At 71.9% G+C, this 55,087-nt stretch carries 56 protein-coding genes, 2 tRNA genes and 2 pseudogenes (2 of these 60 running past the window's edge); 42 read left to right on the top strand and 18 right to left on the bottom strand.

What is annotated here, in order from left to right; translation table 11 throughout:
- On the bottom strand, positions 1-2,542 hold the 5' portion of the coding sequence (locus FY030_RS10205) for a phosphoenolpyruvate carboxylase (RefSeq protein ID WP_158061414.1). Its footprint begins 134 nt before the window's first position; 2,542 of the gene's 2,676 nt are visible here — the first part of the coding sequence; it begins with the start codon at positions 2,540-2,542; its stop codon lies beyond the left edge, outside the window.
- Between the two features lie 292 nt (positions 2,543-2,834).
- Positions 2,835-3,218 carry a thioredoxin gene (gene trxA, locus FY030_RS10200; protein ID WP_158061413.1) on the bottom strand — a complete coding sequence of 128 codons (384 nt, stop codon included), beginning with the start codon at positions 3,216-3,218 and terminating at the stop codon, positions 2,835-2,837.
- Positions 3,219-3,284: 66 nt separating this feature from the next.
- Between trxA and FY030_RS10195 the strand changes: the two genes are divergently transcribed.
- The 11 genes and pseudogenes from FY030_RS10195 to FY030_RS10145 all read left to right on the top strand — a co-directional run bounded on the left by FY030_RS10195 (position 3,285) and on the right by FY030_RS10145 (position 14,185).
- On the top strand, positions 3,285-4,898 hold the full coding sequence (locus tag FY030_RS10195) for an ABC transporter substrate-binding protein (RefSeq protein ID WP_158061412.1): 1,614 nt from the start codon (positions 3,285-3,287) through the stop codon (positions 4,896-4,898).
- Entirely contained in the window at positions 4,862-5,914 is a 1,053-nt protein-coding gene (locus FY030_RS10190) for an ABC transporter permease (RefSeq protein WP_202879689.1), read from the top strand. Before FY030_RS10195 ends, FY030_RS10190 begins: the two co-directional genes overlap by 37 nt.
- Complete coding sequence (locus tag FY030_RS10185) at positions 5,907-6,857, top strand: ABC transporter permease (RefSeq protein ID WP_158061411.1); 951 nt, start codon at positions 5,907-5,909, stop codon at positions 6,855-6,857. The genes FY030_RS10190 and FY030_RS10185 overlap by 8 nt, the downstream gene beginning before the upstream one ends.
- Positions 6,758-7,303 (top strand): annotated as a pseudogene (locus tag FY030_RS17340) (ATP-binding cassette domain-containing protein); the annotation flags it as partial. The gene FY030_RS10185 and the pseudogene FY030_RS17340, both read left to right, overlap by 100 nt.
- Positions 7,304-7,416: 113 nt before the next feature.
- Positions 7,417-8,361, top strand: a complete 945-nt coding sequence (locus FY030_RS10175) for an ATP-binding cassette domain-containing protein (protein WP_158061410.1) — start codon at positions 7,417-7,419, stop codon at positions 8,359-8,361.
- 44 nt (positions 8,362-8,405) lie between these two features.
- Positions 8,406-9,833: an NAD-dependent malic enzyme gene (locus tag FY030_RS10170; RefSeq protein ID WP_158061409.1), complete on the top strand. Its 1,428-nt coding sequence runs from the start codon at positions 8,406-8,408 to the stop codon at positions 9,831-9,833.
- Positions 9,834-9,838: 5 nt separating this feature from the next.
- Positions 9,839-10,237 (top strand): VanZ family protein, encoded by a 399-nt coding sequence (locus tag FY030_RS10165; protein WP_158061408.1) that lies wholly within the window; start codon positions 9,839-9,841, stop codon positions 10,235-10,237.
- The gene (locus tag FY030_RS10160) at positions 10,234-10,818 is read left to right on the top strand and encodes a YqgE/AlgH family protein (RefSeq protein ID WP_158061407.1); all 585 of its coding nucleotides are present in this window, start codon (positions 10,234-10,236) and stop codon (positions 10,816-10,818) included. Before FY030_RS10165 ends, FY030_RS10160 begins: the two co-directional genes overlap by 4 nt.
- Positions 10,819-10,854: 36 nt before the next feature.
- Positions 10,855-11,214, top strand: coding sequence for a DUF3039 domain-containing protein (locus FY030_RS10155; protein ID WP_158061406.1), 360 nt, complete (start codon positions 10,855-10,857; stop codon positions 11,212-11,214).
- Positions 11,215-11,376: 162 nt separating this feature from the next.
- The gene (locus tag FY030_RS10150; RefSeq protein ID WP_158061405.1) at positions 11,377-13,128 is read left to right on the top strand and encodes a DEAD/DEAH box helicase; all 1,752 of its coding nucleotides are present in this window, start codon (positions 11,377-11,379) and stop codon (positions 13,126-13,128) included.
- A gap of 403 nt (positions 13,129-13,531) precedes the next feature.
- Positions 13,532-14,185: an IclR family transcriptional regulator gene (locus FY030_RS10145; protein WP_158061404.1), complete on the top strand. Its 654-nt coding sequence runs from the start codon at positions 13,532-13,534 to the stop codon at positions 14,183-14,185.
- Here FY030_RS10145 and FY030_RS10140 read toward each other — a convergent pair.
- Positions 14,173-14,685, bottom strand: a complete 513-nt coding sequence (locus FY030_RS10140) for an Lrp/AsnC family transcriptional regulator (RefSeq protein ID WP_158061403.1) — start codon at positions 14,683-14,685, stop codon at positions 14,173-14,175. The two genes, FY030_RS10145 and FY030_RS10140, sit on opposite strands and share 13 nt — an antisense overlap.
- A 107-nt stretch (positions 14,686-14,792) precedes the next feature.
- Between FY030_RS10140 and hppD the strand changes: the two genes are divergently transcribed.
- The 3 genes from hppD to FY030_RS10130 all read left to right on the top strand — a co-directional run bounded on the left by hppD (position 14,793) and on the right by FY030_RS10130 (position 17,697).
- Positions 14,793-16,019 (top strand): 4-hydroxyphenylpyruvate dioxygenase, encoded by a 1,227-nt coding sequence (gene hppD / locus FY030_RS10135; RefSeq protein WP_158061402.1) that lies wholly within the window; start codon positions 14,793-14,795, stop codon positions 16,017-16,019.
- 105 nt (positions 16,020-16,124) lie between these two features.
- Complete coding sequence (locus tag FY030_RS16390; protein ID WP_192498563.1) at positions 16,125-16,799, top strand: HIT family protein; 675 nt, start codon at positions 16,125-16,127, stop codon at positions 16,797-16,799.
- 4 nt (positions 16,800-16,803) lie between these two features.
- A complete protein-coding gene (locus FY030_RS10130; RefSeq protein WP_192498791.1) occupies positions 16,804-17,697 on the top strand; it encodes an RDD family protein in 894 nt (297 codons plus the stop codon).
- Positions 17,698-17,782: 85 nt separating this feature from the next.
- On the opposite strand, the gene fahA is transcribed toward FY030_RS10130, so the two are convergent.
- Positions 17,783-19,003 carry a fumarylacetoacetase gene (gene fahA / locus FY030_RS10125; RefSeq protein ID WP_158061400.1) on the bottom strand — a complete coding sequence of 407 codons (1,221 nt, stop codon included), beginning with the start codon at positions 19,001-19,003 and terminating at the stop codon, positions 17,783-17,785.
- Positions 19,003-19,902 (bottom strand): hypothetical protein, encoded by a 900-nt coding sequence (locus FY030_RS10120; protein WP_158061399.1) that lies wholly within the window; start codon positions 19,900-19,902, stop codon positions 19,003-19,005. The genes fahA and FY030_RS10120 overlap by 1 nt, the downstream gene beginning before the upstream one ends.
- Positions 19,903-19,980: 78 nt before the next feature.
- Here FY030_RS10120 and FY030_RS10115 point away from each other — a divergent pair, with 78 nt between their 5' ends.
- Positions 19,981-21,297 carry a homogentisate 1,2-dioxygenase gene (locus tag FY030_RS10115; RefSeq protein WP_158061398.1) on the top strand — a complete coding sequence of 439 codons (1,317 nt, stop codon included), beginning with the start codon at positions 19,981-19,983 and terminating at the stop codon, positions 21,295-21,297.
- Between the two features lie 19 nt (positions 21,298-21,316).
- Here FY030_RS10115 and FY030_RS10110 read toward each other — a convergent pair whose 3' ends face one another.
- Positions 21,317-21,904 (bottom strand): isochorismatase family protein, encoded by a 588-nt coding sequence (locus tag FY030_RS10110; RefSeq protein WP_158061397.1) that lies wholly within the window; start codon positions 21,902-21,904, stop codon positions 21,317-21,319.
- A 67-nt stretch (positions 21,905-21,971) separates the two neighbouring features.
- Between FY030_RS10110 and FY030_RS10105 the strand changes: the two genes are divergently transcribed.
- Together FY030_RS10105 and mgrA are read left to right on the top strand one after the other, a co-directional pair.
- Positions 21,972-23,108 carry a DNA glycosylase AlkZ-like family protein gene (locus FY030_RS10105; protein ID WP_158061396.1) on the top strand — a complete coding sequence of 379 codons (1,137 nt, stop codon included), beginning with the start codon at positions 21,972-21,974 and terminating at the stop codon, positions 23,106-23,108.
- Between the two features lie 45 nt (positions 23,109-23,153).
- Positions 23,154-24,200, top strand: coding sequence for an L-glyceraldehyde 3-phosphate reductase (gene mgrA / locus FY030_RS10100; protein WP_158061395.1), 1,047 nt, complete (start codon positions 23,154-23,156; stop codon positions 24,198-24,200).
- A 255-nt stretch (positions 24,201-24,455) separates the two neighbouring features.
- Here mgrA and FY030_RS17335 read toward each other — a convergent pair.
- Together FY030_RS17335 and FY030_RS17330 are read right to left on the bottom strand one after the other, a co-directional pair.
- Positions 24,456-24,809, bottom strand: a pseudogene (locus tag FY030_RS17335) (DUF1697 domain-containing protein); the annotation flags it as partial.
- A 24-nt stretch (positions 24,810-24,833) separates the two neighbouring features.
- Entirely contained in the window at positions 24,834-25,232 is a 399-nt protein-coding gene (locus FY030_RS17330) for a UvrD-helicase domain-containing protein (protein WP_420371854.1), read from the bottom strand.
- A gap of 118 nt (positions 25,233-25,350) precedes the next feature.
- Here FY030_RS17330 and FY030_RS10090 point away from each other — a divergent pair, with 118 nt between their 5' ends.
- On the top strand, positions 25,351-25,548 hold the full coding sequence (locus FY030_RS10090; RefSeq protein ID WP_158061394.1) for a hypothetical protein: 198 nt from the start codon (positions 25,351-25,353) through the stop codon (positions 25,546-25,548).
- 47 nt (positions 25,549-25,595) lie between these two features.
- Here the strand turns inward: FY030_RS10090 and FY030_RS10085 are convergent, their stop codons facing one another.
- Complete coding sequence (locus tag FY030_RS10085) at positions 25,596-26,897, bottom strand: nicotinate phosphoribosyltransferase (RefSeq protein WP_158061393.1); 1,302 nt, start codon at positions 26,895-26,897, stop codon at positions 25,596-25,598.
- Between the two features lie 48 nt (positions 26,898-26,945).
- Between FY030_RS10085 and clpS the strand changes: the two genes are divergently transcribed.
- The 6 genes from clpS (at position 26,946) to FY030_RS17080 (ending at position 30,998) form a co-directional block, all read left to right on the top strand.
- On the top strand, positions 26,946-27,278 hold the full coding sequence (gene clpS / locus FY030_RS10080; RefSeq protein WP_158061392.1) for an ATP-dependent Clp protease adapter ClpS: 333 nt from the start codon (positions 26,946-26,948) through the stop codon (positions 27,276-27,278).
- Positions 27,279-27,280: 2 nt separating this feature from the next.
- Positions 27,281-27,865: a DUF2017 family protein gene (locus FY030_RS10075; RefSeq protein WP_158061391.1), complete on the top strand. Its 585-nt coding sequence runs from the start codon at positions 27,281-27,283 to the stop codon at positions 27,863-27,865.
- Between the two features lie 70 nt (positions 27,866-27,935).
- Entirely contained in the window at positions 27,936-29,489 is a 1,554-nt protein-coding gene (gene gltX, locus FY030_RS10070; RefSeq protein ID WP_158061390.1) for a glutamate--tRNA ligase, read from the top strand.
- 102 nt (positions 29,490-29,591) lie between these two features.
- A tRNA-Gln gene (locus FY030_RS10065) sits at positions 29,592-29,663 on the top strand.
- A gap of 81 nt (positions 29,664-29,744) precedes the next feature.
- Positions 29,745-29,817, top strand: a tRNA-Glu gene (locus tag FY030_RS10060).
- Between the two features lie 233 nt (positions 29,818-30,050).
- Positions 30,051-30,998, top strand: coding sequence for an HU family DNA-binding protein (locus tag FY030_RS17080; protein ID WP_158061389.1), 948 nt, complete (start codon positions 30,051-30,053; stop codon positions 30,996-30,998).
- Between the two features lie 18 nt (positions 30,999-31,016).
- Here the strand turns inward: FY030_RS17080 and FY030_RS10050 are convergent, their stop codons facing one another.
- Positions 31,017-31,247, bottom strand: coding sequence for a hypothetical protein (locus FY030_RS10050; RefSeq protein ID WP_158061388.1), 231 nt, complete (start codon positions 31,245-31,247; stop codon positions 31,017-31,019).
- Positions 31,248-31,282: 35 nt separating this feature from the next.
- Positions 31,283-31,984 carry a 2-phospho-L-lactate guanylyltransferase gene (gene cofC / locus FY030_RS10045; RefSeq protein WP_192498562.1) on the bottom strand — a complete coding sequence of 234 codons (702 nt, stop codon included), beginning with the start codon at positions 31,982-31,984 and terminating at the stop codon, positions 31,283-31,285.
- Between the two features lie 37 nt (positions 31,985-32,021).
- On the opposite strand from cofC, the gene FY030_RS10040 reads away from it, so the two are divergent.
- From FY030_RS10040 to FY030_RS10030, 3 genes are all read left to right on the top strand, one after another.
- Positions 32,022-32,789: a lysophospholipid acyltransferase family protein gene (locus FY030_RS10040; RefSeq protein WP_158061386.1), complete on the top strand. Its 768-nt coding sequence runs from the start codon at positions 32,022-32,024 to the stop codon at positions 32,787-32,789.
- Positions 32,786-33,787 carry an NAD(P)H-dependent glycerol-3-phosphate dehydrogenase gene (locus tag FY030_RS10035; protein WP_158061385.1) on the top strand — a complete coding sequence of 334 codons (1,002 nt, stop codon included), beginning with the start codon at positions 32,786-32,788 and terminating at the stop codon, positions 33,785-33,787. Before FY030_RS10040 ends, FY030_RS10035 begins: the two co-directional genes overlap by 4 nt.
- A 100-nt stretch (positions 33,788-33,887) precedes the next feature.
- The gene (locus tag FY030_RS10030; protein WP_158061384.1) at positions 33,888-35,027 is read left to right on the top strand and encodes a D-alanine--D-alanine ligase family protein; all 1,140 of its coding nucleotides are present in this window, start codon (positions 33,888-33,890) and stop codon (positions 35,025-35,027) included.
- Positions 35,028-35,063: 36 nt separating this feature from the next.
- Here the strand turns inward: FY030_RS10030 and FY030_RS10025 are convergent, their stop codons facing one another.
- Both FY030_RS10025 and FY030_RS10020 read right to left on the bottom strand, forming a co-directional pair.
- Positions 35,064-35,564 (bottom strand): DUF3515 family protein, encoded by a 501-nt coding sequence (locus FY030_RS10025; protein ID WP_158061383.1) that lies wholly within the window; start codon positions 35,562-35,564, stop codon positions 35,064-35,066.
- Positions 35,543-35,776: an Lrp/AsnC ligand binding domain-containing protein gene (locus FY030_RS10020; protein ID WP_158061382.1), complete on the bottom strand. Its 234-nt coding sequence runs from the start codon at positions 35,774-35,776 to the stop codon at positions 35,543-35,545. The genes FY030_RS10025 and FY030_RS10020 overlap by 22 nt, the downstream gene beginning before the upstream one ends.
- 48 nt (positions 35,777-35,824) lie before the next feature.
- Between FY030_RS10020 and thiL the strand changes: the two genes are divergently transcribed.
- Positions 35,825-36,856 (top strand): thiamine-phosphate kinase, encoded by a 1,032-nt coding sequence (thiL, locus tag FY030_RS10015; RefSeq protein ID WP_238348225.1) that lies wholly within the window; start codon positions 35,825-35,827, stop codon positions 36,854-36,856.
- Positions 36,857-36,939: 83 nt separating this feature from the next.
- Here thiL and rpmB read toward each other — a convergent pair whose 3' ends face one another.
- The gene (rpmB, locus tag FY030_RS10010; RefSeq protein ID WP_158061381.1) at positions 36,940-37,125 is read right to left on the bottom strand and encodes a 50S ribosomal protein L28; all 186 of its coding nucleotides are present in this window, start codon (positions 37,123-37,125) and stop codon (positions 36,940-36,942) included.
- A gap of 216 nt (positions 37,126-37,341) precedes the next feature.
- Here rpmB and FY030_RS10005 point away from each other — a divergent pair, with 216 nt between their 5' ends.
- From FY030_RS10005 to mutM, 9 genes are all read left to right on the top strand, one after another.
- Positions 37,342-39,150 (top strand): DAK2 domain-containing protein, encoded by a 1,809-nt coding sequence (locus tag FY030_RS10005; RefSeq protein WP_158061380.1) that lies wholly within the window; start codon positions 37,342-37,344, stop codon positions 39,148-39,150.
- On the top strand, positions 39,150-41,465 hold the full coding sequence (locus FY030_RS10000; RefSeq protein ID WP_158061379.1) for an ATP-dependent DNA helicase RecG: 2,316 nt from the start codon (positions 39,150-39,152) through the stop codon (positions 41,463-41,465). Before FY030_RS10005 ends, FY030_RS10000 begins: the two co-directional genes overlap by 1 nt.
- A gap of 7 nt (positions 41,466-41,472) precedes the next feature.
- Positions 41,473-42,060 carry a 16S rRNA (guanine(966)-N(2))-methyltransferase RsmD gene (rsmD, locus tag FY030_RS09995; RefSeq protein WP_158061378.1) on the top strand — a complete coding sequence of 196 codons (588 nt, stop codon included), beginning with the start codon at positions 41,473-41,475 and terminating at the stop codon, positions 42,058-42,060.
- Positions 42,061-42,110: 50 nt separating this feature from the next.
- Positions 42,111-42,659 carry a hemerythrin domain-containing protein gene (locus FY030_RS09990; protein ID WP_158061377.1) on the top strand — a complete coding sequence of 183 codons (549 nt, stop codon included), beginning with the start codon at positions 42,111-42,113 and terminating at the stop codon, positions 42,657-42,659.
- Positions 42,660-42,708: 49 nt separating this feature from the next.
- A complete protein-coding gene (coaD, locus tag FY030_RS09985) occupies positions 42,709-43,197 on the top strand; it encodes a pantetheine-phosphate adenylyltransferase (protein WP_158061376.1) in 489 nt (162 codons plus the stop codon).
- A gap of 142 nt (positions 43,198-43,339) precedes the next feature.
- The gene (locus FY030_RS09980; RefSeq protein ID WP_192498561.1) at positions 43,340-43,930 is read left to right on the top strand and encodes a YceD family protein; all 591 of its coding nucleotides are present in this window, start codon (positions 43,340-43,342) and stop codon (positions 43,928-43,930) included.
- Between the two features lies 1 nt (position 43,931).
- Positions 43,932-44,126: a 50S ribosomal protein L32 gene (gene rpmF, locus FY030_RS09975; protein ID WP_131105217.1), complete on the top strand. Its 195-nt coding sequence runs from the start codon at positions 43,932-43,934 to the stop codon at positions 44,124-44,126.
- Between the two features lie 17 nt (positions 44,127-44,143).
- On the top strand, positions 44,144-44,875 hold the full coding sequence (gene rnc / locus FY030_RS09970) for a ribonuclease III (protein ID WP_158061375.1): 732 nt from the start codon (positions 44,144-44,146) through the stop codon (positions 44,873-44,875).
- A gap of 23 nt (positions 44,876-44,898) precedes the next feature.
- The gene (gene mutM / locus FY030_RS09965) at positions 44,899-45,879 is read left to right on the top strand and encodes a bifunctional DNA-formamidopyrimidine glycosylase/DNA-(apurinic or apyrimidinic site) lyase (protein ID WP_158061374.1); all 981 of its coding nucleotides are present in this window, start codon (positions 44,899-44,901) and stop codon (positions 45,877-45,879) included.
- Here mutM and FY030_RS09960 read toward each other — a convergent pair.
- Positions 45,789-46,100: a hypothetical protein gene (locus FY030_RS09960; RefSeq protein WP_158061373.1), complete on the bottom strand. Its 312-nt coding sequence runs from the start codon at positions 46,098-46,100 to the stop codon at positions 45,789-45,791. The two genes, mutM and FY030_RS09960, sit on opposite strands and share 91 nt — an antisense overlap.
- A 26-nt stretch (positions 46,101-46,126) precedes the next feature.
- A complete protein-coding gene (locus tag FY030_RS09955) occupies positions 46,127-47,158 on the bottom strand; it encodes a Gfo/Idh/MocA family protein (RefSeq protein ID WP_192498560.1) in 1,032 nt (343 codons plus the stop codon).
- Positions 47,159-47,180: 22 nt separating this feature from the next.
- Between FY030_RS09955 and FY030_RS09950 the strand changes: the two genes are divergently transcribed.
- The 4 genes from FY030_RS09950 to FY030_RS09935 all read left to right on the top strand — a co-directional run bounded on the left by FY030_RS09950 (position 47,181) and on the right by FY030_RS09935 (position 52,234).
- Entirely contained in the window at positions 47,181-47,462 is a 282-nt protein-coding gene (locus tag FY030_RS09950) for an acylphosphatase (protein ID WP_158061371.1), read from the top strand.
- Positions 47,463-47,558: 96 nt separating this feature from the next.
- Positions 47,559-51,215, top strand: coding sequence for a chromosome segregation protein SMC (smc, locus tag FY030_RS09945; RefSeq protein WP_158061370.1), 3,657 nt, complete (start codon positions 47,559-47,561; stop codon positions 51,213-51,215).
- Positions 51,215-51,757 (top strand): hypothetical protein, encoded by a 543-nt coding sequence (locus FY030_RS09940; protein ID WP_158061369.1) that lies wholly within the window; start codon positions 51,215-51,217, stop codon positions 51,755-51,757. The genes smc and FY030_RS09940 overlap by 1 nt, the downstream gene beginning before the upstream one ends.
- A gap of 159 nt (positions 51,758-51,916) precedes the next feature.
- Complete coding sequence (locus tag FY030_RS09935) at positions 51,917-52,234, top strand: hypothetical protein (RefSeq protein ID WP_158061368.1); 318 nt, start codon at positions 51,917-51,919, stop codon at positions 52,232-52,234.
- 35 nt (positions 52,235-52,269) lie between these two features.
- On the opposite strand, the gene FY030_RS09930 is transcribed toward FY030_RS09935, so the two are convergent.
- The gene (locus tag FY030_RS09930) at positions 52,270-52,863 is read right to left on the bottom strand and encodes a hypothetical protein (protein ID WP_158061367.1); all 594 of its coding nucleotides are present in this window, start codon (positions 52,861-52,863) and stop codon (positions 52,270-52,272) included.
- 58 nt (positions 52,864-52,921) lie between these two features.
- Between FY030_RS09930 and ftsY the strand changes: the two genes are divergently transcribed.
- Positions 52,922-54,142: a signal recognition particle-docking protein FtsY gene (ftsY, locus tag FY030_RS09925; protein ID WP_158061366.1), complete on the top strand. Its 1,221-nt coding sequence runs from the start codon at positions 52,922-52,924 to the stop codon at positions 54,140-54,142.
- Between the two features lie 39 nt (positions 54,143-54,181).
- Here the strand turns inward: ftsY and FY030_RS09920 are convergent, their stop codons facing one another.
- Positions 54,182-55,087 carry the 3' portion of an oxygenase MpaB family protein gene (locus tag FY030_RS09920; RefSeq protein WP_238348224.1) on the bottom strand. 6 nt of this gene lie beyond the right edge of the window, so 906 of the gene's 912 nt are visible here — the last part of the coding sequence; the start codon falls outside the window, past its right edge; the stop codon is at positions 54,182-54,184.

The raw sequence follows: 55,087 nt of genomic DNA, 5'->3' as shown, positions 1-55,087 counted from the left end.
GGCTGAGCGCGTCGACCGAGGGGCGGCGCAGCTCGACGGCGGTCCGCAGGTGCGGCTTGCGCTCCAGCAGCCTCTCCTGACCGAGCACGTCGAGCGTCTGCTCGCGGGCCAGGCGCAGCTCGGCGAGGATCCGCTCGGCGATGTCGGGGCGGTCCGCAAGGTCAAGGAACTGGGCCGCGAGCCGCTCCTCGCTCTTGGCCAGGCTCATCTCGGCCACGTCGACCAGGGCCGAGAAGACGGGCCACTCACGGTAGGCGGCCCGGAGCGCCTCGCGGTCGGTCTCGGCAGCCAGCGCGGCCCCGAGCCCGTACCAGCCCGGCAGGTTGAGCCTCGTCATCGACCACGCGAACACCCAGGGGATCGCTCGCAGGTCGGACAGCGTCCGCCCGGACCCGCCGCCCCGACGGGCCGGCCGGGAGCCCAGACGCAGGTCGCCCAGGGCATCGAGAGGGCTGGCGACGGCGAGGACATCAGCGATGCCGTCGGTGTCCATGAGGGCGCGGTATGCCGCGCGGCTCGTCTCCTCCAGCCGTTCGGCAAGCGGGGCGTACCGCTCCGCCGCAGCGTCGCGCGCGGCGGTGACCTCGGGCGAGTCGGCCTGCAGGACCGCCGAGGCCATCCGCTCCAGGTGCTGCTGAGCGATTCGCACGTCGGCGTACCGGGCGTGGATCACCTCACCCTGCTCGGTCACCTTGAACCGGCCGGCGACCGATCCCGTGGGCTGGGCGGTGATCGCCCGCTGCAGCGGCCCACCGCCGCGTCCCATCGACCCACCACGGCCGTGGAAGAGGGTCAGCTGCAGGTTGTGCCTTTCTGCCCAGGCGACCAGGTCCTGCTGAGCGCGGTGCAGGATCAGGGTGGCTGCCGCCGGGCCGACGTCCTTGGCGCTGTCGGAGTAACCGAGCATGATCTCGACCCTCCGATCCCGGGGCCGCAGCCAGGCCTGCGTCGACCCCAGGAGCAGCCACGCCTGAAGGGTCTGGCACGCGCGCTGCAGGTCGTCTCCGGTCTCGAAGAGCGGCACGACGTCGAGGCGCAGCGGCCGGTCGCCGACCGCCAACCTGGCCAGGGCCCGCACCGCGGCGAGATCCCCAGCGCTCTGGCTGAAGGAGACGATATAGGTCCCGCAGCAGGTGATGCCCCAGCGCTCCTGAAGCCAGGCCATCACCCGCAGCGTGTCAAGGACCTCCTGGGTCGAGGGGTCGTGCGCATGCACCGGGGCCGGCCAGCCGTGGACGGCCAGCCAGTCAAGGATCCGGACGTCCGAGGCGGCGGTCACGGGGTCCTCGAGCGACATCCCCGCGATCTGCACGTCGGCGTCACGAAGCTGTCCCAGCAGCTCGACCAGGGCGCGTCGGTGCACGGCACTGTGCTGACGTACCTCTAGCTCGGCGAGGTGGAATCCGAAGGTCTCCACCATCCAGAGCAGATGCATCAGCTCGCCTCCCGCAGCTCGGCGGTCACCCGCCTCGAGCAGGGAGCGACGCACCAGCTCGAGGTCGGCGATGAGCTCATGCGCCCCGCCGTAACCGCGGCCCGCGACCCCGTCGGCCGTGGCTGCCAGCCGATGGGCCGCGACCAGGAGCTTCTGCCGGTGCGGTTCGCCCGGGGAGTCCTTGACGATCCGGGCAAAGACGTCCGGCATGGCGACGGCGTCGTAGTCCAGTGCCGTGCGTAGTGCAGCCGAGGCCGGGGTGCTTCGCTCGTCCATCGTCAGCGTGCGCGCGACCCGCTCCACGTTGACGCGCAGGGCGTGCAGGGCCACGGCCGCCTGCGCCTCGACCGTCTGCCTGGTGACGGCAGCGGTGACGTGCGGATTGCCGTCCCGGTCGCCCCCCACCCACGAGCCGTAACGCAGCAGGGCCGGCAGCGGCTCCTCGCCGGCAGGCTCGCCGAGCTGCCGCAACGCCAGCTCGACGGTCCGCTGGAACCGCGGGACCGCCCGGAACAGCGTCGTCTCGAAGATGGCCAGCACCGTACGCACCTCGTCCAGGGGTTCCGGACGGGTGGTCCGCAGGGTCGAGGTGCGGTGCAGGATGTCGATGTCCTCCAGCATCCGGCGGCGCGCGAACGCCTTCTCGGCAGCTCCCGACCCCGTGTCGACGTGTCGGTCGAGTTGTTCGGCAATCCGGTGCAGGGCACTGGCGACGGCACGCCGACGGGCCTCTGTGGGGTGCGCGGTCAGGACCGGGTGGAGCCGGAGCAAGGGGAGGTGCTCGGCGGCGGCGCCACCCACCGAGGCGACCGTTGCCGCGATGTCACCGGCCTCGAGCGAGTCCCCATACTCGCCGTCCCCGGCGCGTAGCGAGCGGGCTCGGTGCCGCTCTGCGACGAGGTTGGTCAGGTGTAGTCGCACGGTCAACGCCCGGGCCATCGCCGCCACTTCCTCCGGCCCCGCGTCGGCGACAAGATCATCCAGAGTCTCGCTCCGCCCCCCGAAGTGGTCGCGCAGCGGGTCGGCCAGGCCCTGCTCGCCCGACTCGGCGAGCACCTGCTCGTGCAGCTGGATCAGTAGGTCAAGGTCTCTGGCCAGGCGCTCCATGTCGCACCACCCTAGGGGCCGTCCGCGGCCCCCGCCCGTGGCGACGCCCCGCCACCGGACAGGCGGCGGGGCGTCGTGCGCCGGGGGCCGCATGTCGATGACGCAGCGCGCCCAGGATCACTCGGTGGTCGCGGCGGGCCCAGGGTCCTCGATGATCGCGGCGGCCTCGCCCTCGACACGCTCTCGTGCAGCATCTCGCCCTCGTCGTCGACGGGGGTGTAGCGCGCCGAGAAGGTGATGGCCGCCCCGGGCTGATGGTGGAAGTTGTCGCCGACCGAGAGGCCAAGGGCGGTCAGGCTTGGCCGGACCCGCCCTCCTGCTGGGCCGCCGCGACCTTGGCCCGGACCTCGTCCATGTCCAGCGCCTTGACCTGGGCGATCACCGAGTCCAGGTCCCGGGCGGGCAGCGCGCCGGCCTGGCTGAAGACCAGCATGCCCTCCTTGAACGCCATGATCGTCGGAATCGAGCTGATCTCAGCGCTGGCAGCCAACGCCTGCTGGTCCTCGGTGTCCACCTTGCCGAAGACGACGTCCTCATGCTGGGCGGAGGCCTGGTCATAGACGGGGGCGAACATCTTGCAGGGGCCGCACCACTCGGCCCACCAGTCCACGAGGACGATGTCGTTGCCGGTCACGGTCTGCTCGAAGGTCTCTGCGGTCAGGTCTAAGGTGCTCATACGGGCGTCAACAGACCTGTCCGGCGATCTCTTCCACGGCCCTGGGGACCGTCTAGCATCGACCACATGCCCACCGCCCGACGGCCCTGCCTCCTGCAGGGCCTCATCCCGCTCGCCTGCCTGGCGCTCCTGACCAGCGCCTGCGCAGACCCGTCCCAGAACGGTCTCCCGCAGGAGGGGGCCTCGGGCACTCAGGAGGGGAAGGTGCCAGCACAGGACGTCGTCATCGCCGTCGGGTCGGAGCCGGACACTCTCAACCCGGTGCTGGGCTACGCGCGGTGGGGCGACGGCAAGGTGGTCGAGGGTCTCCTGCAGCTGGGTGTGGACCTGGTCCCGGAGCCCCTGCTCGCAGAGTCCTTGCCCGAGGTGAGCGACGACGGCCTGACGTGGACCTACACGCTACGCGACGGGGTCCGCTTCCACGACGGCACCCTCCTGTCCGCCGACGACGTCGTCTACACCTACGAGTCGGCGCTGGACCCCGACCTCGGCTCTGCGGTGGCGGCCGACCTGACGGCCCTGGCAGCCGTCGAGGCGGTCGACGAGCGCACCGTCCGCTTCACCCTCGACCGGCCGCACGCATCCTTCCCGGTCGCGACCGTGCTGGGCATCGTTCCGGCGGGCAGCGACCTGGACGACGTGCAGGTGGTGGGCACCGGTCCCTACCGGATGAGTTCCTACCGACCCGGTGACCGGCTGGTCCTCACCGCCCACGACGACTACTGGGGCGAGCCGCCGGAGGTCGGCCGGGCCACTTTCGTCTTCGCCGAGGACGACGCGGCCCGCGTGGCACGGGTCGCCTCCGGCGAGGTGGACGCAGCGCTGCTCCCGGCCACCTCCCTGGCCCGGTTCGAGGAGAACGACGCCTTCGATGTGGTGCGTCGCGACACCAGCGACTTCCGCGCGATCATCATGCCCGAGGAGCACCCCGTCGCCGGCGACCCCGCCGTCCGGCGAGCACTCAACCTCGGCCTGGACCGTCAGTCCCTCGTCGAGGGTGCCCTCGCCGGATCCGGTCGCCCCGCCTACGGTCCCATCCCGCCCGAGGCCGCTGAGTATTCCTCGGTCGTGGAGGTCGACACCGACGTCCCCGCGGCCCGCGCAGTCCTGGAGGAGGCCGGGTGGCAGGAGGGCCCGGACGGGACCCGGGTCCGGGACGGCCAGCGGGCGGAGCTGACGCTCATGTACCCCGCCGGTGACAGCCTGCGCCAGAACATTGCCCTCTACGTGCAGGCCCAGGCCGGCGGACTGGGGATCGAGGTCACCCCGGACGGCTTGTCGTGGGACGCGATCGAGCCCCGGATGAGCCAGGACCCGCTGGTCTACGGCTCGGGCAACCCCTATGACGCCGACCTGTCCACCTATCCGCTCCTGCACTCATCCCGGGCGCTGGTCGGCTTCGACAACCCGGGCGGTTACCGTTCGCCGGAGCTGGACGCCGCCCTGGAGTCCGGCCGCAGCGCGCTGGACGACGCGGAGCGCAACGCGGCCTACGCCGAGGTCCAGGATCTGCTGGCCCAAGACCTCCCGTGGATCTTCCTGGCTTACGTCGGGCATGACTACGTCATCCGGGCGGGGGTCTGGCAGGGGTATGACGTGCCGCTGGTCGAGCCGCACGAGCACGGTCTGCAGGGCGGGCCCTGGTGGAACCTGCCCTCCTGGACCAGCGCCAGGCGGTGAGCGACGCCCGGCCGTCCGCCCCCGCACGTCCGCGCCGCGCCGACCGGTCGGTGGCCAGGCTGGTGCTGGGTCGGCTGTTGCTGCTGCCGCTCCTGCTCGCCGGGGTGACCCTGGCCATGTTCGCCCTGGCTCAGTCCGCACCGTTCGACCCGGTGGTGGCGGCCCTGGGGGAGCGGGCGCTGACCATGGACGGGCCCACCCTGGCGTCCATGCGCGAGCGCTTGGGCGAGGTCTCTGCGCTGCAGCAGTGGGCGGCCTGGTGGGGCAACGTCCTCACCGGCGACCTGGGCGCCTCCACCAGCCTGCGCCGTCCGGTCGCCGCGGTGCTGGCCGAACGCCTGCTGTGGACGCTGGGCCTCATGGCTGCAGCCCTGCTGCTCGCCGTTCCGTTGGGTCTGCTGCTGGGCGCCTGGGCCGGGACGCGCCCGGGCACCCTGGCCGACCGGGTGGTCGGTGCTGGGCTGCTCTCCCTCCAGGCGGCTCCTCCGTTCTGGCTGGGGCTGGTCGGGATCTGGCTCTTCGCGGTCGCCTGGGGATGGTTGCCCACGGGGGGTGCCACCAGCCTGAGCGCCGACCGTGCGCAGCCGCTGGACGTCCTGAGGCACGCGGTCCTGCCGGTCTCGGTGCTGGCCCTCTCCCAGCTGCCCTGGTACGCCCTCGTCGTCCGCGACGCGACCCGGGACGCCCTCGCCGGGCCGGCCGTGCGGGGTGCCTGGGCCCGCGGCATACCGCGCCGGCAGATCCTGCGTGCACACGCGGTGCGCCCCGCCCTGCTGCCCCTCGTCACGGTGCTGGGGGTGCGTCTGCCTGAGCTCATCACCGGCGCTGTGCTGGTGGAGGTGGTCTTCTCCTGGCCCGGCATCGCCAGCGCGGTCGTCGAGTCCGCGCTGCGGCTCGACTTCGCCCTGCTCGCGGCCATCACGGTCCTGAGCACGATCATCGTGGTGCTGGGCAACCTGGCGGCGGACCTGCTCTACCGCGTCGTGGACCCGCGGGTGGGTGAGCGCGATGGCTGAGGAGTGGCGCGCCGTGCGCGACGCCCACGCCCGCCCGTGGATGGGGCGAGGGGAGAAGGGGCGGACAGCCGGACGAGGTATGCCGATCCCTCGGCGGAGTCCGGGCGCCACCAACCGTGCGGCGGGGGGCAAGGTCTTCGGTGCGGCCGGTGCCTGGTGGCTGCTCTGCCTCGTCGGGGTTTTGACGGCCGTGCTGCTCCTCGGCGGGGGCGGGCCGGCGCAGACGGCAGACTTCACCCGGTCCTGGCTGCCGCCCTCCCCGGGTCACCCGTTCGGGACCGATCACGCGGGCCGTGACCTGCTGGAACGCACGCTCGCGGGCGCCAGGGTCTCGCTGTTGGTGGGGCTGGCTGCCGCCGGCACCTCCAGCGCGATCGGCCTGCTCGTGGGCGGGCTCGCGGGCTCGGTCGCCCACCGCGCCGGCGGCTGGCTGGACTCGGTGCTCATGCGCCTTGTCGACGCGGTCAACGCGCTGCCGCACCTGGTGCTCGGCATCGTCATCGTGGCCCTGCTCGGTCCCTCGCTGACCAGTGTGGTGATCAGTGTCGCGCTCACCCACTGGACGACCACCGCCCGGATCGTGCGGGCGGAGATGCTGGCCCTGACCGGAGCCGGTTTCGTCGAGGCTGCCGTCGGCGCCGGGGCGAGCCGGTGGTGGGTGCTTTCCCGGCACCTTCTGGGGCACGTGCTCGCACGGGCCCTGCTGGCCACGGTGCTCATGGTGCCGCACGCGATCATGCACGAGTCCGCGCTGAGCTTCCTGGGCCTGGGGCTGCAGGACGACCGGGCCTCGCTCGGCACGATCATCGAGCAGTCCCGCTCTGCGGTCCTGGCTGGACACTGGTGGCCAGCGGTGCTGCCGGGACTGGTGCTGGTCCTGCTGAGCCTGGCCGTCTACTGGGTGGCCGAGCGGCTGCGGCCCGTGTCCGTGGGGCGATCGTGACCGGCCGCGCCGAGGGCCGGCCCGTCGGTGGTCAGGCGAGGGTCGGTCTGGTGGTCGAGGGCCTGGGGGTGGCCCTGCCCCAGGTCGACGGCGCCCACCTCAGCGTGCTCGACCAGGTCGACCTGCACGTGCAGCCGGGGGAGGTGCTCGTGCTCCTGGGGCCCAGCGGTGCGGGCAAGTCCACGCTGGTGTCGGCGCTGCTCGGTCTGCTGCCCGCGGGGTCGTGGGTGCGGGGGCAGGCCCGTTGGCATGCCGCGGACCATGCCGTGGACCTGCTTGACCCGCCCGTCAAGGAACGGGAGCGGCACCGAGGCCGCATCGCCGCGTGGCTGCCGCAGGCCCCCTTGGCCACGCTCACCCCGGTCCTGTCCGTGGGGGCCCACCTGCGCGAGAAGGCACGGGTCCACGCGCCGGCCAGGCAGGTGGACCGCCTGCTCCAGCGCGCCCGGAGCAGGCACGACGTGGACGAGGCCTGGGACGGCCGCCTGCCCACCCAGCTCTCGGGGGACAGGCCCAGCGCGTCTCCAACGCCCTCGCCCTGCTCGGCGACCCCCTGCTGGTGCTGGCCGATGAGCCGACCACGGGTCTGGACCGGGAGCGGGCGGTGCGGGTGGGCGAAGAGCTGCGTGCGTTGGCCCGTGAGGAGGGCCGGGCGGTCCTGGTCGTCACCCACGACCTGGCGCTGGCCGAGCAGGTCGCCGACGCCGTCGTCGAGCTCGACGCCGGCCGGGCCAGTGACCGGCAACCGGCCGGCACGGTCGTCGAGCGGGTCCGCACGGCCGGCCACCGCCACGCTCACCGGTCCCGGCCACGCCAGCCCGCGGACCTGGACACCGCGCCGGCCGCCGAGCACCGCACCGGCCTGTCCGGGGTCGGGCTGACCATCGTCAGGGGCCGGGGGCAGGTGGTCACGGAGAGCCTGGACGTGCGTGTCGCCCCGGACCGGACCACCGGCCTGATGGCACCCTCCGGCGCGGGCAAGACCAGCCTGCTGCGCACCCTGGCGCTGCTGCATACCCCTGCCCGCGGGCATGTCGAGCTGGACGGTCGACGGGTCCGGGGGACCGGACACCGGGTGCCCGCCGAGGTCCGCAGGCAGATCGGCTACGTCCCTCAGGACCCACGATCCTGCGTTGACCCGCGGTGGACGCTGGGCAGGACGCTGGCCGAACCCCTGGTGTTGGCGGGCCGGTCGAGCGGGCCCGAGGTGGTCGCTAGTCTGCTGGACCAGGTCGGCCTGACCCCCCGGATCGCCCAGCGGCGTCCGGACGAGGTCTCCGGCGGCCAGCTGCAACGGGTAGTGCTCGCCAGGGCCCTGGCCATGCAGCCGGACTACCTGCTGCTCGACGAGCCGACCGCGATGGTCGACGGGGCCACCGCCCGCGCCCTCGTGGCCGCGGTGCACGAGCACCAGCACGCCACCGGCGCTGGGGTGCTGGTCGCCTCGCACGACGAGGAGCTGGTGCGGACCTGGTGCGACGACGTCCTGGTGTGGGAACAGTGAGCACCGTCCGGAGCTGCCGCGCGCATACGGAACAATAGGACGTCATGAGCCCCGTCCCCTCCGTGTCCAACTCCATCACCGTCCGGCTCGAGCTCCCGGCCCGCGTGACCGCGGTCTCCGAGATCACCACCGCCGTGTCCGACGTCGGTGGCATGGTCACCGCAGTTGACATCAGCGAATCGGGCACCGAGCGGCTGCAGGCCGACCTGACTATCGCCACCCACGGCACCCGCCACGCCGCCGAGGTGGTCGACGCCATCAGCCAGGTCGACGGGGTCGAGATCGGTCGGGTCAGCGACCGCACCTTCCTGGCGCACCTCGGGGGCAAGCTCGAGGTCAAGTCCAAGCTGCCGATCCGGAACCGTGATGACCTGTCGCTGGTCTATACCCCGGGTGTGGCCAAGATCTGCCAGGCGATCGCGGAGAAGCCCGAGGACGCCCGGAGCCTGACCATCAAGCGCAACACGGTCGCGGTCGTCACCGACGGCTCGGCGGTGCTCGGCCTGGGCGACATCGGCCCGCTCGCGGCGATGCCGGTGATGGAGGGCAAGGCGGCGCTGTTCAAGCGGTTCGCGGACATCGACGCCTTCCCGATCTGCCTGGACGCCCATGACGCCGACGAGATCGTCCGCATCGTCAAGGCCCTTTCGCCAGGCTTCGCCGGGATCAACCTGGAGGACATCTCGGCTCCCCGCTGCTTCCACATCGAGGACCGGCTGCGGCGTGAGCTGGACATCCCGGTCTTCCATGACGACCAGCACGGCACCGCGATCGTTGCTCTCGCCGCGCTGAAGAACGCCCTGCGCGTGGTGGAGAAGGAGCTCTCCGAGGTCAAGGTCGTCATGTCCGGTGCGGGCGCCGCGGGCTCGGCGATCATCCGTCTGCTGCTGCAGGCCGGGGTCGTGGACCTGGTCGTCGCCGACGTGGATGGGATCATCCACTCCCGCCGCCCCGACGTGGTGCGCGGGGACAACGGCAACCTGGCCTGGATCGCCAGCCAGACCAACCGGGCGATGCAGGACGGCACGCTCAAGGAGGCGCTCGTGGGCGCCGACGTCTTTATCGGGGTCTCTGCCGGAAACATCCTCACCGGCGATGACATCGCGCAGATGAACGAGGACGCCATCGTCTTCGCGATGGCCAACCCGGTCCCGGAGGTGGACCCCGTGGAGGCCGGTCGCCACGCGACGGTGGTCGCCACCGGACGCAGCGACTTCGCCAACCAGATCAACAACGTCCTGGTCTTCCCCGGCGTCTTCCGCGGTCTGCTCGACGCCGCGAGCAGGCACATCGACGACGACATGCTCCTGGCCGCGGCGTCGGCCCTGGCCGACGTCGTCCAGCCCGAGGAGCTCAACCCCACCTACATCATCCCCAGTGTCTTCAACCCGCAGGCGACCAAGGCGGTGGCCCAGGCGGTCGAGGCGGCCGCGCGGCGGGTCCGCGAGAAGGGCGAGGAGGGCGCGGGCTGACGGCTATGACGGACCAGACCGCAGGTGGGCGGCTGCGCCTCTTCGGGTGGGTGCTACTCGGGCTCGCCGTGGTGGGACAGGTGGCCGGGCTCTACGCGCCGACCGTGCCCGGCCCTGACGGCATACCCGGCTTGGACAAGGTCGGGCACTTCCTGGCCTTCGCGGTGCCGGCCTTTCTGGCCCGACTGCTCGGCGCCCGGTGGATGATGCTCTTGTTGCTCGTGCACGCGCTGGTCGCTGAGCCCCTCCAGCACACCCTGACGTCGAACCGCGTCGCCGAACTGGGCGACGCGCTCGCCAACCTCGTGGGCCTGGCCGTCGGTGCGCTCGCGGCGCGCCTGGTGGCTCGGTGGCGTCATGATGGGGGCATGCCGTCCGTCGACGATCGGGAGAGGGCAGGATGAGCGCACGCAGCCCCTGGGCCCCCGCCGGCCACGTCACCGGCGAGCTGCTCGTCGCGACCCCGATGACGGGAGAGCCGTTCGAGCACGCGGTCGTGCTGGTGCTGCACCATGACGAGGACGGTGCCCACGGGCTCGTGCTCAACCAGCCGCTGGACGCGGGGGTGGACGTCGTCCTGCCCGAGTGGCAACCGTTCGTCACCTCACCCGGGGTGCTCTTCCGGGGTGGGCCGGTCGGGATGGACACCGCGATGGGTCTGGTCAGCGTGCCGGGGCATGACCCTGGCGACCCGCCGCTAGGGACCCAGCTGCTCTTCGGCGGGATCGGCCTGGTCGACCTCGACGCCCCCGCGCCCTTGGTGGTGCCCGAGCTGGGTGCCTTCCGCATCTTCGTCGGCTACAGCGGGTGGGGCGCGGGCCAGCTGGACGGTGAGATCCGCCAAGGGGCCTGGTACGTCGTGCCCCGGGAGCCCCGCGACCCCTTCCACGAGGACACCTCCGAGCTCTGGCGCGAGGTGTTGCTGCGGCAGCGCTCCGCGCTCTCCTTCGCCACCACCTGGACTCCGGACGCCGACCAGAACTAGGCCAGGACCTGCTGGGTCGCGCCTAGACTGTGGTCCATGAGCACGCGCATGTCGGATCAGCCCCTGGACGCACCCGAGGCCCCCACCGCCCCGTCGACGCAGACGGCGCTGCTGGAGCGCACCGACACCCGGGTCGATCCCGATCTGCAGGAACCCGGTGACCACGAGCGCTTCGCCCACTATGTGCGCAAGGAAAAGATCATGGAGTCGGCGATGACCGGCAACCCGGTGATCGCCCTGTGCGGCAAGGTCTGGATCCCGGGCCGGGACCCTGAGAAGTTCCCTGTGTGCCCCATGTGCAAGGAGATCTACGAGGGTCTGCGTGAGCCGCAAGACGGTGGGTCCGGCAGCGGCGGGCCGGGCAGCGGCGGGTCCGGCGGGGGCACCGAAGGCTGACCGGAGCGAGGGCCAGCGCCCGACAGGGACGGCAGTCGGGGTCGGTCCTCGCCGGTCGTGAAGGAAGGCCCGGACGACACGCCATACCATGCCGTCGACCGCCCCCGCGGGCGTGCCCGGCCTGGTGAGTCCCCCTGAAAAACCACCTATCCTGGGTCGGCCATGTCGACTGCTGCTGCCTCCCACCTGCCTCCCGCCTATCCCGAGCGCGCCGCCTGGGGGACCGCCGGAAAGCTGCGCGCCTGGCAGGCCGCAGCACTGGAGCAGTACCTCGCCGAACGGCCCCGTGACTTCCTCGCCGTGGCCACGCCGGGGGCCGGTAAGACCACCTTCGCGCTCCGCGTGGCCACCGAGCTGCTGGACCGCGGGGAGGTGCAGCGCATCACCATCGTCGCGCCCACCGAGCACCTGAAGATCCAGTGGGCGGATGCTGCCGCCAAGGTCGGCATCCGCATCGACCCGCGCTTCGCCAACGCACAGGGACGGCACGGCCGCGACTACGACGGGGTCGCGGTCACCTACGCCGGCGTAGCCAGCAAACCCCTCCTGCACCGGGCCCGCACCGAGGCCGCCCGCACGCTGGTCATCCTCGACGAGATCCACCACGGCGGTGACGCGCTGTCCTGGGGCGAGGCGGTCCGGGAGGCGTTCGAGCCCGCGCAGCGTCGCCTGGGGCTCACCGGCACCCCCTTCCGCTCCGACACCGCAGCGATCCCCTTCGTGCGCTACGAGATGGACACGGAGGGGATCCTGCGCTCGGCCGCGGACTACACCTACGGCTACGCCGACGCCCTGCGGGACGGCGTGGTGCGGCCGGTGCTCTTCTTGTCCTACGGCGGCACCATGCGCTGGCGCACCAAGGTTGGTGACGAGCTCGAGGCCCGGCTGGGCGAGCCGCTGACCAAGGACCTGACCAAGCAGGCCTGGCGGACCGCGCTGGACCCGGCGGGGGAGTGGGCGCCGTCGGTGCTGCGGGCCGCGGACAAGCGGCTCACCGAGGTGCGACGGCACGTCGAGGACGCCGGGGGCTTGGTCATCGCCACCGACCAGCGCTCGGCCCGGGCCTACGCCAAGCAGCTGCACGAGCTGACCGGCGAACGGCCCACCGTGGTCCTCTCTGATGACTCCGACGCCTCCGCCCGGATCGAGAAGTTCGCGGCCAGCACCTCGCGGTGGATGGTCGCCGTCCGGATGGTCTCCGAGGGCGTGGACGTCCCCCGGCTGTGCGTCGGGGTCTACGCCACCTCCACCTCCACGCCGCTCTTCTTCGCCCAGGCCGTTGGCCGGTTCGTCCGAGCCCGGCGCCGCGGGGAGACCGCATCGGTCTTCTTGCCCAACGTCTCCCTGCTCCTCGCGCACGCCGGCTCGATGGAGCACGAGCGCGACCACGCCTTGAACAAGAAGAAGGACGACGACGGCGAGCTGCTGTGGTCGGAGGAGGACGGTCTGCTGGCGGCCGCGAACGCCCAGGAGAGCGCGTCCGGCGAGTTGGAGGGCAGCTTCGAGGCGCTCGGGTCCGACGCCGAGTTCGACCACGTCCTCTTCGACGCCGAGCAGTTCGGTCTCGGCGGCCTGCCCGGCTCGGAGGACGAGGATGAGTTCCTCGGGCTGCCCGGCCTGCTCGAGCCCGACCAGGTGGCCCATGTCCTGCGCGAGCGGCAGAAGAAGCAGGTCGGCCGTGGCGGGGGGCAGGAGCGAGCCCAGGCCGTCTCGGCCCACCGCGCCCTGGCCGAGCACCGCAAGGAGCTGAACAAGCTCGTCTCTGCCTACGCCCAGAAGAAGGGCCAGCCGCACGCCGTCGTCCACGCCGAACTGCGCAGGGTATGCGGTGGCCCCGAGCTCGCCACCGCCTCCAGCGAGCAGGTACAGGCGCGGATCGAGAAGATCCGCAACTGGTTCGTCGGACGCCGCTAGTTCGCCGGCGCGCTTGCTCCCGGGCGCGCTGGTTCGTAGGCGCGCGTGCTCGCCTACCCGCGCCGTTCCGGGCTCATCCTTCCCGGGAGAAGCTGCACCCCTGCGGCCGTCTGCCCACCTCTGCACGGCACCAGTCGGACTACGGGGGATCCACGTCCCGTGTCATTGCCCTGTGCAGCCTGTCGTCAGCACTGCCGGTTCTCGTCCCACTGCTCGTTCAGGCGGCCATCGGCCGGCGCGCTACTGCGCGAGCGAAGGCCGCTCGCGACCTGGCCACGGCGCGTGCCCGCAACGCGTGGCGCTCCCAGGGCGGGTCCCCTCGCACATGGAGGCTGGCGGCTTGCTCGGGGCGACAGGGGCGCAGAGCACCGCGACCAGTGGGATGCGCCACTAGCCTGCAGGGATGACCTCGCCTGCGGAGACCTCCCAGACCCTCGACCGAGGGCTGCAGGTGCTCCAGCTGCTGGGCAGCCCCGGCGGCTCGGCGGGGATGACGGTCTCGGCGCTGGCGCAGGAGCTCGGGGTGGGCCGGGCGATCATCTACCGGCTGGTGGCGACCCTGCAGGCCCGCGACTTCGTCACCCGCGGGGAGGACGGGCGCGTGCGGCTGGGGCTGGGCGTCACCCGCCTCCAGCTTTCAGTGCGGCCGATGCTGGTCGAGCTGGCCCGTCCCCTGCTGCGAGAGCTCGCAGACCAGGTCGGCGCCACTGCCCACCTCACCGTCGCCGAGGGGGAGCAGGCGCTGGCCCTCGTCGTGGTCGAGCCCAGCTGGACCGACTTCCACGTCTCCTACCGGGTCGGCAGCCGGCACCCGCTGGACCGCGGTGCTGCCGGCCGAGCCATCCTCGCCGGACGCCGCAGCGGGGACAGCCGGCCCGTGGCCACAACCGGGGAGCTGCAGCCGGGTGCCCATGGCGTCGCCGCGTGGGTGCCGGATGTCCCTGGCCTGGAGGCGTCGGTCGGCGTGGTGACCATGGGGCCACCGCCGCCGGTCCAGGACGAGGTCGTCGCGACGGCCAGATGGCTCACCCGCAGCCTGACCGGTCAAGCACCCTGACCCTCGTGATCAGCAGCAGCGGCGCCGGAGCCGGCGCTGCGCTGCACCAGGGGCATCGTGCGGTAGGCGATGCGGGTGGACAGCGCGATCAGGGTCGAGGAACGGTCGACCATGGGGTGGCCGACGACCAGGTCGATGACCTCCTGCAGGTGGGCGTTGTCCCTGGCGACCACCCTGAGCATCAGGTCCCCCGAGCCGGTGATGGTGTGCGCCTCGAGCACCTCGGGGATCCCCGAGAGGTGCTCGACCACGGGCCCACCGCCGGTGCCTTGACGGATCTCCAGGGTGGTGAGAGCCATCACCGGATACCCCAGTGCGGCCGGGTCCAGGGACGGGGCGAAACTGCGGATGATCCCGCGGCGGACCATCTTGTCCAGGCGGGCCTGCACCGTGCCCCGGGCGACCCCCAGGATCCGTGAGGCGCCCAGCACCCCGATGTGGGGGTCCTGGTCCAACAGGGTCAGCAACCGGGCGTCCAGCTCGTCCACCGTCTGAGACATAGACACAGTGTGCACTCTGGACCGCGCAGGCCGGGTCAATGTGTGCACGCTGCTCAGCGATTCTGCAGCCACTTGCCCTGTTAGCGCAGTGGCAGCACGCTCAGGGTATGACCGACACTGTTGTCCATCTGACCGACCAGGAGCGCGAGGCCAACCTCGAGCTCGACCAGCTCAAGCAGCTCGTGGGCCTGGTGCCCTACGACGAGTCCTCGGACGTGTTCCCGGTGACCGGGTGGGACTCCATCCACTTCGTCGTCGGCAACGCGACGCAGACGGCGCACTTCTACCAGTCTGCCTTCGGGATGGAGCTGATCGGTTACTCCGGACCGGAGACCGGCAACCGTGACCACAAGGCCTTCGTGCTGAAGTCCGGCTCGATCAGGTTCGTCATCAAGGGCGGCGTCGACCCGGACAGCCCCCTGCACGACCACGTGCGCCGCCACGGCGACGGGGTCGTGGACATCTCTTTGGAGGTCCCGGACCTCAACCGCTGCATCGAGCACGCCCGCGGCATCGGCGCCACCGTCCTGCAGGAACCCGAGGACCTGACTGACGAGCACGGCACCGTCCGCGTCGCCGCCATCGCCACCTACGGCGAGACCCGGCATACCCTCGTCCAGCGCAAGGGTGCCGACGGCAAGTCGACCTACAGCGGCCCCTACCTGCCGGGCTACGTGAAGAGGACCTCGCACTACGTCAAGCGCGACGGCGAGCCGAAGCGACTCTTCCAGGCCCTGGACCACATCGTCGGCAACGTCGAGCTGGGCAAGATGGATGAGTGGGTGGAGTTCTACAACAAGGTCATGGGCTTTGTGAACATGGCCGAGTTCATCGGGGATGACATCGCCACCGACTACTCCGCGCTGATGTCCAAGGTCGTCGCCAACGGCAACCACCGGGTCAAGTTCCCGCTCAACGAGCCGGCGGTCGGCAAGCGCAAGTCGCAGATCGATGAGTACCTCGAGTTCTACCGGGGCCCAGGTGCCCAGCACCTTGCGCTGGCCACCAACGACATCATCTCCACGGTGGACCACATGCGCGCCCACGGCATCGAGTTCCTCGCCACCCCCGACTCCTACTACGAGGACCCCAAGCTGCGGGAGCGGATCGGCCAGGTCCGCGCGCCGATCGAGGAGCTGCAGAAGCGGGGCATCCTCGTCGACCGTGACGAGGACGGCTATCTGCTGCAGATCTTCACCAAGCCCGTCCAGGACCGTCCGACGGTCTTCTTCGAGCTGATCGAGCGGCATGGCTCCCTCGGTTTCGGCAAGGGCAACTTCAAGGCCCTCTTCGAGGCGATCGAGCGCGAGCAGGAGCAGCGCGGCAACCTCTGAGCGTCGCGTGACTCCCTGGGCGGGGCGGCATACCGAGGAGGTATGCCGCCCCGCCTGCGTCGGGCGTGGGCGCCGGCCGGGGCCAGACAGCCCTAGGCTCTGACCATGGCAGAGACCCCGCAGGAGTGGTATGCCCGCGCCCGGGCCGCGATCGAGACGGACGGTTACCGGCACACTCAGCTCGAGGAGTGGAGCTCGTGGCCCTGGACCGGGGAACTGACGCCGAAGCCGCTCGACCCGCCCGCTGAGGCTGAGCCGGAACGCCACGGTGCCGGGGGAGTGGACTGTCATACCTGCCGGGCCGCCGGTGAGCTGGACCCGGGCTATGTGGTCTGGCACGACGACGGGTGGATGTTGGGGCTGCCGCTGGAGCCGCGTGCCGTGCCGTTCGCGCTGTTCCTCATGCCCCGACGGCACGCCGACCTGCAGGACCTGACGCCCGCCGAAGCGGCCCGGCAAGGAGAGCTGCTGACCGCGCTGGAGCAGGCGGCGTGCGCCGCCCTGGCGGTGCCACGCATCCAGGTGGCTCGATGGGGGGATGGTTCGGAGCACCTGCACTGGTGGTTGTATGCCAGGCCGGCCGGCATGCTGCAGCTACGCGGCACCTTCCTGTCCCACTGGGACGAGCTGCTGCCGCCCGTCCCTGCCGACCGGTTCCGCGCGGACCAGCTGCGGGTGGTGGATGAGCTCGTTCGCCGGGTGGGCGGGCGGCGGACCGGGGAGGGCAAGGGGAGCGGGGGGAGCGCGGGCCTGGAAGGGCGGACGCCCGTGCGAGAGTAGGGGCATGAGTCAGCAGGCAGGGTGGTACGACGACCCACAGGACCAGGACAACCTTCGCTACTGGGACGGCGTGCAGTGGACCAACCACACCTCGCCCAAGCAGAAGCCGGGGCTGGACCGCGCGGGGCAGAGCCAGCAGTCGTTGGGCGCTGCGCCGGGACAGACTGACGGGCAGGGTGGCTATGGCCAGCAGGGGGGCGGTGACGGCCAGGGCGGTTACGGCCAGGGGGGCTACGGGCAAGGCGGTTACGGTCAGGGGGGTTACGGGCAGGGCGGCTATGACCCGCAGCAGCCCTATGTCCAGCAGGGCCAGTGGCAGGGGGCCTCGATGCCGGGGGCTTACCCGGGACAGCTGGCGGGCAGCCGGGCGACCACGCCGGACGGTCAGCCGCTGGCTGGGTGGTGGCACCGGGTGCTGGCCAGGCTGATCGACGGCATCCTCCTGGGAATCGTGGGTTTCTTGGTCGTCATGCCCCTCGCGGCTCCCGATTTCACCGACAACCTCGGCACGTGGATGGATGACGTCCTCACGACGGCCCAGGCCGGTTCCACGATGGCCCCGACGATGCCGGCCGGGCTGGAGTCCGATCTGTTCCGCATCACGATGGCCTCGCTCATCTTCGGCCTCGTCTACGAGATCGGGATGGTCCACCTCTTCGGCGGCACCGTCGGCAAGCTCATCACCGGGCTTCGCGTCCGGCTACGCGAGACACCCGGCAATCCCACGCTCGGGGCGGCTGCGATCCGGGGCGCCATCTACCAGTTGCTGCCGCAGATCCCTTATCTGGGGTGGATCGCGACGTTGCTGAACTACCTGTGGCCGCTGTGGGACCCCAAGCGGCAGGCCCTGCACGACAAGGCCGCCAAAACCAACGTGGTGCGCCACCACCGCGGCTGACGCTCTCGGCGGTGGGGCGGTGGGGCGGTGGGGCGGTGGGGCGGTGGGGCGGTGGACCGCTGCGCCCCGTCCCACCCCGGCCCGGTCAGCGGGCGGGTCGGATCGTCCCCGTCACCTCGGCCAGGCCCAGCGTGGAGCCGTGCTGGCCGGGTGCGGTCGCGGTGATCGTCACCGTGTCGCCGTCCCGGAGGAAGGCGTGCTCCGAGCCGTCGGGGAGGGTAAAGGGCTCCGTGCCGTTCCAGGACAGCTCGAGGAAGGACCCGCGCTGCTCCCGCTGCGTGCCGGAGACCGTCCCGGAGGCGAAGAGGTCGCCGCTGGACAGGCGGGCGCCGTTGACCGTCAGGTGCGCGAGCATCTGCGCGGGCGACCAGTACATCGCGCGGTAGGGCGGACGTGACACCACCTCCCCGTTGAGCCGGACCTCCATGGTGATGTCCAGTCCGAACAGGCCGGCCCCGGACCCGGTGAGGTAGGGCAGGGGTTGGGGGTCCTGCGCGGGAAGCTGGATGCGCGCTGCCTCCAGCGCGGCCATCGGAGTGATCCACGCCGCCACCGATGAGGCGAAGCTCTTGCCCAGGAAGGGCCCGAGTGGGACGTACTCCCAGGCCTGCAGGTCCCGGGCCGACCAGTCGTTGAAGAGCGCCACGCCGAAGAGATGGTCCGCCGCATCGTCGATCCCGACGGGGGAGCCCAGGGGTGTCGAGCCTGCGACCACGAATCCCAGCTCAGCCTCGATGTCCAGCTTGATGCTCGGGCCGAAGGTCGGCTCCGGGTCGCTCGGTGCCTTGCGCTGGCCCACCGGACGGGGGATGTCGGTGCCGGAGACGACGATGGTCGAGGAACGACCGTGATAGCCGATCGGCAGGTGCTTCCAGTTGGGCGTCAGCGGCTCGCCGTCGGGGCGGAAGATGCGCCCCACATTGGTGGCGTGCTGCTCGCTGGCGTAGAAGTCGACGTAGTCCTTGACCTCCAGTGGCAGGTGGGTGGTGAGCTCGGTGAGAGGGCGCAGGTGCTGCTCCACCTCGGCCCGCCGCCTCGGGTCGGTCAGCGCCTGCGTCAGGTGCTCCCGCAACCCCGCCCATGCTGTGGGACCCAGCTCCAGGAAGGCGTTCAGGGTCGGCCCGGCCAGGGCTGCTGTCCACGGGGTGTCCGCCGCGAAGGAGGCCAGGTCCAAGGCGTGGTCACCGACCCGCACCGCTAGCCGAGGCGGCGCGTCCGGCCCGTCGCTCACCGCGCCGTAGGGCAGGTGGTGGACGGTGAACGGGTGGTCGGCGGGCAGGTCCAGCGCGTGCCTCGACGCGGTCATCAGCTCTCCTCGATAGGGGTATGGGGTGTGGTGATCAGGCCGAGGCGTGCCAGGTCGTTGATGGGGTCGAGGACGCCGCAGCACCCGAAGGAGACGAAGCGGGCCCGGAGGGCCTCGACCTCGGCCGCGGTCAGGCCGGCCAGCAGAGCCGCCAGCGCCTCGCCGTCCTGCAGCTCCAGGGTGGCGACCAGCTCGGACAGGGTGCTTCCCCTGATCAGGTGGTGGGTAGCCACCAGGATGTTGAGCGCGCCGTGCGGCTCGTCGCCCGAGGGCCCCGGTGCGACGGCCCGGTGCAGCCCGCCGGTGAGCTTGAACGCCAAGGCTCGCTCGTGGGTGGCCAGGAGGAACTCGGCCAGCTGCCGGGCGTCGGGGGCAGCGGCGGCCGGTGTGGCCTGGGTGCGCCACTTGACCAACGCCGTTGGGGTGTCCGAGCCACCGACCTCCTCCGCGACGCCGGTTCCGAGGTCGTCCAGCGCGCGCGACAGGTTTCGGCCCTGGCGGGGCACCTCGACGGCCGTGCGCAGCCCCAGGTCGACCAGCCGACGCCAGTCGCCTTCGCCGTGGGTGACCTCGGCGCCGGTGACGCGGAGGTGCACCTGGTCCTGCAGAGAGCGGACGGCGCCGGCCACGTCCTCCACCGAGGTCCCCGCCCGGCCCACGACCGCGACCTCTACCGGGGAGACGTGGTCGGGCGCGCCGTGCACCAGGACGGCTCGCGCCAGGTCCTCCGCCGCGGTGGCTCCGATCAGCAGCGGGCCCAGCAGGTCCCCCTCCGAGCCGGACAGCATCTCAACGTGCTCAGCCCAGGCCCGCGGTGCGGGTGCGTTGCCCGGCGGAAAGACGGCCGCGTCGTCGATCCACTCCTGGAACAGCGTGCGCGGGGCAGGCGTCGTTGACATGCTCTGCACGCTACTGCAAGGTGGGGCTAGAGGCGACAGTTCCGTCCGATAGTCGGACGGCGATCCCGAGGAGATGTCATGGCCCACTACCAGTGCAGGGGCAAGGTGCCCCCGAAACGGCATACCCAGCATCGCGACGAGCAGGGCAACCTGTACTACGAGGAGCTCATGGGTGAGGAGGGCTTCTCCTCTGACTCCAGCCTGCTCTACCACCGCAACATCCCCTCGGCGATCGCCGAGGCCCGGGTGTGGGACCTCGGCGACATGTCCACCGTGCCCAACCACCCGCTGCTGCCGCGTCACCTGTTGCTGCACGACCTCTTCGTGGAGTCTCGCGCACAGGATGGCACCGCGACCGTGGAGCAGGGCGTCGACGTGGTCAGCGGCCGACGGCTGGTGCTGGGCAACGCAGACGTCCGCCTGCTGTACGTCGTCGCCGACACTCCGAGCCCCTACTACCGCAACGGAATCGGGGACGAATGCGTCTACGTCGAGCGGGGCGGGGCCCGGGTGGAGACTGTCTTCGGCGCTTTCGACGTCGCCCAGGGTGACTACATGATGATCCCGAGGGCGACCACCCACCGCTGGATCCCCTTGGTGGAGGGTGACGCTGACTTCGTGGAGCCCCTGCGCGCGTATGTCATCGAGGCCAACAGCCACATCGGGCCGCCAAAGCGCTACCTGTCCCGCTTCGGCCAGATGCTCGAGCACGCGCCCTACTGCGAGCGCGACCTGCGCACCCCTCAGGGCCCCCTGTTGGCGGAGGACGTGGGCGCGGACCGGGATGAACCGACCGAGGTCTACATCAAGCACCGTGGCAGCGGCGAGCACTCCACCGGCGGCATGGTCGGCACCGTCTACACCTACCCCTACCACCCCTTCGACGTCGTTGGTTGGGACGGCTGCCTGTACCCCTACGTCTTCAACATTCGCGACTTCGAGCCGATCACTGGACGGGTGCACCAGCCGCCACCGGTGCACCAGGTCTTCGAGGGCCACAACTTCGTCATCTGCAACTTCGTGCCGCGCAAGGTGGACTACCACCCCCTGGCGGTCCCGGTGCCCTACTACCACTCCAACGTCGACTCTGACGAGATCATGTTCTACGTCGACGGTGACTACGAGGCGCGCAAGGGCAGCGGGATCGGTAAGGGCTCGGTCTCGGTCCACCCCGGTGGGCACGCCCACGGCCCTCAGCCGGGGGCCACAGAGGCCTCGCTCGGCGTGGAGTACTTCGACGAGACCGCGGTGATGGTCGACACCTTCCGGCCGCTGGAGCTGGGCGAGGCCGGTCTCGCGGTGGACGACGGGAAGTATGCCGGGTCCTGGGGACGTGGGCTGGCTGCGGCCAGGGGCGGGCAGCCGGGGTCGGACGAGGTCTTCTCCACCACCTAACGGCCGCCCGGCCTCACGGTTATGCCACGTCGGCCGACCGGACCCCGACCCCCGCGGCGCGCAGCTCCTCCAGTGCCCGCTCGGTGCTCTCCGGGGCCACGCCGGCGATGAGGTCGACAAGGACGGTGGTGCGCAGGCCCTGGCCAACCGCGTCCAGAGCCGTGGCCCGTACGCAGTAGTCGGTCGCGATGCCAGCCACCTCGACCGAGGCAATGCCGCGCTCGCTCAGCCACTCGGCCAGGCCCAGCCGCCGGCCGTGGGTCTGCGTGGCGCCCTCGAAGCCGCTGTAGGCGGCCTCGTGCTCGCCCTTGCGAAAGACCGCCTGCACGTGCTCCAACGCCGGCGCCAGGGCCGGATGGAACTCGGCGCCGATCGTGCCGGCCTCGCAGTGCACCGGCCAGGAGCTCTGGAAGTCCGGCTCGTCGGACCAGTGGTTGCCAGGGTCGACGTGCCAGTCTGCGGTGGCCACCACAGCGGCATACCGGGCGCCGTGCTCGGCCAGGTGACGGCTCACTCCCTGGGCCACCGCCCCGCCTCCCTCGACGGCGAGGGAGCCCCCCTCGCAGAAGTCGTTCTGGACGTCGACCACGATCAGTGCGGTGCTCATGGCTCTCACGCTACCGCCTGGGTCTCGGCGGACACCTTCTGTCCTCCGAAGGGCATACCGTGCTCGTATGCAGCAGCCGCACCGCCTCACCGCCCGTGACGCCCGCCGGGTCGCCGTGCGGGCCCAGCTGCTCAGCCGGCCCCGCCCGGGCGACGTCGTCGAGGCCGTGCGCGAGCTCGCGCACCTGCAGATCGACCCGGTGAACGCGGTGGCACCGGCGCAGCACCTGGTGCTGTGGAGCCGTCTCGGCAGCGACTACGACACCGGTGAGCTGACCCGGCTCTTGGCCGACCGGACGCTGGTGGAGCTGCACGGGCACATCCGCCCGGCCGAAGACATCGCGCTGTATGCCACCGCGATGGCGGGGTGGCCGGTGACGTTGCCCGGTCGCGAGGGGCTGCTGGGCTGGCAGCGGCACAACGCCGAGTGGGTAGCGGGGAACGACCGGGCGCGGCGCGACGTGCTGGCCCACCTGCAGGCGGAGGGCCCCACCCCCACCGGCGGCCTGCCGGACACGACCGAGGTGCCGTGGCGCTCGAGCGGATGGACGCACGAGAAGAACTTGGGGCGGCTTCTCGACTTCATGGTCGCGCGCGGCGAGGTCGCGGTGGCGAGCAGGGAGGGCGGGCAGCGGCTCTGGGACCTCGCCGAACGCGTGTACCCCGGGGTGCCGGCCCTGCCGCTCGAGGAGGCGATAGCCGAGCAGGACCGACGCCGGCTGGCGGCTTGCGGCATCCTGCGCCCGCGCGGACCCCAGTGCCCCACTGAGTCGCTCGACGGGGGCGAGGCGGGAGAGGAGGCGGTGGTTGAGGGGCTGCCCGGTACCTGGCGGGTCGACCCGCGCTACCTGGACGGCGCTGCCTTCCAGGGTCGCGCGGCGCTGCTGTGCCCGATTGACCGGCTGGTCTTCGACCGCACCCGGATGGGGCAGATCTTCGACTTCGACTACGTCCTGGAGATGTACAAGCCCAAGGCCAAGCGACGCTGGGGCTACTACGCCTTACCCGTGCTCGACGGGGACCAGTTGGTGGGCAAGGTGGACGCGACCGCCGACCGCAAGGCGGGTGTGCTGCGTGTGGACGCGCTGCACGAGGACGGGGAATGGAGCGCTGCACGCCGGGACCGGGTGGTCGCCGAGATCGAAGATCTTGCGCGCTGGCAGGGCTTGAACCCGGTGCTGCCCGCCCACCTGGGTGGTGAGTAACCGGTCGTGCTCGCGATCGGCAGCTCAAGGTGTGAGGATCGGGACGTGAACGCCTTTCCTGCCGCTGACCGTTATGACCACATGCAGTACCGCCGCACCGGGCGGTCCGGACTGGACCTGCCCGCTATCAGCCTGGGGCTGTGGCACAACTTCGGCGACGACGTGCCCCTGGAGCGGCAGCGGGACATCCTCCGGACGGCCTTTGACCACGGAATCACCCACTTCGACCTCGCCAACAACTACGGCCCGCCCTACGGGAGCGCCGAGCGCAACTTCGGCCAGCACCTGCGCACCGACTTCGCTGGGCTGCGCGACGAGCTGGTCATCTCCAGCAAGGCGGGCTGGGACATGTGGCCCGGCCCGTACGGTCAGGTCGGCGGGTCGCGCAAGTACCTCGTGGCCAGCCTGGACCAGTCCCTGCAGCGGATGGGGCTGGACTACGTCGACATCTTCTACCACCACCGTCCCGACCCCAGCACGCCGCTGGAGGAGACGATGGGGGCGTTGGACCACATCGTGCGCACCGGTCGGGCGCTCTACGTCGGCATCTCCTCCTACTCGGCGCAGCGGACCCGCGAGGCCGCCGCGATCCTGGCCGACCTGGGCACCCCGCTGCTCATCCACCAGCCGTCCTACTCAATGCTCAACCGCTGGGTCGAGACCGAGGGGCTGCTGGAGACCGTCGACGAGCTGGGTGTCGGCTGCATCGCCTTCTCGCCGTTGGCGCAGGGGATGCTCACCGACCGCTACCTGGCGGGGGTCCCGGAGGACTCCCGTGCTGCGCAGGGAAAGTCGTTGGCTACCGAGCTGCTGACCGACGAGGCGCTCGAGCACGTCCGCGCCCTGAACGACCTTGCGCAGGAGCGCGGTCAGACCTTGGCCCAGCTCGCGCTCGCGTGGGTGCTGCGTCGCTCGGAGATCACCTCGGTGCTGGTGGGTGCCAGCCGTCCCGAGCAGATCCGCGACTCGGTCGGTGCGTTGGACAACCTCGACCTCAGCGACGACGAGCTGGGCCTGATCGAGGAGCATGCCGTGGACAGCGGCATCGACCTGTGGCAGCAGGCGCGGCACACCGACGGGCGGCAGGGCTGAGGCGGCGGCACGCCATATCGGCCCGGTGTGAGCGGGAGGGCTAGCCCTCCAGCAGGCGGACCAGCGCCTCGACCGTTCTCCAGTTGCGGGCGGTGGCACATCCTCGCCGGGGCCCTTCGCCCGGGCCAGCCGCTCCGCGAGCTTGCTCCGGCCCAGGCCGCCGGGCGTGAACAGGTATGTCGTCCGGCCGACCACGGTGAGGTGGTCCGGGCTGCCACCCGCCCGAGCCTCGGCGAGCAGCCGGGTCAGGGTCTGATCCTCGGCCGGGGTGAGGTCATCCTGCTGCACCGCCGCATGCACGGTGGTTGGGTCCGCTGCAGCCTCGGCGGGGTAGGGGTTGGCCGCGACGACGGATCGCCACTGCGAGGCAGTCAGGATGATCACGTGGCAGGACACCCCGAGGTTCTTCTCGATCGCGGTGCTCAGCTCGGTGGCCAAGGTGGAGAGAGCGCTGTCGCGAGTGGTGGTAAACACGACATTCCCCGACTGGAGGTAGGTAGCCACCTCTGCATGTCCCAGGTCCGACACGACCGAGCGCAGGTCGGCCATGGCGATCCGGTTGGCCCTGCCCACGTTGATGCCACGCAGGAGTGCGACATGGGTGGGCATGAATCCTCCTCCGGAGAGGGTCTGTCAGTGGTCATGTCCAGTGTGCAGTGAAAGAGGTTGATCGGGAGGGATCAGCCACACACCCTGGGGAGGGGGTGAGGGATGATGCGTCGGCGCGCAGAAGACGAACCGGGGCGAGCGCAGGGCGCGGCTGCGAGCACGCAGTGTCAGCGTGGTGGCGCTCGCGCCGCGCCAGCCGTAGATGGACTGGTGCGGGTCACCTACCGCCTGGCACGACCGCGAAGGGCGGCGGTGCAGGGGTGGGTGGTGCTGATCGACGGGCGGGCACCACCGATGGGCAGGTGGGCGCGCCTTTGGCTCCGACCGTGGATGCGCCCGGCGTTGAGATCTCGCAGCGGCGCTGGCCGCGGTTCGGGAGTCTCTTCTCCGGCGTGCCCGCGACCTGGGTCCCCTGCCCGACAAGCAACGTCTGGAGCTTCTGCACCAGATCGAGCTCCTGGGCAGGGCGGCGGCAGGAGTCGGAGCTCACCTGCAGACGGCGTTCCGCGCATCTCAGGTTCAGGCGCAGCTGGCAGACGGGGTGCGCCCGTCCCGGGCAGGGATGGCGGTCGGGGACGACCTGGCCCTGGCCCGGCTCACCTCTCCCTACTGGAGCCGGCGCGAGCTGACCGGCGCCCGCGCCCTGGTCGAGCAGGTGCCGCGCACCCTGACCGCACTGGAGGAGGGGACCATGTCGCCCTACCAGGCGCGCCAGCAGCCGCGGGCAGCCGGGCGGTGAGGATCCCCATCACGTCCCGGCCGGGCCGTGAACACCTACCGTCCTGCTCAGCTCCAGTCGTTCAGGTACCTGGTCGGTATCGCCGGATCGCCGCCGGAGAGCCGCAGGGCGCCGAGGGGCAGCTCCGCACGCGCCTCGGCGTGATGCTCCCGGGCAGTGTGCACGTCGGTGGGCGCGACGACCTCGCCGGCCCGCACCAGGGGGACCAGCAGCTCGCGGTCGTCCCCGTCATCCTGTGGTCGCTCGTCGATCCCGACGATCTCGGCCTGCGCGATGCCGGCGGTGGAGCGTCGACGAAGGGCGAACTTGCGCCCGCCCACCGAGGTCTTCTCCTGGCTGGCCTTGGCCACGCCCTCCATCCGCCCGGCGGAGTTCTCCCGGCTCACCAGCTTGTAGACCATGCCTGCCGCCGGATGCCCAGACCCGGTGACCACCCTCGTGCCCACCCCGTAGCGGTCGACGGGAGCAGCAGCCAGGGCGGCGATCGCGTACTCGTCCAGGTCGGAGGTGACCACGATCCGGGTGTCGTGCGCGCCCAGGGCGTCCAGCCGCGCCCGCACCTCGTGCGCCTGGCTGACCAGGTCGCCGGAGTCCAGACGCACACCGCCGAGCTCGGGCCCGGCCAGCTCCACCGCCAGCTCCACCGCAGCGGTCACGTCGTAGGTGTCGACGAGCAGGGTCGTGCTCAGGCCCAGGCTGGACAGCTGGTTGGCGAACGCCTCCCGCTCGTCGTCGTGCAGGAGCGTGTAGGAGTGCGCCGCCGTCCCCGCGGTCGGGATGCCGTGGCGGCGCCCTGCCTCCAGGTTCGAGGTCGAGCCGAAGCCGGCCAGGTATGTCGCACGCGCGGCCGCCACCGCCGACTCCTCATGGGTGCGCCTGGAGCCCATCTCGATGCAGGGTCGGTCACCGGCCGCGGCGGTCATTCGCGAGGCGGCCGAGGCCACCGCGGAGTCGTGGTTGAGGATCGAGAGCACCAGGGTCTCCAGCAGGACGCCCTCGGCGAAGGTCGACTCCACCACCAGCACGGGGGAGCCCGGGAAGTAGACCTCGCCCTCGGCATACCCCCAGATGTCGCCGGAGAAGCGATAGTCCGCCAGCCAGCCCAGGGTGCGGTCGTCGACGACCGCACGCTCGCGCAGGAAGGTGAGCTCTGCCTCGCCGAAGCGGAAGTGGCGCAGCGCCTCCAGCACCCGACCGGTCCCGGCGACGACGCCGTACCGGCGGCCACCGGAGAGCCGACGGGCGAAGGTCTCGAAGACGCAGCGCCGGTCGGCGTGGCCGCTGGCCAGGACCGCCTGGAGCATCGTCAGCTCGTAGTGGTCGGTGAGAAGCGCGGTGCTTGTGGTCACCCGGTCAGCCTAGACGCGGCTCGCTGTGCGCCGTCCTACAGTGGGAGGATGCCAACCGACCTGCCTCTCCCGCCGACCGCACCGCGCGGTCCGCACACGAACCCCCAGGAGGGTGGTCAGGTCGCGCTGCTGGACCGGCCCGAGACCGACCAGCCGTGGATCACCCTGGTCTGGAACGACCCGGTCAACCTTATGAGCTATGTCACCTGGGTCTTCCAGACCCACTTCGGCTACTCCCGGGCCAAGGCGGAGAAGCTGATGATGGACGTGCACGCCGAGGGCCGGGCCGTGGTGTCGACCGGCACGCGCGAGAAGATGGAGGCCGACACCGAGGCGATGCACGGTTACGGCCTCTGGGCGACCTTCCAGCAGGACACCTGAGCATGGCGAGGGCGTTCAAGCGCAAGGGATCGCGCCTCGTCGGCCAGTTCGACGCCGAGGAGATCGGTGTCCTGGTCCACCTGCTCGACCTGACCCGCCGCTTCGTCGCGCCGGAGCGGCCCGACTCAGGCGACCCTTTCCTCGACCTGGTCGCCGGGCTGGGTGACGAGGCGGACCCGGAGGAGCCCTCGGACCCGGCGCTGGCACGTCTGCTGCCCAGCGCCTCCCGGGACGACCCCGAGCAGGCTGCGGACTTCCGCCGCCTCACCGAGCACGGGCTGCGTCAGCGCAAGGCGGCCACGCTCGCCACCGCCATCGCCGCGTTGGAGGCCGCGGCGCCACCCACGCTCGAGCTCGACCTGGATCAGGGGCGGGCCCTGGCCATCGCGCTGACCGATGCCCGGCTCATCCTGGGCGAGCGGCTGGGGCTGCGCACCGACGAAGACTCCGAGCGGCTGCACGCCGAGTTGGAGGCTGCGCTAGCCGGCCAGGTCGAGCTCGACCCCGCCATGGCGCAGAAGATGGCCTACTACGACTTCCTCTCCTGGGTGCAGGAGTCGGTGACCCTGGCTCTCATGGCCCGCTGATGCCACACCCCCCGGCCTCCTTGGCCGGTCGGTGTCCCGCACGCCCCCAGTCCCTAGACTGGCGCCCATCATGACGACTCACTCCGCCCCTGTGTCCGCCACCGAGCACCACGAGGTGACCGGCCCCGACGTCCGCGTCCGGTTCTGCCCCAGCCCTACCGGGACACCGCACGTCGGTCTGGCCCGCACTGCACTGTTCAACTGGGCCTTTGCGCGCCACCACGGCGGCACGCTGGTCTTCCGGATCGAGGACACCGACGCCGCCCGCGACTCGCAGGAGTCGATGGATCAGATCGTGGAGATGATGCGCTGGCTCGGCCTGGACCACGACGAGGGTCCGGACCTCGGGGGCCCTTACGGCCCCTACCGGCAGAGCGAGCGGTCGCAGATCTACCGCGATGTGGCCCGTCAGCTGCTCGATGCCGGGCTGGCCTATGAGGCCTACTCGACGCCGGAGGAGGTCGAAGAGCGGCACCGTGCGGCCGGCCGGGACGTCAAGCTCGGCTATGACAACTTCGACCGCGACCTGACCCGGGACCAGCGGGACGCTTTCCGGGCCGAAGGCCGGGACCCGGTCCTGCGGCTGCGGATGCCGGACGGAGACCTCACCTTCACCGACCTGGTCCGCGGGGAGGTGACTTTCCCGGCGGGCAGCATCCCCGACTTCGTGATCGTCCGCGGCAACGGGGCACCGCTCTACACCCTGGTCAACCCGCTCGACGACGCGATGATGCGGATCACCCACGTCATCCGCGGTGAGGACCTGCTCTCCTCGACCCCTCGCCAGCTCGCGCTTTACCGGGCCTTGGCCGAGATCGGTGTGGCACAAGGGGTCCCGACCTTCGCCCACCTGCCGCTGGTGCTGGGGGAGGGTAACAAGAAGCTGTCCAAGCGCGACCCGCAGTCCGACCTGTTCCTGCACCGGGATCGGGGCTTCATCCGCGAGGGCATGGTCAACTACCTGGCGCTGCTCGGGTGGGCCATCGGCCCGGACCGAGACCTCTTCGAGCCCCGCCACCTGGTCGAGGCCTTCGACGTGCGCGACGTCAACCCCAACCCCGCCCGGTGGGACCAGAAGAAGGCGGAGTCCATCAACGGCGACCACATCAGGCGACTTCCCCTGCCAGAGTTCACCTCCCGCCTGCTGCCGGTGCTGCGGCAGGCCGGCGTGCTCGGCGCCCAGTCAGACATGGGTGAGCTGGCCCGCCTGGAGCAGGTAGCACACCTGATCCAGACCCGGATCCAAGTGCTCTCCGAGGCGGTGCCGCTCGTGGCTCCGTTCTACACCGTTGCCGAGGACCTCCCGATCGCCGAGGATGCCCGGTCCCAGCTCAAGGAGGACGCCCCGGCAGTGCTCGACGCGGCGATCTTGGCGCTGGAGCAGATCCCGGGGGGCCGCCCCCAGCCGCTGGGTGGTGGCGTGGACTGGGCGACCGAGCGCATCGAGGCCGTCCTGCGCGAGGCGCTGATCGAGGGGATGGGCCTCAAGCCGCGCTTCGCCTTCGGGCCCCTCCGCACCGCCGTCTCGGGCCAGCGGATCAGCCCTCCGCTGTTCGAGTCGATGGAGATCCTGGGCCAGGACGAGACGCTGTCGCGTCTGCGCCGTCTTCGCAATCAACTCTGAGGCGCCGGCCGGGGCGCCAGGCCGCGATTTGGGTCGGGCGGGGTGGCAAGGTAAGGTTGCTCCTCGGTTCACCGGCCGGAAATCCAGGCCGGTGATGGCCCTTGGGGTATGGTGTAATTGGCAGCACGACTGATTCTGGTTCAGTTAGTCTAGGTTCGAGTCCTGGTACCCCAGCGCAGATCGCCACAGCACGATTTCGCCGGAAGGCCGCCGATCGGGTAGGCTCTCCGCTCGGCGCAGAACGCGCCGGAACACGGCCCCGTTGTGTAGTGGCCTAGCACGCCGCCCTCTCAAGGCGGTAGCGCGGGTTCGAATCCCGTCGGGGCTACCCGTGTTCGAAGGCCCTCGTCGCAGTAGCGGCGGGGGCCTTCGTCAGGTCCGGGCCAGTCGCGGCCTCCAGCTCGGCGGTCACGCAGATGGCTCTGTTCGGCCTGACATGTGTTGCGGGGCATGGACTTTCACCCGCTTTTGGGCTTAGCGTGGAGTTGAGACCAGCCGGGCTAGGGGTGGGCGTCCGACCCGGGTGCCTGTCAGCACCGGCCGCATAGTGAAGGGGTCGCAGTGAACAAGACCGAGCTGATCGAGGCGCTGGCCCCCCGGCTGGGAGGCCGGCCCCAGGCGGCCGCCGCCGTGGAAGCAGTGGTGGACCTGGTGCTCAGGGAGGTCGCGGCGGGCCGCTCGGTGGGGATCACCGGTTTCGGGACCTTCGAGAAGGTCGACCGGGCGCCACGGACCGGCCGCAATCCACGCACCGGTGAGCCGGTGCCGATCGCCGGCACCAGCACCCCGCGCTTCCGCCCCGGCGCGTACTTCAAAGACGTCGTGGCCGATCCCTCTGGGCTGCCGCCGCACGGCCTTGCTGGGGCTCGGGTGGGATCGGACGGGCGGCTCGAGCGCACAGGCGCACCCTCGTCGGTGCGACGGGCGGATGGCGTGCCCCAGGCGAAAGCCGGGGCCGAGGACACCCGTGCCAAACCGGGCCGGAGCAGCAGCGGACGGAACGGGGACGGAGACGAGGGTCGAGACACAGGTGCAAGCGTGGGCCGTGACGGGGGTCGGGCCAGCCGCATCAGCGGGACCCCGGAGTCGGTGCGCAAGGACAGCGACCTCGTCGAGGAGGTCCAGCCTGGCCTGAGCCCTTCGGAGACGTCCGCGTCAGCGACCGGCCGGATCATGGCCGGCGGGGAGGAGATCACCCAGGGAATGATCTGGGCGAAGAAGGCCCAGCTTGCGCGGGTCAAGAACGACGAGCTGGCCGCCCAGCAGGAGAAGCAGGCCAGGACGGCCAAGAAGGCGAAAAAGGCGGGGAAACCGAAGAAGGCGGACAAGGCCAAGGAAAAGCACAGCGGGACCAAGGAGTCGGACGCCCAGGGCACGGGTCGCAATGGGCCCAAGGGTAAGGGCGCCAAGAGCAAGAGGGCTCAGAGCAAGGGCGCCAAGAGCAACGGGGCTCAGAGCAAGGGGGCCAAGGGCTCGGAGGTCAAGAAGAAGTCCAAGAAGTCCGGCTGACCAGCTTCGCGGGGGAAGTCAGCGGATGGTCTCGCCGGGGCCGATCCCGACGATCCACAGCCGGGTCAGCTCGGTGCCGGCCCGCTCAGGGTCGCCGGAGACCTCGATCGACAGGCGCTGCCCCAGCCGCAGGTGCCGCAGCCCGCTGTCCTCGAAGACGTCACGGGGGAACGGCAGCACCCGGCCGGTGTCCAGCAGCACGCTGCCGGCGCCGGTCTCGGCATCGAAGGTGTGCACGCTGGCCTGCATGTTCCCACCCTAGTGGGGCCAGTTAGTGGGGCCAGCTAGTGGGGACAGGACGGCTGATCGGGGCCAGACGCCCAGCCCAGGGGTGCCAAGGCCCGGGCAGTATGCCGTCCGACGCCCAGCTCCAGCGCGGACGCCAGATCGGTCGCGGTGTCCACGTCGCGGCGCAGTCCGAGCAGGTCCAGCTCGAGCCGGGCGGCGAGCTGCTGGTGCCGGGCGGCGGAGCCGGGGCCGAACTGCGGCTCTGGTGGTTTGGTGGTCGAGGTGAGCAGGACCGTCCCGGTGCCGTCGGCGTCCGGGACCACCGCCGCGGCATGGGTTGCGCAGGCCGCCAGAGCCACCACCAGCTCGTGCGCCTTCAGCGCGGGCAGGTCGCCGAGGAGCACGGCCCAGCCGACGGGGAGCTGGATCGGCGCCGATGCCTCCGCTGCTGCCCGTGCCGCCGTCAGACCCGCGCGGATCGCGGCGTTCAGGCCTCGTCCGGGGTCACTGACCACGCGCGCCCCCAGGTCCAGGGCGACGCGCGAGGCCGCAGGGTCTGAGGTCACCACGGTCACCTGCCCGGGGGGAAGGGCACGGCATACCTGCTCCAGGGTGTCCCGGGCGACCGCCCGGGCAAGATCGGGCCGAGTAAGCGGACGGGGCGGTTCGAGCCTGCTCTTGGCGCGCGAGGCGTCCTGGACGGGGACGACGAGCGACCAGCGCACGTCGCCGGGCTGGGCCTGGGGCGCACCGGTCACCCCGGCATCCTCGCCACCGGCGGGTCCGGATGCAAAGATGACGGGCGTGAAGCGCCCGCCCAGCCACCATCCCCTGCCGTGGTCGTACGGTCTGGTGATCCGCACCGTGCGGCCCACGCTGCAGGTCCTCACCCGGCGGAACTGGTCCGGGGGCGAGCACGTCCCGCGGCAGGGGGGCTTCATCGCCGCGGCCAACCACTACTCCGAGATCGACCCCCTCACGGTCGGGCACTTCCTGGTCGACCAGGGCCGTCCGCCGTTCTTCCTGGCCAAGTCCTCGTTGTTCACGGTGCCGCTGCTCGGGGCGGCCCTGCGGCACCTGAGGCAGGTCCCGGTCTACCGCGCGACGAGCAAGGCCGGCGACGCCCTGGAGTCCGCGCGGAGCACGCTGGAGGAGGGGCTACCCATCGCGATCATGCCGGAGGGCACCTTGACCCGGGACCCTGACCTGTGGCCGATGAAGGCCCGTCCGGGGGTGGGACGGCTTGCGCTCACCACCGGCGCGCCGGTCATCCCGATCGCCCAGTGGGGCGCCCAGGAGCTTCTCGGGAGGTATGCGCGCCGGCCCGGCAATGTGTTCAAGCGGCCCATGCAGCACGTGCAGGCCGGGCCCCCCGTCGACCTCTCCGACCTGATGGACCGCCCAGACGACCCGCGGGCGCACCAGGAGGCGACCCGGCGGGTGATGGCGGCCATCACCGCTATGCTCGCCGACATCCGCGGCGAGCAGCCGCCGCCGGAGCCCTACGACATGGCCAAGCACCCGAGGGACCGCAAGAACGACCACAAGAAGGACCAGGCATGACCCGCGCCGTGATCTACGGGGCGGGCAGCTGGGGGACGGCCTTCGCCCAGGTCCTCGCCGATGCGGGAGCCGAGAGGGTCACGCTTTGGGCCCGCCGCGCCGAGGTGGCCGACCACGTCCGCGAGCGCCACCGCAACCCGGACTACCTGCCGGAGGTGGAGCTGTCCCCGGTGATCACGGCCACCACGGACCCCGCCGAGGCTGCCGACGGTGCCGACCTGGTGGTGCTCGCCGTTCCCTCCCAGAGCTTGCGGGACAACCTGGCGACCTGGTCTGACCTGCTCCCACCGGCCGCCCCGGTGGTGTCGCTGATGAAGGGGATCGAGCTGGGCACCGGGCTGCGGATGAGCCAGGTCATCGAGAGCGCCCAGGTTCAGGCCTCCCGGGTTGTCGTGGTCTCCGGCCCGAACCTGTCCAAGGAGATCGCCGCCCGCCAGCCGGCTGCCAGCGTGGTCGCCGGCGCGGACCTGGCCGTCGCCGAGCAGGTCGCCGCAGCCGTCGCCACCCCCTACTTCCGGCCCTACACCCAGACCGACGTGGTCGGCGCCGAGATCGGCGGCGCGATCAAGAACGTCATCGCGCTGGCCGTCGGCATGGCCGAAGGTCTCGGCTACGGCGACAACACCAAGTCCAGCCTCATCACCCGGGGGCTGGCCGAGATCGCCCGGCTGGGCAGCGAGCTGGGTGCCGACCCGCGGACCCTGATGGGGCTGGCCGGGGTCGGCGACCTCATCGCCACCTGCATGTCACCCCTGTCTCGTAACCACCGGGTCGGGGTCGCGCTGGGCGAGGGTCGCACGGTGCAGGAGGTCCTCGCAGTGCCACACCAGACGGCCGAGGGCGTGAAGTCCTGCCGGTCCGTGGTGGGTCTGGCTGCCCGGCACGGCGTCGACATGCCCATCTGTGCCGGCGTGACGGCCGTCGTCGACGGACAGCTCACCCCCGACCAGCTGACCGGAGCATTGATGTCCCGGGCCCGCAAGCACGAGGCCAACTGACGCGTGCGCCACGGCCTGCCATAGCCGGGCGCGGGCGCATCCAGGTCGGCGTGCGCGTCATACCCGGCAGGGGGCACCCCGCCGACTAGGCTCGGGCGCGATGGACAGCCAGCCCGCCTCCCAGGTCGCCTCCCGCTCCCGCACCCGCATCGCGCTCGTCTTCGGCGGTCGCTCCGGGGAGCACTCAATCTCCTGCGCGACCGCGGCGAGCGTGCTGCGCACGCTGGATCGGGAGCGGTATGACGTGCTGCCGGTCGGGATCACCCGCGCCGGCCGGTGGGTGCTGGTCGCGGACGACCCCGCGGCCCTGGAGATCCGCGACGGCCGGCTGCCCGAGGTCCCGGACACCGGACACCAGGTCATCGTCCCCCTCGGTGGCCTCGACCACGACTGGCAGAGCGTGGACCGGGACGGACGCGTCACCGACCTGGGGCAGGTCGACGTCGTCTTCCCGTTGCTGCACGGCCCGTTCGGCGAGGACGGCACGATCCAGGGGTTGCTGGAGCTGGCCGACCTGCGCTACGTCGGGTGCGGGGTGCTGTCGTCGGCGGCGATGATGGACAAGCACTTGATGAAGGTGGTCTTCGCCGAGGCCGGGCTGCTAGTCGGCCCCTACGCGGTCATCACCGACGTGCAGTGGCGGCGGGACCGCGCGGCGGCCCTCGATGCGGCCACCTCCTTGCAGTTCCCCGTCTTCGTCAAACCGGCCAGGGCCGGTTCCTCGGTCGGGGTCTACAAGGTGGACCGGCCCGAGGAGCTGGAGGTGGCCATCGACAAGGCCCGCGACCACGACCCCAAGGTGCTCGTCGAGCAGGGCATCGTAGGCCGGGAGATCGAGTGCGGGGTCCTGCAGGGGCGCGGGGCGGGATCGCCACGGGTCAGCGAGTGTGGGGAGATCACCGTGGCCGGCGGCCACGAGTTCTACGACTTCGAGGCCAAGTACCTCGACGAGGACAACGTCCGGATCACTGCCCCGGCCGACCTGCTCCAGGGCGTGCGGGAGGAGGTCCGGCGGGTGGCCGCAGTGGCCTTCGAGGCCGGCGGCTGCGAAGGCCTGGCCCGGGTCGACTGCTTCGTCACCGAGGACGGCTCGGTCCTCGTCAACGAGATCAACACCATGCCGGGGTTCACGCCGTTCTCGATGTACCCCCAGGCGTGGGCCGCCAGCGGGCTCACCTACCCCGAGCTGATCGACGAGCTCATCGGGCTCGCGCTGGAGCGTCCCCTCGGCCTGCGCTGACCTTCCCTCCGGCCCTGGGTGCTCGTCCCGGCGAGATCAGTCGCCTACCGCCGTGCACCGGCCCATGGTCTGCGGGACCTGCTCGGCCGCGGCGCCGAAGACGGGCAGCAGGAGCGGGGCCGACTCATGGGTGTCCGGCACCAGCACCTCGATGGCCGGGTCACGGCCGTAGGTGGTGAACATGGCCCCGTCGTCCAGCTCGGTGAGGACCCAGTCCACCCCGTTGACGTCCAGGCACTGCTCGGTGGTCGGCCCGGGCGGTTGCTTACCGCAACGCGCCACGATCGGGGGATCCCCCCAGGCAGCGACCCCCCGGCTCTGGACGGCGGTGACCCGCGGCTCGTGGGGCCCCACCGTGGTCGGCCAGTGGTCGGCGACGGCCAGGCAGGCGGGAGAGTCCGCAGCGTCGAACGGCACCGCACGAACCGCGCCGTCCCCGCACGCGCCAGCCAGCAGCGCTACGCCGGCGCAGAGGACCGCGACGAGAGCGGGTCGCCCGGCTCCTGGCGTGCGCCTCAGAGGTCGACGACCGTGCATGTGGTGGTGCGGGTGATGCGGGGGATGGCCTGCACCCGGGAGATGACCTCCTTGCCGAGCTCGCTGACGGTGGGGGCCTGGACGACCGCCACCACGTCGTAGGGGCCCGCGACCGTGTCAGCGGAGACCACCCCCGGGATCTCGCTCATGGCGTGGGTCACCTGCGCCGAGGACCCGACCTCGGTCTGCACCAGGATGTAGGCCTTGATCACGGTGTACTCCCTCTCGTCGGGTGGTTGGGGGGAGGTTACCGTGCTGCGGTGAGCCCACGACGATCACCCGGTATGCCGTCCCCCGGCCCGACCCTCGGCGAGGTGGGGGAGTCCGGGGTCCTGGAGCAGGTGTTCGCCGCACTGGAGGGCAGCCCGAGCGCCGGCGTCCAGGTGGGGCCCGGTGATGACACCGCACTGCTGAAGGTGCGGCGCGGTGCCCTGCTGGCGACCACCGACACCATGGTTCGCGGCCCGGACTGGCGGGACGACTGGTCCACCGCGTTCGACGTCGGGGTCAAGGCGGTCACCCAGAACCTGGCCGATCTGGCTGCCATGGGCGGGACCGGCACCGGCCTGTTGGTCACCCTCGTCGCCGAGCGGTCGCTGCCGCTGGCCTGGGCGCGCGAGCTCACCGAGGGGCTGGCCTGGGGCTGCACCCGCGCCGGGGTCCCGGTGCTCGGTGGGGACCTCAACGGCGCCGGGGACGAGGTGGTGATGGTGTCCATCACCGCGCTCGGGGAGCTGGGGGAGGACGTGCAGAAGCCGGTGCTGCGCTCGGGCGCTCGCGCGGGTGACGTCGTGGCCGTCTCCGGCCCCCTGGGCCGCTCAGCGGCCGGACTGGCGCTGCTGCTGGAGCACGGCGAGGACGCGGGGTCTGTGGCGCCCGGGGACCTCGTCGCCGAGCTGCTCGCCCACCACCTGCGACCGCTGACCGACTTGACGCAGGGGCCCGCGGCGGCCCGGTTGGGCGCCACCGCGATGATCGACGTTTCCGACGGTCTGGTCAGGGACGGCGACCGCGTCGCGCGCGCCAGCGGCGTGGTGTTGGAGCTGGCGAAAGAGGCGGTGGCGGCACTTGCCGACCGGCTCGCCCCTGCTGTGGGCGGCTCAGCGCTCGGCTGCGTCCTGGGCGGGGGAGAGGAGCACGAGCTGCTCGCTTGCTTCCCGGGGGAGCCACCGGCGGGGTGGACCGTGCTGGGCCGGGTCATTGACCTGCCCGCCGGCGGGGCGCCCGGTGTCGTCCTGGGTGGGTCTTGCCTGGACCCCCGCACCGGCGGGTGGGACCACTTCGGCGGCTGAGCGTGGGTCTGGGGTGTGGAGACGACGAAGCCGGCGTCACCCTGGTGGGTGCCGCCGGCTCGAGGTGCCGTGGTGGCTGGAGGTCAGCGAGTGACCTTCCCGGCCTTCAGGCAGGAGGTGCACACGTTGAGGCGCTTGGGGGTCGCGCCAACCATGGCGCGCACGCGCTGGATGTTGGGGTTCCACCGACGCTTGGTGCGGCGGTGCGAGTGAGAGATGCTGTGACCGAAGCTCGGTCGCTTGCCGCAGACGTCGCACGTGGAAGCCACGGTGTACTCCTACAGGTCGATGAAGTGGATGGGTTTCCGCCGGGGTCGGGCACCGCACGTAGGCGTGCGCCGAGCGCCAGGCAACCGGTCCAGAGTACCGGACACCGGGCACACCCCCAAATTCCCCGCGCCCACGCTCCACCTCTGGCACGCGGCCGCGGCCGGGACTGTGGACGTCAGGCCCGGTGCAGGAGCCTGGGACGTAAAGTCAGCCCTGTGCCCCGTCCCGTCCTTGACCTTGTCACCGCCCGCCGCTGGGCGATGACGGCGCGCCTGCTGCTGGGCGCGGCACGGGAGCGGATCGACGCGCTCAACGTCTTCCCCGTGGCTGACGGCGACACCGGCACCAATATGTACCTGACTATCGACGGCGCCCTGGACTACGTCCGTGGGCAGTTCGAGCTGGGGGCCGGCACCGACCGGCTCAAGGACGGTATGACGCTCATCTCGCGGGGGATGCTGCTGGCGGCCCGCGGCAACTCCGGGATCATCCTGTCGCAGCTGACCCGCGGCCTGGCCGAGGCCGTCGACCCCGACGTCGCGCACGCTGGTCCGGACGATGTGGCAGCCGCCTTCGAGGCGGCTGCCCGCACCGCCTGGGACGCTCTCGCCTCCCCCGTCGAGGGCACCATCCTCAGCGTGGCGCGAGCCGCTGCGGAAGGGGCCCGCGCCGCCGTCGAGCGCGGCCGTCCGGTGGACGGCGAGTCGCCGCTGGAGGTCGCCGACGTGGTCACCGAAGCCCTGGACGCCGCCCGGGAGGCCCTGGCGCGCACGCCGGAGCAACTGCCAGTGCTGGCCGCGTCCGGCGTCGTGGACGCCGGGGGTGCCGGGCTCGTCTTGGCCATCGAGGCGCTGGAGTCGGTCCTGCACGACCGGCCCCCGGGGGCCGGCCAGGAGGTCCCCGCGTGGTGGGCCCTGGCCCTGCAGGAGGCCGGTGGGCGGGTCGAGAGCCGGGCGCGAAGGGCCCCGGCCGGCGCCACCGGGAGCGACGAGGCTTGGGGTCAGGAGACCGGGGGCGACGGGACCGGGAGCGATGATCAATGCGCCGCCGCCAGCGGTGTCCACCACGGCGGTGAGCCGGACGGGGCGGTCGAGGTGATGTACCTGCTGACCGGGAGCGACCCCGAGCGCGCCGGACGGTTACGCACCAACCTGGCCCAGGTCGGCACCTCGGTGGTCGTGGCGGGGGGCCCAGAGGAGTTCCGCGTGCACGTCCACCTCGACGACCCCGCGGTCGCGGTGGAGGCGGGCAGCCTGGCCGGGTCGGTCACCAAGGTCGCCCTGACCTCCCTGCACGACGGCCACACCCAGCCGGGCGCGCAGACCGAGGACGCAGGCAGCGGTCTGGCGGTCATCGCCTGTGCCCTGGGCGACGGCGTCTGCGCGCTCTTCGCCAGTTCGGGTGCCATCGTCGTCTCCGGCGGTCCTCGCCGGCGAGCCTCCGCCGGACAGCTGCTCGCCGCCGTCCTGGCTAGCCGCGCGCCACGGGTCGTCGTGCTGCCCAACGACCCCGACACCGCCATGGTCGCCCTGGCCGCCGCCGACGAGGCCCGAATGCTCGGCGTCGAGGTCGACGTGGTGCCCACCCGGTCCCTCGTCGAGGGGATCGCGGCGATGGCCGTGCTGGACCCGGAAGGCGAGCCTGACTCTGTCGTGGAGGGGATGCGTGAGGCCGCCGCTGCCGTCCGCGCCGGCGCGCTGACCCGTGCCGAACGGGCTGCCCAGACTCCCGTCGGGCCATGCGCGCAGGGCCAGTGGCTGGGGATCTTGGGCCGGGAGCGCATCGTCGCGGTCGACGATGCCGTGCTGCCGGTTGCTCGCGCCCTGGTCGACCTGCTGTGGCGCGACGACGTCGAGGTGGTGACCGTGCTGCTCGGTGCCGCCGCCGATGACGACGCCAGCGCGGCTGTGGCCCAGGCGGTGCAGGACCGGACCGCCGCCCTGGGGGAGCGGGGGGAGCAGATCGAGGTGGTGACCTTGCGCGGGGACCAGCCCACCTACCCCGTCCTGCTCGGGGTCGAGTGATGGTCGACCTGCAGCCGGCCGGGGAAGCCGATCCCCGCGACCGCCCGCTGAAGCAGCTGGTCGGCAAGACCGCCGACGTGCTGAAGCGCACCCGGGGCCTGAGCACCGTGGGTGACCTGCTCGACTGGCTGCCCCGCACCTACCTCGACCCGGCCCGGCCCGAGGCCTTCGCAGGCCTGCCGCACGGCGAGGACGTCGTCATCGTCGGCACCGTGCGCTCCGCGCGCACCCACCAGATGCGCAACCGGCGTGGCCGCCGACTGGTCGTCGACGTCGAGGACGACACCGGCGCCACCCTCCAGCTGACCTTCTTCAAGCCCTATGGGCACGAGGACCGGCTGCGCCCCGGCGTCCGGGTGGTCTGCTCGGGACAGATCGGCGACTACCGGGGGACCCTGCAGCTGACCCACCCGGACTACGCCCCGATCCGGGACGAGGGGGACTCCGGGAAGTGGCTGCTGGGCGGGCTGGTGCCCGTGTACACGGCGACCAAAGGGCTCTCGCCCATCGTCCATGGGGACAGCCTGGACATTGTCCTGCATGCCCTGACCTGGCTGCCCGACCCCGTCCCTGCGCACGTCCGGGACCAGGTGGGGCTGCCCGGGTTGCTCGAGGCATACCAGCTGGTGCACCGCCCGGAGTCCGAGGCCGACCACCGCAGGGGCCGGTGGCGGCTGAAGTTCCAGGAGGCGTTCGTGGTGCAGGCGCAGCTGGCCCGGGCGCGGCGCTCCGCCGACGCGGTGCCGGCTACCCCCCGGGCGCCGCACCCGGGGGGTCTGGTGGACGCCTTGCGGGAGCGGCTGCCCTACACCCTCACTGCCGGCCAGGAAGAGGTGCTGGCCGACGTGCTCGCGGACCTAGGCCATAGCAGCCCTATGCACCGGCTGCTGCAGGGGGAGGTCGGCTCCGGCAAGACGGTGCTGGCGCTGCTGGCCATGCTCACGGTGGTCGACTCAGGTGGGCAGGCGGCGCTGTTGGCCCCCACGGAGGTGCTCGCGGCACAGCACCACCGCTCGATGCTGGAGCTGCTGGGCCCCATCGCCGAGGGCGGGATGCTCGGCGGGATGGAGGGCGGCACCCGGGTGGCCCTGCTCACCGGCAGCCAGGGCGCTGCCGAGCGCAAGGCCAACCTGCTGGCTGCCGCCTCCGGCGAGGCCGGGATCGTCGTCGGGACCCACGCCCTCATCCAGGACAAGGTTTCCTTCGCCGAGCTCGGCCTGGTCGTGGTGGACGAGCAGCACCGCTTCGGGGTCGAGCAGCGGGACGCGCTGCGGGCCAAGGCGGACGGCGGCGCGCCGCATGTGCTGGTGATGACGGCCACCCCCATCCCGCGGACCGTGGCGATGACGGTCTACGGCGACATGACGACCTCGACGCTGCGCGAGCTGCCGCGCGGCCGCCAGCCGATCACCAGCCATGTGGTCCCGGGGGACGCCCCGGCGTGGGTGGAACGGACCTGGAGGCGGGTCGCCGAGGAGGTCCAGGCGGGAGGTCAGGTGTATGTCGTCTGCCCCCGGATCGGGGAGCCCGACGACCCGGACCTCCCGGCCGCCCACGACCTGGGCCCCGGGGCACCGATCGCGGCCGCGAGCGCTTTGCCCGCGCCCGCAGCTGCAGCCGGCGCAGGGACCGACGCGGGAGTCGGCTCCAGCACGGCAGCCGGCGCCAGCGCGGCATCCACTGACGTGGGCTCGGACGCCCAGCTGCACGGCGTGCACCAGGTGGCCCGGTCGCTACGCTCGCTCGCGGTCACCCGCGACCTCGTCATCGCCGAGCTGCACGGGCGGATGGTCGCCGAGGACAAGGACGGCATCATGCGAGCCTTCGGCGAGGGCCGGATCGACGTGCTCGTCTCCACCACGGTCATCGAGGTCGGGGTGGACGTGCCCAACGCGACGATGATGATCGTGTTGGACGCAGACCGGTTCGGGATCTCCCAGCTGCACCAGCTGCGCGGCCGGGTGGGGCGGGGTGGCAAGCCGGGCCTGTGCCTGCTGGTCACCCAGGGCGAGGGGGTCGACCCCGCTACGCTGCAGCGGTTGCAGGCGGTCGCGGCGACGACCGACGGCTTCGAGCTGGCCCGGCTGGACCTGGAGACCCGTCGAGAGGGCGACGTGCTCGGCGCCAGCCAGAGCGGGGGCCGCAGCGGGCTGCGCTTGCTGCGGCTGGCCCGCGACGAGGAGCTCATCGTGCAGGCGCACGACCTGGCCTGGGCCACCGTGGGAGCCGACCCCGAGCTGGAGCGACACCCCGACCTGGCAGCCGAGCTGCAGCGCCTGGACGAGGAGCGCGCGGCCTTCCTGGAGCGGGGGTGAGCACGGCGTGACCCGCATCATCGCCGGCACCGCCGGCGGACGCACCATCCGGACGCCGCGCGGCCGGGACACCCGGCCGACCACCGACCGGGTCCGCGAGGCGCTCTTCTCCCGGGTCGAGGCGCTGCTGGACCTGGACGGCGCACGGGTGCTGGACCTCTATGCCGGGTCCGGGGCGCTAGGTCTGGAGGCGCTGTCCCGGGGCGCTCAGGCCCTGCTGGCGGTCGAGCGACACCGGCCCACCGCCCGGCTGGTGGAGCAGAACGCCGACCTGCTCGGCTTCGCCGGGCAGGTCGGGGTCCACGCAGGCGGTGTCGAGCGGCTGCTGGCCTTGGGACCCGACGGTGCCGTCTACGACCTCGTGCTGGCCGACCCGCCCTACCCGCTGGGGGAGGAGGAGCTGACCCGGACCCTGCAGGCCCTCGTGCTGCACGGGTGGCTGGCCCCCGATGCGCTGATCGTCGTCGAGCGCAGCTCGCGCTCGCCGCGACCCACCTGGCCGCCGGGCCTGGAGCACCTCGACACGCGCGCCTACGGCGAGGCGGCCCTGCACCTCGCCGAACCGATCGCCCCTGGTGACGGCGCCGCCGGCTGACCGTCGACCTGGCCGCGCGCCGGCGTGGCCGCAATGGCAGGATCACCGGCGTGACTGCATACCCCATCCCTCGGCCCGTGTCCGGTGACGTCGTCGACCTCATCCTGGATGACCACCGCCTGTTCGAGACGCTGATGCGCGAGCTGCGCGACAGCACCGCCGACCGGGACGCTGCCCGTTCGGCGCTGGCCGCCGTCATCGTCGCGCACGGCGAGGCCGAGGAGCAGCAGGTCTACCCGCGGCTGCGTCGCAAGGACGCCATCGACGCCGAGGAGGCCGAGCACGGCGAGGAGGAGCACGCCGAGATCAACGAGGCGCTGCTGACCCTCCTGGAGTGCAAGGGCACCGGCACCCAGAAGTTCGACGACGCCGTCGAGGCGCTGAACGAGGTCCTCCAGCACCACATCACCGAGGAGGAGCTGAGCATTCTCAACCCCGCCCGCGAGGAGGTCTCCGAGCAGGACCGGCGCGACCTGGGCGCGATCTTCCTGGAGATCCGCGGCAAGCACCTGGACGCCGGCGTGACCGTGGAGACGGTGCGCGCGCTGGTCGGCGAGGCCCACCGGGAAGGGGTCCTCCCCGCCGACGCGGGTGAGTGAGGCCAGCACAGCCGGGCCGACAGTGAGCTCAGGCCGTTAGGGTCCGGGTATGACGCCCACCCGCCGCTGCGTGTGCCCCGGCTCCTTCGACCCGGTGACCCACGGACACCTGGACATCATCGCCCGCGCCACTACCCTCTTCGAGGAGGTCGTGGTCGCGATCCTGCACAACCCGGCCAAACGGGGGACCTTCGAGGTGCCCCGGCGGGTGGCGATGGTGCAGCAGGCGCTGCCGCAGGAGCTGGCCGACCGGGTGCGGGTCGAGTCCTTCGGCGGGCAGCTGCTCGTCGACGTCTGCCGCCAGGTGGACGCCGGGGCGATCGTCAAGGGCCTGCGGGGCGGGACCGACTTTGCCTACGAGCTGCCGATGGCGCTGATGAACAAGCACCTCACCGGCGTGGAGACCGTTTTCCTGGCCGGCGACCCGTCCCTGGAGCACGTCTCGAGCTCGCTGGTCAAGGAGGTCCACCAGTACGGCGGGGACGTCTCCGCGCTGGTGCCGGCCGAAGTGCTGGCGGCGCTCGATGAGCTGGGCTGACGCCGTTCGGTGTGATTTGAGCAGGAGCCTGCCGCTCCGGTAGTCTGGTGTGTCGGTTTGTGTTCCCCTACGGCGTCATCCGCGGACGAGGGTCGCACCGCCGCCACCACTACACACGATCACGCTGGACGAGGACTACATCATGGCTGCGCAGCAGACGGAGCAGGGCTGGGTGTTCGACACCCGCGACCTGGTCCGCCGGCCCGGCACCATGCTCGAGTTCTCGCGCCGCGTGGACGTGTCGGAGCCCCTGGGCACCGACGTCATCGCCGTCCCGGCCGGCCAACAGGTCGCCCTGGAGCTGCGGATGGAGTCGGTCGTTGAAGGGGTGCTGGCGACGGGGTCGGCCCAGGCCACGGCGGTCGGGGAATGCGTGCGGTGCCTGGAGCCGATCGAGCAGCAGCTCGACGTGGCCTTTCAGGAGCTGTTCGCTTATCCGGATCGCGCCGCCCACCACCAGAAGGTGGCCGGCAAGGACCAGGAGGACATGGACGAGGAGGAGCGCGAGCTCGACGATGACCAGATGGATCTCGAGGAGACCATCCGGGACGCCGTCGTCACCTCGTTGCCCTTCCAGCCGGTGTGCCGGGAAGACTGTCCGGGCCTGTGCTCAGAGTGTGGAGCTAGGCTCGCGGACGACCCGGAGCACCACCATGACGTGATCGACCCCCGGTGGGCGGCACTGGCCGAGCTGGCCAGCCCGTCCGACGACGACGACGAGAAGAGGATCTGACGTGGCCGTTCCCAAGCGGAAGATGTCCCGCAGCAACACCCGGCACCGCCGCTCGCAGTGGAAGGCCGCGCCCATCACGCTGTCGACCTGCCCCCAGTGCCAGGCCGTGCGCACCCCGCACCAGGCCTGCCCCTCCTGCGGCTCCTACAACGGCCGGCACTACGGTGCCGCCGAGCGCACCGAGCACCAGGGCTGAGCAGTCCCCGCTGACGCATGCGCCCCGTCGCCGAGCTCAACGACCGTCTGCAGACGATCGTGGGTCAACGGTGTGACGCGGCGCTGCTTCTGCGTGCCCTGACGCACCGCTCGTACTCCTATGAGAACGGCGGCCAACCGCACAACGAGCGCCTCGAGTTCCTCGGAGACTCCGTCCTGGGGGTGGTCGTCACCGACACGCTCTACCGGGACAACCCGGACCTGCCCGAGGGGCAGCTGGCCAAGCTGCGCGCCGCCGTCGTCAACTCCCGGGCCCTCGCCGAGGTCGCCCAGGTCCTCGACCTGGGCGACTACGTGCTGCTCGGCAAAGGGGAGGAGGCCACCGGCGGACGAGGCAAGGCATCGATCCTGGCCGACTGCGTCGAAGCCGTCATCGGCTGCGTCTATCTCTCGGCCGGGGTGGGTCCCGCCGCCGACCTCGTGCACCACCTGCTGGACCCGCTCCTGCGCCGCAGTGCCAGCCTGGGCGCCGCGCTGGACTGGAAGACCTCCCTGCAGGAGGTCACCTCGGCGGGGGAGATGGGCCCGCCGGAGTATCGGGTCGAGCACGAGGGCCCTGACCACGACAAGACCTTCACCGCACGGGCGATCGTCAACGGAGAGGTCGTCGGCACCGGGACCGGCCGCTCGAAGAAGCGTGCCGAGCAGGAGGCCGCCGAGGCCGGCTGGCGTCTGCTGACCGCGCGGGCCGCCAAGGTCGTCGACGCGGAGCCCGCCACCCGTGCCTGACCCAGCCGTGCCCGAGTCGAGCCGTGCCTGAGCTGCCTGAGGTCGAGGTCGTCCGCCGCGGCCTGGCCGACCACGTCGTGGGACGCACCATCACCCAGGCCCTGCTCACCGGCGAGCGGGTCGCGCGCCGCCACGAAGCAGGGCCGGCGGACCTGATGGCCCGAGTCGAGGGGGCCACCGTCCTCGCGGTCGACCGCCGCGGCAAGTACCTCTGGCTCGTCCTGGACCCGCCGGATGACGACCCGCACGCCCTCGTCGTCCACCTCGGGATGAGCGGGCAGCTGCTCGTCCAGGACGCGGACGCGCCCCGCGAGAAGCACCTGCACGCCTGCTTCGACTTCGCCGACGACGGACCCCAGCTGCGGTTCGTGGACCAACGCACCTTCGGTGGTCTGGCGCTCACACCCTTGCACGAGGACCGGTATGGGGTGCCGCTGGCCGCGCAGGACGACCCCGCGGGGCACCTGCACGGCATACCGGAGCCGGTGCTGCACATCGCCCCGGACCCGCTGGAGCCCGCTTTCGACGCCGCGGGCGTCGCGCGCCGGATGAAGGCCAAGGGCGTCGCGATCAAGCGGCTCCTGCTGGACCAGACGGTGGTCAGCGGTATCGGCAACATCTACGCCGACGAGGCGCTGTGGCGGGCGCAGGTGCACGGGCTGCGGCCGGCCTCGGCGCTGACCAAGCCGGCTCTAGGTCGGCTGCTGGGCCACGCGAGCGAGGTGATGACCGAGGCGCTTGGCCAGGGCGGGACCAGCTTCGACGCCCTCTACGTCAACGTCAACGGGGCCAGCGGCTACTTCGACCGGGCCCTGGCCGTCTACGGGCAGGACGGGCTGCCCTGCCCCCGATGCGGGTCCACAGTGCGGCGCGAGCAGTTCATGAACCGCTCCTCCCACTTCTGTCCCCGCTGTCAGGTGCGCCCGCGCGGGTCCTCCCCGTCGGGGTCCTCAGTGTCCCCTGTGTCCCCTGTGTCCTCGAGGTCTTCGACCCGGCGACCCTGATCCTTGACCTGGGACTCGCGCTCGGCCGCGGCCTGCTCCAGGCGCCTGCGCTGCAGTGCGCCTGCCTCCCTGAAGAGGGTGATCGCGTGGGGGACCCGGTCCATCAGGTAGACCGGGGTCCAGCGGCGAGGCGGTTGTCGTTCACCCAACGGCGTGGCCAGGTGGCCCAGCACCATCAGGGCCACCAGGGCCCCGAGCAGGAAGACCAGCAGTTGGGTCATGGACCTAGCCTGCCCCACCCCATCGCTCAGGTGTGCAGCGGCTCGGGCTCCTGCGGGTAGCGCACGCCAAGCTCGCGGCGGGCCGACTCCAGGATCGTCATGATCGCCACCGTGTCCGCGTGCGGGACGAGGGGCGACTGCAGCAGACCTTCGCGCAGGCACCGGTGGACCTCCTCGACCTCGTGCACGAAGCCGCGCCGGTCACCGGTGACGTGCTCACCCTCCTCCGCGTCCGGGCCGCGGTGGACGGTGAAGGACTCCGGCTGGGTGACCGGGCCGTGCACCTCGATCCAGCCCTCGGTGCCGCGGACCACCGTGCGGGAGGAGCCGTGGCTCTGGGAGTCGCAGATGACCTGGGCCACGGCGCCGTCGGCGTTCATCCACTGCAGGGCGGCCTGTGCGTCGACCCCGGTCGGGACGGTCGCGCCGAGCACCTGGACGTCGGTGGGGTGGCCGAGCAGCAGGTGGGCCAGCGCGACCGGGTAGACCCCCAGGTCGAGCAGGGCCCCGCCCCCGTTCTCGAGGTCGAAGATGCGGTGCGCGGCGTCATACTCGAACGGCACGGTGAAGGCTGCGTGGAAGCTGCGCACCCTGCCGATCTGTCCCTCCCGCACCCGGTCGGCCAGGTCGAGCACCAAGGGCTGACACCGGGTCCACATGGCCTCCATCGCGAACAACCCCCTGGTCCGGGCGGTCTCCACGATGCGCTCGGCGTCCGCGACCGTCAGCGCGATGGGCTTCTCCACCAGCACGTGCTTGCCCGACTCCAGGCAACGCACCGCCTGGTCGGCGTGGTGGGGGTTGGTCGAGGAGATGTAGACGACGTCCACGTCGGGGTCGGTGCACAGCTCCTCGTAGCCGCCGTAGGACAACGGGATGTCGTGGGCCCGGGCGAACTCGGCGGCACGCACGGCATCCCGGGCGGCGACCGCGACCAGCTGACCGCCCTCGGTCTCGCGCACGGCCTGCGCCAGCGCGTGGGCGATCTTCCCGGCGGCCAGGAGCCCCCAGCGGATCGGACGGTCGGTGATCGGCGGGTACGCACTCTTCTCGGTCACGGCCCCACCGTAGTGTGCGGGTATGGAGCGTGCGCTGATCTTCGTCCGAGGGCGGGTCCAGGGGGTCGGCTTCCGCTGGTGGACCCGGGCCCGGGCCCTGGAGCTGGGCCTGGTCGGGCACGCCCGCAACCTGCCCGACGGCCGGGTCGAGGTCAACGCGCAGGGGGACCGGGCGGCGCTGGACGCGCTGATCGGACTGCTGGAGGGGGACCCGTCGACCAGCTCGCGGCCCGGGCGGGTCGACGGCATCACCACCCAGTGGCATGCGCCCCGGGAGGGGCTGACCGGCTTCGTCGAGCGCTGAGGGCCACCGTGCTGCCTCCGCTCCCAGGCGGGAGGGCGCGGGTATCGTGACCGCAACCAGCGCCCGCGAGAAGAGAAGCCAGCCAGAGAAAATGTCGTGTACGTCAAGAGCCTGACCCTGAAGGGGTTCAAGTCGTTCGCCTCGTCGACGACGCTGCGCCTGGAGCCGGGCATCACCTGCATCGTGGGCCCCAACGGCTCGGGCAAGTCCAACGTCGTGGACGCGCTGGCCTGGGTAATGGGGGAGCAGGGGGCCAAGAGCCTGCGCGGGGGGAAGATGGAGGACGTCATCTTCGCCGGTACCTCCGGCCGGGCGCCGCTGGGCCGGGCCGAGGTCTCGATGACGATCGACAACACCGATGGGGCGCTGCCGATCGACTACTCCGAGGTGACGATCACCCGGACCATGTTCCGCTCCGGCGGCAGCGAGTACGCGATCAACGGCACCGCCTGCCGACTGCTCGACGTCCAGGAGCTGCTGTCCGACAGCGGCATCGGCCGCGAAATGCACGTCATCGTCGGTCAGGGCCAGCTGGACCAGGTGCTACGGGCGACCCCGGAGGAGCGGCGCGGTTTCATCGAGGAGGCCGCCGGTGTCCTCAAGCACCGCAAGCGCAAGGAGCGGGCCCTGCGCAAGCTGGAGACGATGGAGGGCAACCTCACCCGGCTCACCGACCTGACCGCCGAGATCCGCCGCCAGCTGGGTCCCCTGGGGCGACAAGCCGAGACGGCCCGACGCGCCGCCACCATCCAGGGGGAGGTCCGCGACGCCCGCCTGCGCATCCTCGCCGACGACCTGGTCCAGCTGACCAGTGCGCTGGCGCAGGAGATGGCCGACGAGCGGGCCCTCATCGAGCGTCGCGCCCGGGTGCAGGCCGCGGTCCAGGCCGCCGAGGCCCAGGTCGCCGAGCTGGAGGACGAACGGGCCCGGTCAGCCCCCGCGCTGCAGGTCGCGCAGGACCATTGGTACTCCCTGTCCTCGCTCCTGGAGCGGCTGCGCGCGCTGCGCGACCTGTCCGCCGAACGGGTGCGCCTGCTGGGTGCCGAGGAGGAGGACCTGCGCGCCGAGGCGGTCGGGCGCCCCGGCGGACGCGACCCCGAGCAGCTGCTTGCTCAGGCGGAGAAGGTCCGCGAAGAGGAGAACGCCCTGCTGGCCAAGGTCGCCGAGCTCGCGGTCGCCCTGGAGGAGGCCGAGGGTCTGCGTCGCCAGGCCGAAGCTGCGCACGCCAAGGAGCAGGCCCGGCTCCAGCGTCTCGCCCGCGCGGCGGCGGACCGTCGCGAGGGGCTGGCCCGGCTCGCCGGTCAGGTCGCAGCCCGCCGCTCCCGGATCGAGGCCGGCGAGGGCGAGATCGCCCGGCTGCAGGCGACGGCCGCCGCCGTCCAGGAGCGAGCGGTCACCGCCGAGCAGGAGTTCGCCGCGCTGGAGGGCACCGTCCTGGACGTGGAGGAGGGCGAGGAGGGACTGGACGCCCGCTATGAGGCCGCCGAGGAGAAGCGGGAGAGCGCCGAGGCCGAGGTGCAGCGCTGGCAGAGCGACCTGCGCGAGGCGCAGGGTGAGCAGGGCGCCCTGCAGGCCCGGGTCGAGGCGCTCGCGCTGTCCCTGCGGCGCACCGACGGCGCCAGCGCGTTGCTTGACGCCGACCGGTCTGCGGTGAGCGGCATCCGGGGCACCGTCACCAGCGAGCTGACCGTGGAGCCGGGCCGTGAGGCGGCGATCGCCGCTGCACTCGGCTGGGCCGGGGAGGCCCTTGTCGTCGAAGGTCTGGAGCCGGCGCAGCAGGCGCTGGGCTGGCTGCGTGAGCAGGACCAGGGGCGGGCGGGGATGCTGGTGGCCGAGCTAGCCGACGGGGCGCAAGAGACGCCCCGGGCCGAATGGCCCGACCTACCTGGGTATGCCGTGTGGGCCGCCGATGTCGTCACTGCCCCCGACCCGGCCCTGACCAGGGCCGTGCACGGGCTGTTGGACCGGGTCGCGCTGGTCCCGGGCGGGCAGGACGCGGCCGTCCTGGTGCGCTCCACACCGGGGGTCACCGTCGTGACTGACCAGGGCGACGTCTACGGTCCGGGCTGGGTGCACGGCGGCTCGGCCGCGGCCCCCAGCCTGCTGGAGCTGCAGTCTGCCTTCGACGAGGCGCAGGAGGGGGTCCAGGCCGCGGAGCGGCGGGCGCAGGCGGCGACCTTCTCCCTCGCCGGGGCCCGGGAGGCCCTGCAGGAGGCCGCCGCCGAGGCGGAGGCCGCCCTGGACGACCTGCACGACTCCGACGCCCGGATGACCGCGGTCGCCGAGCAGCTCTCCCAGCTTGGACAGGCCACGCGCGTGGCGCGGGCCGAGCACGAGCGGACCACCGCCGCGATCACCACGGCCGAGCAGAGCCTGGCCACCACCAGGGCCGAGCTCGCCGAGCTGGAGCAGCGGCTGGCTGATGCCGAGGTGCTGGCCAGCCAGGAGGGCACCGAGGACCCCGACACCTCCGAGCGGGAACGGCTGGCGGAGTCGGCCGCGCGGGCGCGCACGGCCGAGACCGAGGCGCGGCTGGCCCTGCGGACCCAGGAGGAGCGGGCCAAGGCCCTCGCCGGACGGGCCGACACCCTGGAGTCCGCCGCCCGCAACGAGCTCGCCGCCCGCCAGCGCGCGGCCCAGCGCCGGGCCCGACGGGCCCACGAGCGGGCCACAGCCGAGGCCGTGAGCCGGGGCGCGGTCTACGTGCTGGGGCTCACTGAGCAGGCGCTAGCCGCCGCGACCACCGCCCGGCAGCAGGCGCAGACGGAGCAGACCCAGCTCGACCAGGCCCTGGCGGTGGCGCGCAGCCGGGCCCGCAACCTCGCCGACGAACTGCGCGACCTCACCGACTCGGTGCACGCCGACGAGATCGCCCGGGCCGAGCACCGGCTCCGCATCGAGGCGCTCGAGGCGCGGTCTCTGGAGGAGCTGGGCGTCGACCCCGAGACCCTCGTGGAGGAGTACGGCCCACAGCTGCCCGTGCCGCACGTCCCCGGCCCCGACGAGGACCCGGACGCTGAGGACTTCCCCGAGCCGCGGCCCTTCGTCCGCGAGGAGCAGGACAAACGGCTGCGGCGGGCCGAGCGGGCCCTGGCCCAGCTGGGCCGGGTGAACCCGCTGGCCCTGGAGGAGTTCGCCGCTCTGGAGGAACGCCATACCTTCCTCACCGAGCAGGTGGAGGACCTGCGGCGCAGCAAGGCCGACCTGCTGGAGATCGTCAAGGAGGTTGACGAGCGGGTGGAGCGGGTCTTCACCGAGGCCTTCCACGACACGGCGGCGCAGTTCGAGCGGGTCTTCTCCCGGCTCTTCCCCGGAGGCGAGGGGCGGATCATCCTCACCGACCCCAGCAACATGCTCACGACCGGCATCGAGGTCGAGGCCCGGCCGCCGGGCAAGAAGATCAAGCGGCTCTCGTTGCTCTCCGGCGGGGAACGGTCGCTGACGGCGGTCGCCCTGCTGGTGGCCATCTTCAAGGCCCGGCCCAGCCCGTTCTACATCATGGACGAGGTCGAGGCGGCGCTCGATGACACCAACCTGGGCCGGCTGATCACTCTGTTTGAGGAGCTGCGCGACTCCTCCCAGCTGATCGTCATCACCCACCAGAAGCGGACTATGGAGATCGCCGACGCGCTGTACGGCGTGTCCATGCAGGGGGACGGCGTCACCACCCTCGTCAGCCAGCGGGTGCGCGACGTCGCGCCGAAGGGTGGTCGTCCGCAGACGGACCAGGAGCACACGAAGGAGCCAGCCTGATGCAGGTCTACGGCGGCGGGGAGTTCCCGGCCTACATCATCGACGAGGAGACCCTGCGTGAGGAGCTCCTCTCGGAGGAGGACACCCAGGAGTGGCTGGAGGAGACGCCGGAGGACCCGCACGCGGTGTCGTTCTGGCGGATGCTCGGCGAGCTGGACCGGGCGCTCACGGTCGGTGAGGCCGCCCTGGCCGACCAGGAGCCGATGGCCCCCGGGTGGGCGGCCGCAGCCGTCCGGCTCGCCCACGTCCACCACTGGCGCACGGAGTATGCCGAGGCGCACGAGCTGCTGACGGCCGCGGAGGAGGTCTTCGCCCGGTCGGGGGATGACGGGGGCCCCGATCTGCGCATGCTGGCCTTCGTGCGACAGCACCGGGCCAAGGCGCTCTTCGACGAGGGGCGCCTGGCGCAAGCCGAGGAGCAGGCCGTGGCAGCGCTGCGCCTGCGCCAGGAGCTGGGGGAGCCCGAGGGAGTTTTGGCGTCGAGTCAGCAGACCGTGGCCCGGATCCGCCGGGCACGGGACCGCCCGGCCACCGGGGGGTAGAACCGCGCCCGGCCGCTGGCAGGGATGACCCCCTCGCGAGGGCAGGTCAGGTCTCACCCACGGCCTTGGCGTGTGAGCCTGCTCACCAAGGCTCAACTAGCGCGGGACACGCCGCCGGGGGATTGGGGTGCAGCGGGATGGGGGCGGCACACTGGGACCATGCTCGCTCTCGTCGTCGCCATGATCATCTGTGTCAGCCTGGGTGCCGGCGTCGTGGCCTTCGTGATGCTCGAGGCGCGCCGAGAGGGACGTGGCGAGTTCTGGACCGCCGAGGGGGAGGAACTGATCGCAGGCGTCCGCCGGACGGGGGAGAGGGTGCGGGAGCGCGGCTCCCGGCTCGGAAGCACCGCCGCCGAGCGGAGCCAGGCCCTGCGCGAGCGACTGCCCGAACGGCCCGCCCCGGGCCGGGACGCCGTCGCTCGCCCCTCCAGGCCTGTGCCGGGCCCCTCGGACGAGGATCTGCCGGCGGCCAGCTGACCCCTGGGCAGCTGGCTGTGGGTCGACGGGCCCGGTCAGCCGTTCACGGTGAGGACCTGCTCCCCGTCGTTGACGTCGATCGTCACGGGGAAGGTGTCCGTCTCGCCCAGGGGGATCGTGATGTCGTAGGGCACCAGGACCTGCGTGCACCTCATCTCGCCCTTCTCGAGCGTGGTGAGGTGGACCAGGAAGGTGTCCGCGTCCTGCTGGACCTCGTAGGCGACCGTGTGGCAGGGGGTGGGGGCGTTGCCTTCCACGTCGAGGAAGAGCTGCACCGGGTCAGACTCGGCCTGCCGCACCTCGAGGCTGTCGATGAAGAAGTGACCGTCCCCGCGGGTGTCGGCCAGCACCTTGCCGTCCGGGTCCTCGGTGCCGTCACCCGGGTCGCCCGTGCTGTCACCCGGGTCGCCCGTGCTGTCACCTGGGTCGCGGGTGCTGTCACCTGGGTCGCCGGTCTCGCCGGTCTCGCCGGTCTCGCCGGTCTCGTCGGGGTCACCCGGGGAGATGGTGTCCTGCTCGGTACTGGTGGGTGCGTCACCACCGGCGTCGGGGGTCCCGGTCTCGGTGCCGCAGGCGGCCACGGTGAGCAGGGCGGCGAGGGCGAGGGCGGCAGTGCTGGTCCGTCTCATGTGGGTCGGACGGCGCACGATGCGGGGAGGTTCCGGGGCGTCTGGAAGACTGTCCGCCGTGGGACCGATCAATGAGCTCTGGGAGATCCTCGCCGTCGTCTCCATCGTCGTCCTCGCAGGGCTTGCTCTGCTGGTGGCCCTGGTGCGGGGCCGCGGCGGACGCAGCACGACCCTGCCGCCGGGGGCGGAACGGGATCGGCCGCCGGCCGTCGGCACCGACCCGGTGGGGCAGGAGCCCGGGGACGGTGAGGTCCTTCTCGAGGACCGCCCCGCCGACGTCCAGGACCGCGGCGGTGTCGCCGCCCAGGAGATCGAGCTGGAGGAGGCCGCCGCGCTGGAGCGGCCCGCCTCCGCGCGGGGCCGCCTGCAGCGGCTGCGGGCCCGGTTGGCCCGGTCCAACACGGCCATGGGACATGTGCTGCTGGCCCTCCTCTCGCGCGAGGGGCTGAGCGAGAGCGACTGGGAGGACGTCGAGGACACGCTGCTGGCCTCGGACCTGGGCGTGGAGGCGACGACCGAGCTGGTCAACGCCCTGCGCACCCAGGTCAAGATCGAGGGCACCACCGACCCGGAGGTGGTGCGCTCCTGGCTGCGGACCGACCTGCTCCGGCTCGTCGACCCCACGATGGACCGGCGCATCGCTGCTAGTCGGACCGAGAACCACCCGGCCGTCATCCTCGTCGTTGGCGTCAACGGCACCGGCAAGACCACCAGCGTCGGCAAGCTCGGCCGGGTGCTCGTCGCTGAGGACAAGGACATCCTCTTCGGCGCGGCCGACACCTTCCGCGCCGCTGCCGCGGACCAGCTCAGCACCTGGGGCGAGCGGGTCGGGGTCCCCACCGTGCGTTCCCAGCTGGAAGGGGCCGACCCCGCCTCGGTGGCCTACGAGGCGGTCAAGGCCGGCATCGACCTGGAGTCCGACGTGGTGATCATCGACACCGCCGGGCGCCTGCACACCAAGCGCGGGCTGATGGATGAGCTGGGCAAGATCAAGCGGGTGGTCGAGAAGCTCGCCCCGGTGGGCGAGGTGCTGCTCGTGCTCGACGCGACGACCGGTCAGAACGGCATGCGTCAGGCGGAGGAGTTCGCCAAGGAGGTCGCCATCACGGGCATCGTGCTGACGAAGCTGGACGGCACCGCCAAGGGTGGCATCGTGGTCAACGTCCAGCGCAAGCTGGGCGTGCCCGTCAAGCTCATCGGCCTGGGTGAGGGCCCGGACGACCTCGCACCCTTCGACCCGGAGGCCTTCGTCGACGCCATCGTCGGCCGCGCAAGCTGACCGCAGACGCGTCGGCTGACAGGCCGGGGTGATCGCCTCTCAGGCCCCGGCGGAGTTGTCAGGACGGTTGCGGGGTTCCTGAGGGTCGGACATGGCCCAGCTGACCGCTGCGGTGCCGACGCGACCCAGCGGTCGGGCGAGCACCCGCAGCGCCACCTTGTCCGTGGCCCGCAGCGGCCCGGGCAGCCGCAGGTTCAGCAGCTCGCGGGCGTAGCCGGGCAGCATCTCCACCGCCCCCGCGGCGAGCAGCCAGAAGCCCGGACGGGCGGCGACCGGCAGCGGCGGCTCGAGCAGCAGGAAGCGGGCGACGTCCAGGGCGCCGGGAGTTGCCTCCAGCTCGGGCCGGTATGACGCCAGCTGACTTTCCAGCTCGGCCACCGTGAGCGGGGGGTCGGGGATGCCGAGCCTTCCCGCCGCCCAAGCGGCCTGCTCCACATACCGATCAGCCTCGGGAGGGGTGAGCGGGGTCCGGGAGTAGCGCTGGTGCGCGAGCAGGAAACTGTCGATCTCGGCAACGTGCACCCAGCGCAGCAGGTGCGGGTCGGTGGCGTCGTAGGGGCGGCCGTCGTGGGCCGTGCCGACGACCGTGGTGTGCACCTTGTTGATCCGATCCAGGATCTTCTCAGCCGTCTCGACGGGACCGAAGGTGGTCATCGCGATGAACTCGCTGGTGCGCTGCAGCCGGCCCCAGGGGTCACCGCGGAAGCCGGAGTGCTCACCGATCCCGGCCATGGCAAGCGGGTGCAGGGACTGCAGGAGCAGGGCGCGGATGCCGCCGGCATACATGCCGGCATGCCCCTGCACCCGGCAGATCGGGTCGTCCGGGGCGAATCGGCGCTCGCCGGGAGCCACCCAGATCGCGTGGGCCCGACGCTCGGCGTCGGGCCCGGCAACCCGGTCCCGGAGCGCTTCGGCGAGGCGGCGACGGGCGGTGCGAATGGGATC

Origin of the sequence: Ornithinimicrobium pratense (assembly GCF_008843165.1) — a bacterium.
In the GTDB taxonomy this organism is placed as follows: domain Bacteria; phylum Actinomycetota; class Actinomycetes; order Actinomycetales; family Dermatophilaceae; genus Ornithinicoccus; species Ornithinicoccus pratensis.
Note: the sequence above shows the minus strand (reverse complement) of the source record. Positions and strands in the feature narration are given on the sequence as shown.

Bases quoted from the DNA above. Each gene is read 5' to 3' on its own strand.
- FY030_RS10120 (WP_158061399.1), bottom strand. From the start codon at position 19,902: ATGTCAACGACGCCTGCCCCGCGCACGCTGTTCCAGGAGTGGATCGAC.
- fahA (WP_158061400.1), bottom strand. From the start codon at position 19,003: ATGACCGCGTCGAGGCACGCGCTGGACCTGCCCGCCGACCACCCGTTC.
- FY030_RS09950 (WP_158061371.1), top strand. From the start codon at position 47,181: ATGGAGCGTGCGCTGATCTTCGTCCGAGGGCGGGTCCAGGGGGTCGGC.
- rnc (WP_158061375.1), top strand. From the start codon at position 44,144: ATGCGCCCCGTCGCCGAGCTCAACGACCGTCTGCAGACGATCGTGGGT.
- gltX (WP_158061390.1), top strand. From the start codon at position 27,936: ATGACGACTCACTCCGCCCCTGTGTCCGCCACCGAGCACCACGAGGTG.
- FY030_RS10130 (WP_192498791.1), top strand. From the start codon at position 16,804: ATGAGTCAGCAGGCAGGGTGGTACGACGACCCACAGGACCAGGACAAC.
- FY030_RS10150 (WP_158061405.1), top strand. From the start codon at position 11,377: ATGTCGACTGCTGCTGCCTCCCACCTGCCTCCCGCCTATCCCGAGCGC.
- FY030_RS10155 (WP_158061406.1), top strand. From the start codon at position 10,855: ATGAGCACGCGCATGTCGGATCAGCCCCTGGACGCACCCGAGGCCCCC.
- trxA (WP_158061413.1), bottom strand. From the start codon at position 3,218: ATGAGCACCTTAGACCTGACCGCAGAGACCTTCGAGCAGACCGTGACC.
- FY030_RS09935 (WP_158061368.1), top strand. From the start codon at position 51,917: ATGCTCGCTCTCGTCGTCGCCATGATCATCTGTGTCAGCCTGGGTGCC.
- FY030_RS10170 (WP_158061409.1), top strand. From the start codon at position 8,406: ATGAGCCCCGTCCCCTCCGTGTCCAACTCCATCACCGTCCGGCTCGAG.
- FY030_RS10115 (WP_158061398.1), top strand. From the start codon at position 19,981: ATGGCCCACTACCAGTGCAGGGGCAAGGTGCCCCCGAAACGGCATACC.
- FY030_RS10185 (WP_158061411.1), top strand. From the start codon at position 5,907: ATGGCTGAGGAGTGGCGCGCCGTGCGCGACGCCCACGCCCGCCCGTGG.
- FY030_RS10160 (WP_158061407.1), top strand. From the start codon at position 10,234: ATGAGCGCACGCAGCCCCTGGGCCCCCGCCGGCCACGTCACCGGCGAG.
- FY030_RS10040 (WP_158061386.1), top strand. From the start codon at position 32,022: ATGACGGGCGTGAAGCGCCCGCCCAGCCACCATCCCCTGCCGTGGTCG.
- hppD (WP_158061402.1), top strand. From the start codon at position 14,793: ATGACCGACACTGTTGTCCATCTGACCGACCAGGAGCGCGAGGCCAAC.
- FY030_RS10140 (WP_158061403.1), bottom strand. From the start codon at position 14,685: ATGTCTCAGACGGTGGACGAGCTGGACGCCCGGTTGCTGACCCTGTTG.
- FY030_RS10105 (WP_158061396.1), top strand. From the start codon at position 21,972: ATGCAGCAGCCGCACCGCCTCACCGCCCGTGACGCCCGCCGGGTCGCC.
- FY030_RS10145 (WP_158061404.1), top strand. From the start codon at position 13,532: ATGACCTCGCCTGCGGAGACCTCCCAGACCCTCGACCGAGGGCTGCAG.
- FY030_RS10050 (WP_158061388.1), bottom strand. From the start codon at position 31,247: ATGCAGGCCAGCGTGCACACCTTCGATGCCGAGACCGGCGCCGGCAGC.
- FY030_RS09960 (WP_158061373.1), bottom strand. From the start codon at position 46,100: ATGACCCAACTGCTGGTCTTCCTGCTCGGGGCCCTGGTGGCCCTGATG.
- FY030_RS10000 (WP_158061379.1), top strand. From the start codon at position 39,150: ATGGTCGACCTGCAGCCGGCCGGGGAAGCCGATCCCCGCGACCGCCCG.
- clpS (WP_158061392.1), top strand. From the start codon at position 26,946: ATGCCAACCGACCTGCCTCTCCCGCCGACCGCACCGCGCGGTCCGCAC.
- coaD (WP_158061376.1), top strand. From the start codon at position 42,709: ATGACGCCCACCCGCCGCTGCGTGTGCCCCGGCTCCTTCGACCCGGTG.
- FY030_RS10110 (WP_158061397.1), bottom strand. From the start codon at position 21,904: ATGAGCACCGCACTGATCGTGGTCGACGTCCAGAACGACTTCTGCGAG.
- FY030_RS09930 (WP_158061367.1), bottom strand. From the start codon at position 52,863: ATGAGACGGACCAGCACTGCCGCCCTCGCCCTCGCCGCCCTGCTCACC.
- FY030_RS09940 (WP_158061369.1), top strand. From the start codon at position 51,215: ATGCAGGTCTACGGCGGCGGGGAGTTCCCGGCCTACATCATCGACGAG.
- FY030_RS10075 (WP_158061391.1), top strand. From the start codon at position 27,281: ATGGCGAGGGCGTTCAAGCGCAAGGGATCGCGCCTCGTCGGCCAGTTC.
- FY030_RS10025 (WP_158061383.1), bottom strand. From the start codon at position 35,564: ATGCACGGTCGTCGACCTCTGAGGCGCACGCCAGGAGCCGGGCGACCC.
- FY030_RS10035 (WP_158061385.1), top strand. From the start codon at position 32,786: ATGACCCGCGCCGTGATCTACGGGGCGGGCAGCTGGGGGACGGCCTTC.
- FY030_RS16390 (WP_192498563.1), top strand. From the start codon at position 16,125: ATGGCAGAGACCCCGCAGGAGTGGTATGCCCGCGCCCGGGCCGCGATC.
- FY030_RS09980 (WP_192498561.1), top strand. From the start codon at position 43,340: ATGGCTGCGCAGCAGACGGAGCAGGGCTGGGTGTTCGACACCCGCGAC.
- FY030_RS10165 (WP_158061408.1), top strand. From the start codon at position 9,839: ATGACGGACCAGACCGCAGGTGGGCGGCTGCGCCTCTTCGGGTGGGTG.
- FY030_RS10030 (WP_158061384.1), top strand. From the start codon at position 33,888: ATGGACAGCCAGCCCGCCTCCCAGGTCGCCTCCCGCTCCCGCACCCGC.
- FY030_RS10195 (WP_158061412.1), top strand. From the start codon at position 3,285: ATGCCCACCGCCCGACGGCCCTGCCTCCTGCAGGGCCTCATCCCGCTC.